We start from the raw sequence: 57,671 nt of genomic DNA, 5'->3' as shown, positions 1-57,671 counted from the left end.
ACTCGCCGCTGGCTGCGCTTGCGGAAGGGCTTGTCGCCGGTAGCGAGCGCCTCGTCGATGAGCAGGACGTCGTGCCGCTTCGCCGCGGCGATGGAGAAGCGCAGCCGGGCCGACATGCCGGAGGAGTAGGTCCGCATCGGCAGGCTGGCGAAGTCTCCGCGCCGGTTGATGCCGGAGAACTCGATGATCTCCGGGGTCAACCGCTGTACCTCGTCGGGGTGCATGCCCATGGCCAGACAGCCGAGCACGACGTTGCGCTCGCCGGAGAGGTCCTTGAGCAGCGCGGCGTTGACGCCGAGCAGCGAGGGCTGGCCCTGGGTGTAGATGGCGCCCCGGTCGACCGGGAGGAGTCCGGCGATGGCCCGCAGCAGGGTCGACTTGCCGGAGCCGTTGGTGCCGATGAGCCCGATCGCCTCACCGCGGTAGGCGGTGAAGGTGACGCCCTTGACGGCGTGGATCTCCCGGATGTTCGGCGAGGAGGTGCGCTTGACCAGGCGCCGCAGCGACGCGGCCGGGCCGCCGCCGGGGGAGGCCCCGCGGTGGATCCGGTAGGTGACGTGGGCCTGGTCGGCGATGACGGTGGGGATGCGGCCTTGGCCCGTGCCGGCGCCGGCCGGTGCCGTCAGCGAGGTCGCGCCGTTGAGGCCCGAGTACATGTCAGCCACGGCCGTACTCCTTTTCGCCACGCCAGAAGAAGATGAAGCCGCCGATGCCCATGACGAGCGCCCAGCCGACGCCGAGCAGCCAGAGCTCCACCGGGGAGGAGGCAAGCGGCGCCGATTCCATCAGCGAGTAGCGGCCCAGCTCGATGTAGACCAGCAGCGGGTTGAACTCGAGGATCTGTGCCGCCCAGCCGGGCAGGTGCGCCCGGAAGAGGTCGACGCTGTAGAGCACGCCGGAGGCGTACATCCAGGCCCGCATCACGAAGGGCATGACCTGCTTGAGGTCGGTGCTGCGCGCGCCGAGCCGCGCCAGCAGCATCGTCAGCCCGGCGTTGAAGACGGCCAGCAGCGCAAGGATCGGCACGATCAGCAGCCACTTGAGGGTCAGCGGCTCACCGGAGATGAGCACGATGGCGCCGAGCACCACCATGGCGGTGAGGGCGTTCTGCAACTGGGTGAAGGTGTGCGCCAGGGGCAGGCAGGCGCGGGGGAAGTGCATCGCCCGGATCAGCCCCAGGTTGCTGGTGATCGAGGTGGTGCCGGCCAGCGCCGAGCCTGAGGTGAAGCTGAACAGGAACAGCCCGGTACAGAGGTACGGGATGAAGTTCTCCACGCCACGGGTCTGCTGCAGGATCAGGCCGAAGATCAGGTAGTAGACCGCCGCGTTGGAGAGCGGTGTCAGCACCTGCCAGAGCTGGCCGAGCTGGGTCTTGCTGAACGAGGAAGTCACCCGGGCGGTGGAGTACGCCAGGATGAAGTGACGGTAGGACCAGAGGGTGCGGGTGTACGTCGCCAGCGAGGGACGCGCTCCGGCGGCCCCGAGACCGTACCGAGCGGCGAGCTGAGCCTGGGTTGATCCAGATTCGGCGCCGGCCACCGTCGTGTGGGCCATGGATTCAGGCGCTCCGATCTTTTTGCCGAGCGGGGGTGCGGCGACGGATTCACGGGGTTTTGTGGGGCCGCGGCAGCGTTCGTCGCAGCCTGGACCGTAGTGTAAAACACGTCGCAACGCAACCGTAGCGTCGTTACGGTACATTCTCCCATGTGACGGATAAGAGGCGAGTGCCGGCCGGTGCCGCGGTGCTCCGGGGAGAGATCACCCGGTCGATCCGCCGCGCCCTGATGCAGGAGCTCGCCGAGGTCGGTTACGGCCGGCTTTCGCTGGAGGCGGTGGCGCGCCGGGCCGGTGTCAGCAAGACCGCCATCTACCGGCGCTGGCGCTCCAAGCCGGAGCTGGTGCTGGAGGTCGTGGGCGGGGTGGCTCGCAAGAAGCTGCCGCTGCCGGACACCGGGAGTCTCCGCGGTGACCTGGAGCTGCTCTTGCAGGTGATGGCCGCGGCGCTGCAGCATCCGCTGGCGTCACAGATCATCCCGGACCTGCTCGCCGAGGCGGCCCGCAACCCCGCCATAGCGGACATGTTGCAGCAGACCCTGAGGGCGTACCAGGCGAGCATCGGCGACCTCCTGATCGGCCGCGCGCAGACGCGCGGTGAGGTGCCGGAGAGCATAGATCATCAATTCGCCACCGATCTCATCGTGGGCCCCCTCTACTGGCGGTTGATGATCGCCCGTGTGCCACTGAACGCCGACGATGTCTCGCACCTCGCCGCGACCGCTGTGCTCGCGCTGAGCCAGGGCGTGCCGGCAGAGGTTCCGGTCACCGGCGTGACAGTGGAAGCCGATGCACTCGCGCTGACGCCGAACGAAGCCGTTTGACGACCACCGGCTAGCATCGCCACCGCCAATGCTTGTTGTTGACAGGAGGAAGCCCATGTCTGGGCTTGAGGCAGAATTCATCCCCCCGGCTCGCCCGATCATCGGCGAGGCGGAGATCGAAGCCGCAGTGCGGGTGCTGCGCAGCGGCCGGGTGGTCCAAGGCCCGGAGGTCGCGGGCTTCGAGGAGGATTTCGGCTCCCTGGTCGACGGCCGGCACTGCATCGCGGTGAACTCGGGCACCTCGGCACTGCAGCTGACGCTGATGGCGCTCGGCTTCGGCCCCGGTGACGAGGTCATCGTCCCCTCGTTCTCCTTCGCCGCGAGCGGCAACGCGATCCGCCTCGTCGGTGCGGAACCGGTCTTTGTCGACATCGAGCCGGACACGTTCTGCGTCGACCCGGAGGCGGTCGCCGCGGCGATCACCCCGCGCACCGTCGCGATCATGCCGGTGCACCTGTACGGCCACCCGGCCGCGATGGACCGGATCATGGAGATCGCCCAGCGGCACAGCCTCGCTGTCGTGGAGGACGCCGCCCAGGCCCACGGCGCGGCGCTCAACGACCGTCCCGTCGGCGCCTTCGGCACGGCCGGCTGCTTCAGCTTCTATCCGACCAAGAACATGCACTCCCTCGAGGGCGGCATGATCACCACCGCCGACGCCGCGCTGGCCCGCACCCTGCGCCTGCTGCGCAACCAGGGCATGGAGCAGCGGTACGCCAACGAGATCGTCGGCGCAAACATGCGTATGACGGACGTCGCCGCCGCCATCGGGCGGGTACAGCTGCGGCAGCTGCCGGAGTGGACGGAGCGGCGCCGCGCCAACGCGAAGTTCCTCGACGCCGGAATCAACACCATGGTGACCCCGCCGGTGGCCCCTGCCGCGCACCACGTCTACCACCAGTACACCGTCCGGGTCCAGGGCAACCGCGATGCCGCCCAGCAGCGCCTGACCGAACTCGGGATCGGCAACGCCGTCTACTACCCGACGCCGATCCACCGCCTCAAGCCGTATCTGGACGTCGACGGCAAGCCGGGGCCGTGGGACCTGCCGGAGACCGAACGCGCCGCGGCCGAGGTGGTCTCGCTGCCGGTGCACCCGTCGCTGACCCAGGCCGACCTGGACCGCATCGTCGAGGGCGCCAACCTGGCGGGAGTCGCCCGATGAGCGCGCCGCGGAACCTGCGTGCCGGCCTGATCGGCCTGGGCGCGATGGGGCGTAACCACGCACGCGTCCTCGCCGGACTCGACGGGGTTGACCTGGTCGGAATCGTCGACCCGGCCGGCGACACCACCGGCACCCTGCGGGCCCCGGTCGTCCCGGAGCTGACCGACCTGTTGGCGCTCGGGATCGACTACGCCGTCGTGGCCTGCCCAACCGGACTGCATGAGCAGATCGGTCTTGAGCTGGCAGCCAACGGGGTCAGCGCCCTGATCGAAAAGCCGCTAGCTCCGTCGGTGGAGGCGGCGCACCGACTGGTCGAGGCCTTCGAGTCGCGGGGCCTGGTCGCCGGCGTCGGTCACATCGAGCGCTACAACCCCGCGCTGCAGAGCCTGCGCTCCCGGCTGGCCGCCGGCGAACTGGGCGAGGTCTTCCAGGTGGTAACCCGCCGTCAGGGCCCGTTCCCGCACCGCATCGCCGACGTCGGAGTGGTGATGGACCTCGCCACCCACGACATCGACCTCACCGCCTGGGTCACCGGCCAGGAGTACACCTCCGTGGCGGCGCACACCGTCTCCCGCAGCGGGCGTCCTCACGAGGACATGGTCGCCGTCGTCGGGAAGCTCGCCGACGGCACGATGGTCAACCACCTGGTGAACTGGCTGAGCCCGCTCAAGGAACGGACCACGGTGGTCACCGGGGACCGGGGCTGCTTCGTGGCCAACACCCTCACCGCCGACCTGACCTTCTACGCCAACGCCGCCATCGACACCGAGTGGGAGGCGCTGCGTAACTTCCGCGGCGTGGCCGAGGGCGACATGATCCGGTACGCGATCCCGAAGCGGGAACCGCTGCTGGTCGAACACGAGCGCTTCCGCGACGCGGTCGAGGGCAAGGAGAGCGACATCGTCACTCTCCGGCAGGGACTGCGGACTGTCGAGGCGGCGGGAGCCGTGCTGGAATCGGCAGCGCGTGGCGAAGCTGTAGCGATCCCCCTCCCGTCGTCCGACTGACGCCGGATGGCCCGTGGGCGCTAGCCTCGTCTCCTCGACTCGGACAGGACGGCCTGTGAACGTGACCAGTGGTGCTGATGTCGATGGAACCCGGCGTCGTGGCCGGGTGGTTTTCCTCGTGGACAACTCCACTGAGGGCGATTCGCGGACGGCGAAGACCGTAGGCTCCATGATCGCGGCGGGATGGGAAGTCCTTGTCCTTGGGCGCTCCAAGGACAAGGAAGAGCGGACCGATGAGTGCGAGGGCGCGGTCGTGCGCCTGTTGCCGGTGTCGACCCCCCTGCACCGCGCGCATCACGACCTGCAAAAGTTTCACATCCGGTGGCCGTTGGCCTACTCCAGCGTGGCGATCAGGAACAATCGGCGTATCTGGCTGCAGGCCCGCCGCAAGGACCTGGAAGCTCGCCGGATCGCGGCCGCCTCGGGCAGTGCTGTCGCCCGGATGCATGTAATGGTCGTGGCGGCGCGGCTACGGCTCGCAGGGCGTTGGCTGAGGATTCGCAGCCAGCAGACGGATGCGGCGAAAGAGGGCCGGCGGGTCCTCGACGGCCGTCTCGACAAGGTGTCGCTGCGTTTATGGCAGATGCTCGCCGGGGACCGCTGCTGGCGTCGGCTGGAGCCGATTCTCTTCGACTACGAGATGGCGTTCGGAAGCAAGATCGACGAGTTGCGTCCGGACATTATCCACGCCAACGATTTCCGCATGCTCGGTGTGGGTGCGCGGGCTGTGCTGCGGGCGCGCAAGCGAGGGCAGCGGATGAAACTCGTCTGGGAGGCCCGGGAGTATCTGCCAGGGCTGAAGCCCCGCTCCGGCGACGTGCACTGGCTGCCGGCGAACATGGCACACGAGCGGGAGTACGCCCGGTTCGCCGACGCGGTGGTCACCGTGTCGGGAACGCTTGCCGAGTTGCTCCGCACCGAGAACCGTCTCGCGGTGGAACCGGCCGTCGTGCTCAATGCGCCGGAGCTGCGTGCGCCGGCCGGGCTGCCGCAAGGCTCGTCGACCGACATCCGGACCGAATGCGGTGTGGGACCCGAGGTGCCCCTGCTGGTCTACAGCGGTGCCCTCGCCGAGCAACGGGGCATCGCCACGATGATCGAGGGACTGCCTGCCCTCGATGGGGTCCATGTCGCCATCGTCGCGCTGAGCGCCGAGAACGCGTACCTCAAAGCCCAGTTGACGCGGGCCGCCAAGCTCGGCGTGAGCGACCGGGTCCACGTGGTCTCCTACGTGCCGCACTGGCAGGTCGTCGATTTCCTGCGGACCGCCGACATCGGAGTGATTCCGATTCACCGCTGGAAGAACCACGAGATCTCGTTGATCACGAAGTTCTTCGAGTACTCGCACGCACGGCTGCCCATCGTGGTCAGCGACGTGAAGACCATGGCCGAGGCCGCGCGGGCGACCGGCCAGGGCGAGGTTTTCCGCGCGCAGGATGTCGGCGACTACGTCCGTGCCGTGCAGACCGTCCTGGCCGACCCGGGGCGATACCGTGCGGCCTACACCGTTCCCGGACTGCTGGAGAAGCAGACCTGGCAGTACCAGGCTCAGGTGCTGGACGAGATTTACAGTGGTCTGGTGTCCGGGTCGAACCATCCGGCTGTTCCTGAGAAGCCTTTGCCGGCGGTATGACCCCGACCGGTCCGGTATTCCTCTTTCCCCCTCCGTGTATGAATTGAAGGACCCCCATGATGGACTCTGACGATTTGCCTTCGACCGACGGATACCGCGGCCGCATCGTCATGCTGGTCGACAACGCGGTCAACGGGGACTCGCGTGTGCAGAAGATCGCTCGCTCTGCGGCGGATGCTGGTTGGCACGTAACTCTCCTCGGCCGTTCGCCGGATCGTCACTCGCACGAGTGGATGCTCGGTGCTGCGCAAGTTCGGCTGCTGCCCCTCGCGTCGCTCCTCGGCACCCGGCGGCACCAGTTTCGCCGCGCCTGGCTGCGGGGTCCCCTGGGCTATCCCCCGAACGGAGTGGGGGAGGTCCGCACCCAGCAGATGAAGGGGTGGCAGGCCGACCTCGCAGCACGCAGGGCGGAGCTGAAGCTCGAGATGCTTGCCGGCACCGCATCCTTCCTTGACCGCAAGCGCCTCGGCGCCGAGACACGGCTGTCGAACACGGCGCAGCGGTGGGTGCAGTTCCGACGTAAGCAGGCGAGCCGGGCAGAGAAGGCCCGCAAACGCCTCGACGGGCCATGGGACCGGTTCTACACCTGGTTCTGGGCGAAAGTGATGGGTGACCGGGCATGGCGCCGCCTCGAGCCGGCGCTGTGGGACTGGGAACTCGCGTTCGGCAAGACGATCGACAAGCTCAAGCCGGACCTGATTCACGCCCATGACTTCCGGATGATCGGTGTGGGCGCCCGGGCGGCGCTACGGGCCCGGGGCGCGGGCCGCGACGTCAAGCTGATCTGGGACGCCCACGAGTTCCTGCCCGGGATCCGGCCCCGCCGCGACGACGAGCGATGGATGCCCGCACACGTCGCCCACGAGCGGGAGTACGCCCGGTACGCTGACGCGGTGATCACCGTTTCCAGCGGGCTGGCGGATCTGCTCCAGGAGACCCACCGACTCCCTGAGATTCCGTCGGTGATCCTCAACGCGCCCAGCAAGCTCGACAGTCGCACGCAGACGGGTGTCTCGCTGCCTAACGTCCGTGATCTCTGTGCTGTCGATCCGGCGACTCCCTTATTGGTCTACAGCGGAGCCGCGGCACCGCAACGTGGCCTCGCCACCATCGTGGAGGCTTTGCCGCAACTGCCCACGGCACACGCAGCGTTCATCGTGAACGCGCCGGATGGGTCCTACCTCCGGGGCCTTGTCAAGCGCGCGGCCGAACTCGGTGTACAGGACCGTCTGCACGTACTCCCGTACGTGGAGCACTGGCAGGTGGTGTCCTTCCTGTCGGCCGCCGATGTCGGGATCATCCCCATCCACCACTGGCCCAACCACGAGATCGCCCTCATCACGAAGTTCTTCGAGTACTCCCACGCGCGGCTGCCCATCGTGGTCAGTGACATGCGCACAATGTCGGAGATGGTGCGTCATACGGGGCAAGGCGAGATCTTCAAGGCAGAGGACGTGCAGGACCTGGTGCGCGCTGTCGCCGCGGTCCTCGCCGACCCGCAGCGCTACCGCGCGGCCTATGAGACGCCCGGCCTCCTCGACAGCTGGACATGGGAGGCTCAGGCGGAGATTCTGGACGGCCTCTACACCAAGCTGCTGCCCGGCCGGCCACCCCGTCGAAACCCGGAAGAGGTGTCGGTGGCGCAGCGCGAACTGGTCGCATCGGAGCGAACCGGCGGAGCTCTGGAGTGACTGTCGTCCCCGACGTCAGCGTCGTCGTCGCCGTCTACAACACGATGCCGTACCTGACCGAGTGCTTGAACTCCCTGGTCAAGCAGAGTATCGGGCAGGACCGGCTGCAGGTGGTGGCGGTCGACGACGGCTCCACCGACGGCAGCGGCGCCGAGCTTGACCGGTTCGCCGCCCTCTACCCGCAGACCTTCACGGTCGTGCACCAGCCCAACTCCGGTGGGCCGGCGGCACCGAGCAACCGCGGCCTGGAGCACGCCACCGGCCGGTACGTCTTCTTCATCGGCTCCGACGACTACCTGGGCACCGAGGCGTTGGAGCGGCTCGTGGACGCCGCCGACCAGTGGAAGTCCGACGTCGTCGCCGGCCGGATGGTCGGGGTCAACGGCCGTTACGTACCTACGGAGGTCTTCCAGACCACTCAGCAGGACGTCGATCTCTTCGACAGCGCCCTGCCCTGGGCGGTGTCGAACACGAAGCTGTTCCGCCGGGAGCTGATCGAGCGCCACCGGCTGCGCTTCCCCGAGGACATGCGGATGGGCAGCGACCAGCCCTTCACCATCGAGGCGTGCCTGCAGGCACGCCGCATTTCGGTGCTGGCCGACTACGACTACTACTACGCGGTCAAGCGTGACGACGCGCAGAACATCACCTACCGCACCAACTGGCAGGAGCGGCTGCGCTGCGCGCAGCGGCTGGTGGAGTACGTCGTCACCCGCCTCGACCCCGGCGTGCGGCGCGACGCGCTTCTGCGGCGGCACTTCGGCTCCGAGGTCGACAAGCTGCTGCGCAAGGGCTTCCTCGAACTCGACGAGGCCGCGCAGAAGCAGATCCACACGGCGGTGCGGGAGCTAACCGTCCGGTACCTCGGTGACCGGCTGGAAGCACAGCTGCCGGTCGGCACACGACAGCGGCTTGCCGTTGCCCGCCACGGCGAGTTGAACGACCTGCGCAAGCTGCTGCGCGAGCTCGCCGAGCCCGGCGGCCCGCGGGTGATCGTCGACAACGGCCGCTGGTACCGGCTGCTGCCCGGCTTCCGGGACAGCCGGTTCGGGCTGCCGGACAGCTGCTACGACATCAGCGACAAGGTCGCCGGCTGGATCCGGAAGTTCACCGCCAGCGCGGTGACGTGGCGCACCTCCGACGACGGCAACCTGGTCCTCTCGATCAACGCGCGCAATCCCTGGCGGCACCTGGCATCCGCCGGAACCGATGCGGTCTGGATCAGTGCCGGCGATGCCACCGCGACCGTGCGGATGGTCCTCGACGAGGTGGCAGGCACGGTGGCGTTCGCCGACTTCCCCGTCAGCGCGCTCATCGAGGCTGCTCCGAGCGGCCGAAAGCAGTTGACCGTCCGGTTGCACACGATCGTCGGCGGCGAAGAATCGGCCGGTTTCCTCAAACTGAAGGGCCGGCTGGCTGCCCCTCGGCGGGTCGTCCGCCACGGCAACCGCATTTACCTGATCACCCCGTACACGAACAACAAGGCACGGCTGGTGATCTCCGTCACCGGGATCACGCCGCGTCGACTGGTAGGCCGGCTTCGCCGCCTGCTGCCCAGTGGAGGAAAGTAGACCCATGAACATCTGTGTCGTCGCGTTGGGCAAGATCGGGCTGCCCCTGGCTGTGCAGTTCGCGTCGAAGGGCCACCGGGTCATCGGTGCCGACGTCTCCGAACGGGTGGTGCAGCTCGTCAACGACGGAGCAGTGCCGTTCCCCGGTGAGGCCGACCTAGACGTCAAGCTCAAGGAGGCCGTCACCGCCGGTCTGCTCACCGCGACCACCGACACCGCGGCGGCGGTGGCGCAGTCCGAGGCGGTCGTCGTGGTCGTCCCGCTTTTCGTCGACGCCGAGGGCGTGCCGGACTTTGGCTGGATGGATGCGGCCACCCAGGCCATCGCCGCGGGCCTGAAGCCGGGGACGCTGGTCAGCTACGAGACGACCCTGCCGGTCGGCACCACCCGCAACCGCTGGGCGCCGATGCTGGAGCAGGGCTCCGGGCTGACCGTCGGCACCGACTTCTCCCTCGTCTTCAGTCCGGAGCGGGTGCTCACCGGCCGGGTCTTCGCCGACCTGCGCCGCTACCCCAAGCTGGTCGGCGGCGTCGACGACGCCTCCGCCGCGCACGGCGTGCGGTTCTACGAGGCGGTGCTCGACTTCGACGAGCGGCCCGACCTCGACCGGCCCAACGGCGTCTGGGACCTCGGCTCCACCGAGGCCAGCGAACTCGCCAAGCTCGCCGAGACCACCTACCGGGACGTCAACATCGGCCTGGCGAACCAGTTCGCCCGCTTCGCCGACACCGTCGGCGTCGACGTCACCAAGGTCATCGAGGCCTGCAACACCCAGCCGTACAGCCACATCCACTCGCCCGGCATCGCCGTCGGCGGGCACTGCATTCCGATCTACCCGCGGATGTACCTCTGGAACGACCCGGCCGCCACCGTGGTCCGCTCCGCCCGCGAGGCGAACGCGGCCATGCCCGACTACGCCGTCGACCTGCTCGCCGCCGCGTACGGCGACCTGACCGGCGCGCACGTGCTGGTGCTCGGCGCCGCCTACCGCGGGGGAGTCAAGGAGACCGCCTTCTCCGGGGTCTTCCCGACCGTCGAGGCGCTGCGCGCCCGGGGTGCCACGCCGTACGTGTCGGACCCGATGTACACCGCCGAAGAGCTCGCCGCGCACGGCCTGCCGCCGCACGAGGGACAGCCGGTCACCGCCGCTGTGGTCCAGGCCGACCACAGCGAGTACAAGAGCCTGACCCCGGCCGACCTGCCCGGCGTGCGGGTGCTGGTCGACGGCCGCCGGGTCACCGACCCGCAGCGTTGGACCGGCGTACGCCGCGTCGTCATCGGCGGCTGACCGACAGCTGCACGGCGAAGGCCCCGGACGGCTCGTACCGTCCGGGGCCTTCGCCGTGTCCGGCGCGGGTCAGTCCTGGTCCAGGCCCGCCGGCGGGTTTTCCGGGTCACGGGAGACAACCTCGCCCTTGGCGTTCACCCAGCCCTTGGGCCGGGCCGGGTTGCCGGCGACGAGCTGGTACGGCGCCACGTCCCGGGTGACCACGGAACCGGCGGCGATCATCGCGTACGAGCCGACCTCGATGCCGCAGACCAGGGTGGCGTTCGCGCCGATCGACGCGCCCTTGCGCACCAGCGTCGGGGTGATCTCCCAGTCGGGGTTCTGGGCGCGGGGCCGGAAGTCGTTGGTGAAGACCGCGCAGGGGCCGACGAACACTTCGTCCTCGATCGTCACGCCCTGGTAGACCGAGACGTTGTTCTGCACCTTGACCCGGTCGCCGATGACGACGTTGGCGTCGACGTAGACGTTGCGCCCGATGACGCAGCCGACGCCGAGCTGCGCGCTGGAGCGGATGTGGGCCAGATGCCAGACCTTCGTGCCGTCGCCGATGCGGGCGCCCTCCTCCACGTCGGCGGTGGGGTGCACGAAGACCGGGGGCGTGGGGGTGTCGTCACTCATCTGTTCAACTCGCAAGGATCGGCGCGGGCTTGACAGCGCCACGCGGGGCCGGGGCGGTGCCAGCATACGACCCACCCCTGGGTACGCCCGGCAGCCGCCGCCCGGCGTACCTGCGCGCCCCGGCCGGTTCGCGCCGCGCAGGGCCGACGGTGATTCGCGCGTACCGCCGGCACCGGCAGTGCGGTACGGGCATGCTCGACAGGGCAGACGCGTACGGCGGAAGGGACACGATGGCGGGCTACGACACGGACTGGTCCGATGACCAGCAGGGCGTCTACGACGACTGTTACCGGGCGGGGCAGCAGTGGGCGGTCGACAACGACGCCGACCCGGAGGAGGTCCGGCGCATGGTCGAGCTGGCCAACGCCGCCCCGGACACCCTCGACAACAGCGAACTCGACATCGCGCCCCTGTCCGACGCGGTCGCGGAGGTGACCGGGGAGGTCGTGACGACGGTGACCGCCGACGCGAGCGACCCGGCGTTCCGGGGCTTCGTCGACGGTGTCCGCGACGCAGCCGAGGATGACGTCTTCGGCGCCTGAACCCGGCGCGACCGGCGGCCGGTGCCGCGCACTTCAGATCTCGGTGACGATCACGTCCAGCAGCAACGGCCGGCCGGCGACCGGTGCCGGCTCCTCCACCACGTAACCGAGGTCGCGCAGCGCCGTCACCAGCTCGCCGACGCTCGACGGCTGGACCTCGGCGGCGAGCAGGTCACGCACCAGCCGCCCCTTGGTCGCCTTGTTGAAGTGGCTCACGACGCTGCGGGTGGCCGTGCCGTCGACCATCCGCTCGTGCAGCACCCGCACGCTCGCCGTACGGCCGGCGACCTCACCGGTCGGGCGCCAGGTCGCCCCGTACGCCGCCGAGCGCAGATCCAGCACCGGCTCGTCGCCGGCGACGCGTGCCAGTTCGGCGGCGAGCGCCTTGCGCCAGTACGCGGTCAGCCCGCCCAGGCCGGGCAGGCGTACGCCGATCGCGCAGCGGTAGGCGGGGATCCGGTCGGTCAGCCGGACCATGCCCCAGAGCCCGGAGCCGACCAGCACCGACTCGTCCGCGAGCTTGCGGGCGCCGACCTCGAGTGAGGCCAGGTCCAGCGCCTCGTAGAGCACCCCGGTGTAGATCTCGCTCGCGGCACCGGTCGGGGCGGTGCGCAGCCCGGCGTTGCGGGTCACCTCGCCGCCCTGGCCGGGGGTGAGGCCGAGCACCTGCCGGGCCCGGTCGGGGTCGTCGCCGCAGAGGGTCACGAGGGTGTCGAGCACCCGTTCGCGCGCCGGGTTCAACGCCGGCAGGGAGAGCTGCTCCCAGTCCAGTGGCGCTTCGGTGCCGGCGGTCTTGCCCTCGGACGGTGGCAACAGGATGAGCATGGTGCGGGGGTACTCCTTGCGGTGTGGCCAGGGGAGCGCGACGGTGCGACCCGGGGCCAGGGTACGTCGCGCCCGGGCCGGCCCCGCTGCTCAGGGCGGCATACCCGGACCCGCATCACCAGCTCCGGTCAGGGCCCCGGGCACCCGGTCCTGCGGTGGATCAGGGCCCGGTCACCGCGGCCGCAGCTCCTGCTCCGGCTGGTACAGCCGGTACCGGCCGATCTCGGTGACGGTGGCGTCGAGGTCTCCGTCGTCGAGCAGCCGGCGGAAGCCCTCCTCGAATATCGTCCCGGACTGGAAGACGAAGGCCGGGCTCGGTTCCCGGTCGACCTGTTCGCGGTACGGCGGGTAGCGGTCCAGTCCGCGGCCCACGGTCTCGCCGATGACGGCGCAGAGCACGTTCTCGTTGGTGTTGAAGACCAGCCGGTTGCAGATCCAGTACTCGCTGTAGACGTGGTGTACGCCCAGCTCCTGGAGTCGCTCGCCGAGCAGGCGGGCCTGCGTCTCCTCCTGCTGGAGCTTGTCGAGGTCGCGGACAAACATGCCGGTGGAGATCACCGAGAGGAGCACGATCACGCCGACCACGTTGTTGGCGAGGTTGCCGACGATCCGGTGGTTGGTGTCCAACATCCCCCACGAATGTCGTCCGGCCGCATAGAGGGGCCAGAGGACGGCGGGCAGCGAGATCTGCAGCACCGACAGGTACCGGGCGTTGGCGAGCGGCTCGGTGGCGGTGGTGGGGTTGCGCAGGTAGGCGTAGAGGGTCAGCGCGGCGGCGGCGAGCAGGGCGAGCTGGGTGACGGCGCGGATGCGCCCGTCGCGGTCGCGCCGGTCCCGGCGCAGCGCGTGTACGGCCAGCGCGGCGGCCACCACCAGCAACGCGAGGTAGAGGTAGGTGAACCACTGGTGCAGACCGGTGCAGCCGCTGCTCGGGCAGAGTCCGGTGGCCAGCGGGACGCTCTCCACCAGTCCGTCCCAGCGCTGTCGCAGCGGCGCCGTGAGACCGCCGGAGTCGGCCAGCCCCCACAGCACCGTCCAGGAGTCCTCCCCGGGGCCGGCCCGCAGGTTGTAGATGATCACCGGTAGACCGCCGAGGACGAGACCGCCGGTGAGCGCCGCGCCCGCACGGCCCCACAGCTCCCGGCCGCTCGCGACCAGCAGCACCACCGCCGCCGCGGCCAGGTAGGGCAGCACCAGCCAGTCCGACCAGAGCGCCAAGCCGGCCAGCAACCCGACCATCCCGTACGCGGGCAGCCGATGCCGGACGGTCCCACTGGCCAGCGCGAGCGTGAGCAGCAGGACGAGGACGACCGCTACCTTGTTCTCGGCGCGGCCGCCGACGGCGGTGATCTGGTCACGCACCACCCGCTCGGAGCCGAGCGAGAGGAGCCCGATGACGATCGCGGCGAAGACGGGGGAGTAGAGGCGACGGACCAGGTGGTACATCGCGAAGAGGAAGAGCGCGTAGAGGACCAGCAGCGGGATGCGCAGCGCCACCCAGCTCGGCCCGAAGACGGCGAAGAGCGGAGCGGCCAGGTACGACTCCAGCACCCCCATGTAGTGCTGGCCGTAGAGGAAGATCGGCGTGTGGCGGCCCTCGGCGATGTGCTTGGCCGCCAGCCCGAAGGTCGCCTCGTCGCTGTTGGAGCCGGGCACCCCCATCAGGATCAGCGCCAGCCGGTACAGCACCCCCAGGGCGCCGAACAGCAGGGCTGCCAGCGCGGGCAGGTGCGACCGGATCTTCGTCATGCTCCGCTGCACGGGTTCGGCCAGCGAGACAGACACGAGCACCCCTCGTCCTTTTGCTCCCCGGGTGAGCGTGCCACGGCACCCGCAGGTCAGGACGCGAAACGGTGAACACCGGCGAAACCTGATGATCGCCGGGGTGCCGCGCCGCAGGGGGTGTGGCAGGCTGATTTCGTGCCCACCCCGGATGCTCCCCGCCTGCACCGCGCCGCCCGGATCGAGGACGCCGCGCAGGAGTTCTTTCTGCGCAAGCTCGGTCGCCGGCCGCGGCGGCCGGCGATCGTCCCCTACGCCGGGTACGGCGCTCCCGGCTGGGCGCGGGTGATGGGACGGGTGCTGCTGACCCGCGCCGACGGCGACGCCGACCGCCGGCCACAGAAGCTGCGCGGCTGGCGCAGCTTCGCCACCCTGCCGGCCAAGGGCGTGCCCGTCACCGTCGAAGCCGGCGACGTGAGCACCGAGGTGCAGACCGACCGCAGCGGTCTGATCGACACCGTGGTCAAGGCCGACTTGAACCCGGGCTGGTGCCGGATCCGGCTCAGCGCACCCGACGCCGAGCCGGTCGAGGCCCCGATCCGGGTGATCGACCCGGCGGCCCGCTTCGGCATCATCTCCGACATCGACGACACGGTCATGGTCACCGCGCTGCCCCGGCCGCTGCTGGCCGGCTGGAACACCTTCGTCCTCGACGAACACGCCCGCGCGGCCGTACCCGGGATGGCGGTCCTCTACGAGCGGATCACCAACGCCCGGCCCGGCTCACCGGTGCTCTACCTCTCCACCGGCGCCTGGAACGTCGCCCCGGCGCTGACGCGGTTCCTGTCCCGCAACCTCTACCCGGCCGGTCCGCTGCTGCTCACCGACTGGGGACCCACCCAGGACCGCTGGTTCCGCAGCGGACGCGAGCACAAGCGGGCGACCCTGGAGCGGCTGGCGGGGGAGTTCCCCGACATGCGCTGGCTGCTGGTCGGCGACGACGGCCAGCACGACCAGGAGATCTACCGAGAGTTCCTGCACCGGCACCCGGAGAACGTCGCCGGCGTGGCGATCCGGCGGCTCTCGCCGACCCAGGCGGTCCTCGCCGGAAACTTGCCGCACGCCGCCGACGAGAGGCCGTCGGGGTCGGAGGGGAGCCGGTGGATCTGCGCGCCGGATGGCGCACAGCTCTGGAAGGAACTCCGCGAGGCGTCCATCGTCTGAATTCGGGCGGTCGCCCCGGTGAAGCGTGTTCTGTCCCGATAACCAAGGGCTGATGCGGAGGATTCCCCGCGCGGTGCGGGTACGAGGAGGACTCTAGGGACTTCGATGGACCCCCGGATGGAAGACCCCCGCGAGTGCGGGGACGAGCCGGACGCGCCCATCGTGACTGTGTTGCGCTGGGGAAGACCCCCGCGCGTGCGGGGACGAGTACACGCGCTGCCACCCGTACAGGACGGGCCCGGGAAGACCCCCGCGCGTGCGGGTACGAGAACACCGTCACCAGGACCGTCACCAGCAAGGAAGGAAGACCCCCGCGCGTGCGGTGACGAGGACGAACACGCATGACGGTTCCTTCCGGCGAGAGGAAGACCCCCGCGCGTGCGGGGACGAGGGCGGCTACGTGGGCGCGACGTACGTCCCGAAGGGAAGACCCCCGCGCGTGCGGGGAGAGCGGCCGGGCGCCGCCGGCGACGAGGCCTGGTTCGGAAGACCCCCGCGCGTGCGGGGACGAGGACGAGCTGCGATCTGGCCCCGATCGGTGACGAGGAAGACCCCCGCGCGTGCGGGGACGAGGGTTGGGACCCCGGACAGCGCGTCCTGATCATCGGAAGACCCCCGCGCGTGCGGGGACGAGTCCGGCCGCTCGCCCGCACCATCGCGCCCGTGAGGAAGACCCCCGCGCGTGCGGGGACGAGCAGGCTGCGGCGCCGGCGAGGGGGTAGAGCAGGGGAAGACCCCCGCGCGTGCGGGGACGAGGCGTCCGGAACGCCGATGACCCAGCCGATGCCCGGAAGACCCCCGCGCGTGCGGGGACGAGAAGGTCCGGCAGCGCAAGACCGGGAAGGCGGCGGGAAGACCCCCGCGCGTGCGGGGACGAGCTACGAGGGCAGCATCGCTGAGCGGGCGATCGCGGAAGACCCCCGCGCGTGCGGGGACGAGGCCGTGGGGGAGCTGTACGCCGAAGACGACCCGGGAAGACCCCCGCGCGTGCGGGGACGAGGTGTAGGGGGCCCGATGGACCCCCATACCAACCGGAAGACCCCCGCGCGTGCGGGGACGAGCAACGCCCTGTTCGCGACCGGCCGGTAGTGGCCGGAAGACCCCCGCGCGTGCGGGGACGAGCACCGTGTGGATCAGCGCCGGCGCCAACTCAGGGGAAGACCCCCGCGCGTGCGGGGACGAGGGCCCGCTCGGCCTCGTCGACGCCGGGCGCCTCGGAAGACCCCCGCGCGTGCGGGAACGAGCCGCACCTTGCCCAGATACTCCTGCCAACGCCGGGAAGACCCCCGCGCGTGCGGGGACGAGGTTTCGTTGCTGCGTCCCGCGTATGCCCCGTGGGGAAGACCCCCGCGCGTGCGGGGACGAGCGGGGCGCTCGGTGGCGCGACCGGTGGTGGTGGGGAAGACCCCCGCGCGTGCGGGGACGAGGGCCGGTACCGGCCCGACGCGGTCTCGTACCGCGGAAGACCCCCGCGCGTGCGGGGACGAGGTCACCGCGGGCCATCTCGGCCGCGACGTTGAGGGAAGACCCCCGCGCGTGCGGGGACGAGGCACTCTGGACGCAGGACGCCAGTCCGGCGGGCGGAAGACCCCCGCGCGTGCGGGGACGAGTTGGCGGGGTGGGTGACCGCTACGTCGAGCTGGGGAAGACCCCCGCGCGTGCGGGGACGAGCAAATCCGGGGGTCCATCGGACCCCCTAGACCCGGAAGACCCCCGCGCGTGCGGGGACGAGGTGTCTCGTGGGTTGAAGCTGCTGGCGATGGAGGGAAGACCCCCGCGCGTGCGGGGACGAGTAGGCCGGCGTCGACGTCGACACCAGAGAACGCGGAAGACCCCCGCGCGTGCGGGGACGAGCACTTCCAGTTGATCGAGCCCATCGCGGACTCCGGAAGACCCCCGCGCGTGCGGGGACGAGATCAGCGGCCCGTCTTCGAGGGCCCCGTGCTGGGGAAGACCCCCGCGCGTGCGGGGACGAGTGCGTCCGAAGCGCCTGTATGTGGTGGCCGGCAGGAAGACCCCCGCGCGTGCGGGGACGAGCGCGGATCGGCTCGTCTCGGCGCAGCTCAAGGCGGAAGACCCCCGCGCGTGCGGGGACGAGGCTTTCCCACCTGGGCTTTTGTGGGCTACTCGGCCTCCGCAGCATCACTCGCCAAGGCCCAAGATCGCCTAGCTGCATAGCTTGCCATGCTCGCCGGGTCCTCCTTCTGTCGGTCACCCGACTTGCCGGACATGAGCTGCCTTCAATGTCGGTGGGTCTCCCTATAGTGCTCCGCATGTCCCCGATGCCACCATCCCCGCTATCCGTCCTATGGGGAAAATCGGACGCCGGTGGTAGCCCCAATTTGCTGCTTCAGCACCTCTTCGACACCGCTGCGGTAGCAGAGTTGATCTGGGAGCACTACCTTTCGCCGGGCACTCGACGGTGGCTTGATGCGTGCTCCGCTGCGAGAGGCAAGCACCTCTACGCTCTGCTGGCGGGCCTTCACGACGTCGGCAAGGCATCACCGGCCTTCCAGGCGAAGGTTCCAGATCTCGCGCGCCGCGTCCAGGATGCAGGGCTGTCCTGGAAAAGGCTGGACAAGGACTCCGCCGCTTGGCATCACACGGGTGCCGGAGCGGTGATTCTTCGAACGGTCCTACCGCAGCACAACTGGACACCTCAGTCGGTCGACTGGGTCTGGCCGTTGATCGCCGGCCACCACGGGCTGGTCCCCGAAGCTGAAAAGCTGCTCGTCGCACGCCGCTTGGGCAATGCGCAGGGGCGAGGTCAGGAATGGGTGGCCGCGCAGCGGGACCTGGTTGAGGCCGTGGCTGATGCGCTCGGAGTGGATCTAACCGATATCGGGTCCTTGCTCTTGCCGTCGCGCGGCAGGCAGCTCGAACTCTCCGGCTTGATCATCATGGCCGACTGGATAGCCAGCAGCGACCACTTCCCCGGTATCGATGCCTTTTCGCAAGTCTCCATGGACGGCGCGCGGCAAAGAGCAGACGAGGCATGGAGGGCGCTGCAGCTACGAGGCGGTTGGGGTGACGCACCGTACGCGCCGGCTCTCGACCTGATCGCTAGCCGCTTCGGGCGTACGGCGCGGCCCCTGCAGACGGCAGGTATCCACCTTGCGGAGCAGATGACCGGCCCTGGGCTGACGATCGTCGAAGCACCGATGGGGGAGGGAAAGACCGAACTGGCACTGGCTGCGGCCGAGGTGCTCGGTCGACGGTTTGGACGCGATGGAGTCTTCGTCGGCATGCCGACCCAAGCCACCAGTGACCCCATGTTCGGTCGGGTGCTGGACTGGGCGCGTGAGCTCGACAGTGCCGTGCCGGTCGGGTTGCTCCACGGCAAGCGCATGTTCAACGCGCAGTGGAACGACCTTCAACAACGCGTGCACTTCGCAGGCGTAGACGAGTTCGGCTGCGACGACGGGTACGGCCTCGTGGATGCCGGACGGTGGGAGCGACCCGAACAGGCGCCGGCCGAGTGGTTCCTCGGAGCAAAACGCGGCATGCTCATGCCGGTCGTCGTCGGGACCATCGACCAACTGCTGCACGCCGCCACCCGAACCAAGCACGTGATGCTGCGTCACGCCGGCCTCGCCGGTCGAGTCGTCATCCTCGACGAGATCCACGCCTACGACACCTATATGTCGCAGTTCCTGTTGGAAGCACTGCGCTGGCTGGGCGATGCCGAGGTGCCGGTGATCCTCCTGTCGGCCACGTTGCCGCCTGAGCAACGGGAAAGCCTGATCCGGGCGTACGTCCAGGGAGCGACACGTCGCCGGACGCCGGAACTGCCGCAATCTGCGAGCGAGGCTCGTTACCCCTTGATTACCGCGGTCAGCGTCGCGGACGGGGCGGCCCGACGGGAGGCACGCACAGCGCAGCCGTGGCGGCCCTCGGTGCCGGTGGCGGTTGATGTGCTCGATGAGGAGCCAACCGATGACCCGGAGCGGCTCATCGATCTACTCGACGAACGGCTGCGTGACGGCGGATGTGCGCTGGTCATCAGGAACACGGTGGGCCGAGCGCAAAAGACCTACCAGGCACTCGCCGATCGGTGGGGCACAGATGAGGTTCTGCTGCTTCATGCCCGCTTGACCGTCGCGGAACGAGCCGCCCGGACAGAGCGCGCCCTCGACCTTCTTGGCCCGCCCAAGGACTCTGTCGCCAGACCACACCGGCTCATCGTCGTGGCCACTCAGCTCGCCGAACAGTCGTTCGACGTAGACGCCGACTTGTTGGTGACTGACCTCGCACCCATCGATCTGCTCCTGCAACGGGTGGGACGTCTCCACCGCCACGACCGGCCTGTGTCTCAACGCCCAGAGAGGCTTCGGTCCGCGCAGGTTGTCGTCACTGGCATCAAGCGCCAACCACACGCTCCACCCGCTTTCCCTCGTGGCAGCGAGTACGTCTACGGGCGGTATCTGTTGCTACGAACCGCCGCGCTCGTCGTCGAAGCAGCGGACAAGGATGGTTGGTCGGTCCCGCTGGATGTACCCGCACTGGTCAGCCAGGGCTACAGCGTTGAGACCGCCGTTCCCATTGAGTGGAGCGACGCCCTCCAGGTGGCGGAACAAGCTTGGACCTCGGCGGAAGCAGCGCGCCGCGCCAAAGCCAAGGCTTTTCTGCTTTCCGGCGAAGAGCAGCTTGGCACCCCCACGCTCGCCGGACTGCACGCGCGAGCAACAGGAGAGTTGCAGGATGACGACGCGGTGGCGGCGGTTGTTCGCGACGGTCCAGAGTCGCTCGAAGTGGTGGTCGTCCGGAGAACCGCCGGCCGCTACCTGACCCTCGGCGGCCGTAGTCTCGGCCCAAACGGCGACGCCAGCGACAACCAGCTCGCTGAAGAGGTGATCGGTTCGACGGTTCGGCTTCCCGGCCGACCCGAGATCACGGCCGCGGCGAAGGCCACGCTCACGCCACTACCCGGCTGGTACGGCAACCCCTGGTTGCAGCGCGCCCGTGCTCTCGTCCTGGACGACACCTCGTCCGCAGTCCTCGCCGGCACGCGGCTCACCTACGACAAGCAGCTCGGACTTCTCACGGAGCAAGCATGACACCTGTAGAACCGTTACCCCCCGCGTTGGCGGGGACACCGCGCCGCTCGCACACAGGTGCGGATTACCCCGGCGTTGCCAGGCCCATGAGGATGGTGGCGCTCCTGCACCTTACCGCAAGCGAAGCTCAGCAGATCCGCGCGAAGCGCGAGCACATAGGTGGTTCGTTGCATCTTGCGCCCTAGGTTGATAGCTTCGACGCATGCAGATGCATGGGGGCCTTAAAGGGTGGGTGCTCGGTGCGATGGTGTCCCTCAACGGGATGCGGGGAGGGTTCATCTCTATCGAGCTTTTAGTGCGTGAAACCACTCTTGATTATCGGACCCTTCAGTGCGTCCTCCGGGAGTTGTCGGAGCTTGATGACGAGCTCTTCAGATCGGTTCATGATCCTTCTACAAAGGACATTCTGTGCGTCACGCACGTCAGCGAGGCAGCCCTTAGGAAGGTGCCTCAGCCACTGCCAGAGCAGCGCACAGGCGGGTCTTCGCATCCAGGAGCCCAGCATCGTGGTTTCGTCGGTCGGCTAGTGCGTTCCGTTGGCGGAGCGGTCATCGCACGATTCATTGCCGACTGGGTTCTTGACACCTATCACCGCTAGTCGCTGAATGCTTGAGGAGCATCCCGTGGGCGAATACTCGTTCAGTCTCGTGGACGAACCGTGGATTCCGGTCGTCGAGCGCGGTATGCCGCGGCTCCGTTCCCTGATGGAGGCGCTGCTTCAAGCGCACGAGATCGACGCGCTCAGCGTGGCGAATCCGCTGGAAACCGTTGCGATGCTCCGTCAGGTGTTGCTGCCCGCGTACCTTGACGCGTGCGGCCTCCCCACCAGCGAGGTGGAGTGGCAGGCCCGCTGGGATGGGGGCACTCTGCCAGCGGTAGAGATCAAGAAGTACCTCGGTGAGCACCGGCAGGTTTTTGATCTTTTCGGCGCTCGCCCGTTCGGTCAGGTGGTCGGTTTGCGCACCGCGAAGGACGAAACCAAGCCGGTGTCGCTGCTGATTGCGACGACAGCCACCGGCAACAACGTCCCGCTGTTCGCTGCGCGCACCGAAGCCGACCCGCCGTCTCTGACTCCTGCAGAGGCCACCCGGGCAATGCTGGCGACCCAGTGCTGGGACACGGCGGCGATCAAGTCCGGTGCGGCCGACGACGAGAAGGTGTCCGGAGGCAAGACCACCGGAAACCCGACCGGGCCCTGCGGGGCCCTCGGGGTCATCATCCCGCTGGGACGGAACCTGGCCGAGACGATTCTGCTCAACACTCCCATCGTGCGGCAGTCGGACCCCGAGGACCTGCCTCAGTGGCGAAGCGGTGTCGCGCCTACCGGCGCCTGGCGGCCGGACGACCCGAAAGGTCTCCTGCATCTCCTCACCTGGCAGTCCCGCCGGGTGCGGCTCGTCCCGGAGCGCATCGGCGGCGAGATCGTGGTGCGCCGGGTAGTGCTGACGGCAGGCGACCGAATCCGGTCGCTGCCTCAAGACGTAGAACCACACACGGCCTGGCGGCAAGTGGATAAGCCCCGAGCAGGTCAGCCCTCTGTCACACCGGTGAGGCACGTTATCGGGCGCGACAGTTGGCGTGGGCTCGAACCGATGCTGGCAACCGTTCCCCAGGCGAGTACGAAGGTCTCCAGCAGTCTGCTCCTCAGTCAGCTCCACAGACTTCAGATGAGCGGCCACCTCGGCGAGGACCTGCCACTGCAGGTTATGACCGTCGGGGTGGCGTACGGGAATCAGTCCGCCGTCGTCGAAGACGTCATCGCCGACCTGCTCCCGTTGCCGATGGCGGCGCTGCACCCCGACAGCGACGTGCGCCAGGTCATCGAGACCGTGATGACGCAAGCCGAAGGACTCCGCCGGGCCGGCAACAACTTCGGCGACGACCTCAGACGGGCCGGCGGCGGTCACCCCCTGCCCTGGGACAAGGGGTTTCGGCTGGGCGACGCCCTCATGCACGACTTCAACCGGGTCGTGCGGCGACTGCTCACCGGAATGCAGCGGCAACCAGAGCTTTGGGAGCGGGCTGAGGAAGCGTGGCAGGAAAGCGCTCTCGCCCTCGCCCACGCCGCCGCAGAGCGCGCGTTGAGTGCCATCCCGCCCACTGCTTTCCTCGGGCGTACCGACAAGGCCGGCAAGCGCACGACCTCTGCGAGCGTGGCACACGCGTGGTACCGGGCGGCCGTTCGGAAGACGCTCGGCATCTGAGCATGACCGGATCAAATGTGGAGAGGCGCGCATGACAGTCCAGGATGAAGTCCGTCCCAGGTATCGAAAGTGCTTCTGGGAAAAGGACTACAGCAAGGAAATGCCCCAGGGGCGGGACCTCGCCGCGCTGCGTCGAGGTCTCGGACGCGAAGCCGGCGATGTCCCGGAAATGTGGCCGTACTACACACGTCTGCACCCAGAGGGACGACTCACTCGGGAACTCCACGCAGAACACGCCGCGCTGGTCCTGTTCGCGCTGCACCAGCAGTCGCAGTCGATCCTGATGCACGGCGCGGACATCGGTCTCGGCACCGCGATGGCCAGGCTGCGTATCAGCGGCAAGGTGACGGCAGAAGCGGTCGACCGGCGCTTCGCTGCAGCCGCGACCGCCACGAGCTTCGCCGAAGTCACCCTGCACCTGCGCGGTCTGGTCACCCAGCTCCGTGGCATTCGGCAGCCCTTGGACTACACCCGGCTGATGCGTGACCTGCGTGACTGGCAGGACAACGACCGTATTGCCACGGTGCGCCGCCGTTGGGGAAGCCAGTACTTCACCCTTTCCGCCGATCAGAAGTAGTCCGCCACACCCGGCCGGCGGCTGATCGGCGCTCTCGCCGAGACCTGAATATCGACGCTCTTCCGAGGAGAATCTGTGAATATCCCCCGTACCTACATCGACGTGCACATCCTGCAGACCGTTCCGCCGTCGAACCTGAACCGCGACGACGCGGGAAGCCCCAAGCAGGCGGTGTACGGCGGTGCCCGTCGCGCCCGGGTGTCGTCGCAGGCGTGGAAGCGGGCCACCCGACTGGCTTTCCGGCAGCAGGCCGGCATGACCGCAGCTCAGCTCGGTACCCGCACCAAGCGGGTCTCTGGTCTCCTCGCCGGGCGGATCGCCGAACGCACCGGCCTCGATGGTGAAGCCGCGACCCGCCTGGGCAACGCCCTCCTCGCTCATGAACTCAACATCAAAGCCGGCAAGAAGGCAGAGGAGAGCGCGTACCTGCTGTTCTTCGGAATCAGCCAGCTCGACGCCATCGTCGATCTGGTCTCCGACCGGGCCGCAGAGCTCGCGGCACTGGCCGACGACGCGCTCGCCAAGGCGGTCTCGGATCTGCCGGTGCGTCAGCAACTGACCAGCGGGCACCCCATCGACGTGGCGCTCTTCGGCCGGATGGTCGCCGACATTCCGTCACTCAACGTCGATGCCGCCACCCAGGTCGCACACGCAATCTCGGTGCATCCCGCCGAGATCGAGTTCGACTACTACACCGCGGTCGACGACGAGAAGACCATGGAGGAGGACGCCGGCGCCGCGATGATCGGCACCGTCGAGTTCACCTCGGCGACGCTCTACCGATACGCCACCCTCGGAGTGCACCAGCTCGCGGCCAACCTCGGCAACGACCTCGACGCCACCATCGAGGCGGCCCGCGCTTTCCTCCGGGCGTTCGTCGTGTCGATGCCCACCGGACACCAGAACACCTTCGCGCACCACACCCTGCCGAACCTGGTCAGCTTCGTTGTCCGTGAGGACCAGCCCATCAACCTCGTGTCCGCCTACGAGAAGCCGGTGCGCAGCAAGGACGGCATCCTCGGCCAGGCCGCCCTGCGCCTGGCGGCCGAACTCCAGAACGGAAGCAACGCCTGGGGCTTCACGCCACGCACGGTGACCAGCGTGTACGACCCCGTAGTCGCCACCAATGCCGGCTACGACAGCGACGAAACGAAGAACGCCGCGCTGCTCGCCGAGGCTTTCGGTAGCCCACGTCGACTCGACGAAAGCATCGACCTCACCGTCGCCGCTATCCGTGACAGGCTCCAGGAGCGCGATGCGTGATGAGCGCATCGAACTTCAGTCTGGTGTTGCGTCTGGCAGGGCCGCTGCAATCGTGGGGCGGCCGTGGCCAGTTCAACCGCCGAGACACCATGGACGAGCCCACCAAGAGCGGAGTGCTCGGGCTGCTCAGCGCCGCGCAGGGCCGACGCCGTCAGGACCCGATCGAGGACCTCGTCGGCCTCAGCCTCGGGGTGCGTACCGACCAGCCGGGGACCCTGCTGCGGGACTATCACACCGTCAGCGACCTGACCGGCCGTCCGCTGCTGTCCGCCTCCGTCAATGCCAAGGGCGTGCAGAAGTTCACTTCGCCGGCGAAGTGGACCCACGTCACCCAGCGCTACTACCTCCAGGACGCGGTCTTCGTGGCGGCGGTGGCAGGCCCGGTCGAGCTGCTCTCGGCGCTGGCCGCCGCGCTTCGTCAGCCTGCCTTCCCGTTGGCGTTGGGTCGACGATCGTGCCCGCCGTCGCAGCCGTTGCTGCTTTTCACCGCGACAGGGGAGGGGACAGCCGATCTCTGGCCGGGGGATCCTGCGCAGGTCCTGTCAGCTGTGCCCTGGCAGGCAGGCGAGAACCACCGCGAGGTGCTTGAGCGTCGGCACGGCAACTTGGCGACGGTTGAACTGCCCATCACCGTCGACGACAACCTCGGCCCAGACGTCCGCACCGACGTGCCGCGCACCTTCGACCCGCTCCGGCGGGGGTTCGAGATGCGGCGAGTCCGCCAGGACTGGGTGCGGGTGGCGACAGGCGGAGAAGGCGCAGGAGCCCAGGAACATGACCCCTTTGCATTGCTCGGGTGGTAGCTGATGTCGTACTTGTCCAGGATCCATCTCAACCCCATGCGCGCACGGACCCAGCAGATGCTGCGCAACCCGCACATCCTGCACGCCGCGGTTCTATACGGGATCAGCAGGCAGCCAGTACAGGAGCGGGTGTTGTGGCGGCTGGAAACCCCGCAACAACATCGTCTCTCCGTGCTGGTACTGACGGAGTCCGCTCCCTCGTGGGAGCACCTCGTCGAGCAGGCCGGTTGGCCCGGCGCCCAAGAGCCGCAGTTCATGGTGCGGCCCTACGAACCTGTCCTGAACCAGCTTCAGCGTGGCAGGATGTTCGCCTTCCGGTTGAAGGCCAATCCCACCATCGCCACCAAGAAACCAAAGGCGCCCTCCAAGGAACAGGCCCAACGCCTGGCCGGTGACCGGCCAAGGGGAGTGCGCGTCGCCCACCGGTCGCTGCCCGACCAGATCACCTGGGTCACCGAACGCTTGCAACGGCTTGGCTGCACAATCCCCACCGACCGCGTGGACGGCGACGACGTGCCGGCGGTGCGGGCGAGCGACCGTCATCGGTTGCGGTTCCACAAGGACGGACGCCGAACCGACGTCCCACCGGTTGTGCTGGAGAGCGTCGTCTTCGACGGACTGCTGCGCATCGACGATCCCGATGAGGCGAGAAAGGCGCTCCTGTACGGGGTGGGCCCCAGCAAGGCGTACGGGTTCGGAATGCTGACCTTGGCGCCACCCCGATCTGCTCAGACGGTGTGACGTGTGGTGGCTGGCGGACCCACAGGACCTGCACCGGATCAGTGATCGGATATCGAGCGTCTACGTCGAACGCTGTCACGTCGACCGGGCTGACAATGCAGTCGTCCTGGTCAACAAGGAGCGCACGGTCAGAGTCCCGGCGGCGATGGTCGCCACGCTTCTGCTCGGGCCGGGCACCCGCATCACTACCGCAGCCGTACGGCTCCTCGCGGATTCCGGCACCGCGCTGTGCTGGGTCGGCGAGAAGGGAGTGCGGCTCTACGCGGCGGGCGCAGGCCCCAGCAGAGGGTCGCAACTCCTCATCCGTCAGGCGTATCTTGTCAGCCGCACCAAGGAGCGGCTCGGCGTGGCCCGACGCATGTACGCCATGCGGTTTCCTGGTGAGGACATCGCGTCACTCAACATGCAGCAGCTTCGAGGCAGGGAAGGCGCGCGCGTAAAGAAGATCTACCAGGCGCACTCTCGCCGTACGGGTGTGCCCTGGGACGGTCGGCTCTACAAGCCCGGCCAGCCCTTCGAAGCCGGAGACGACGTGAACCGGCTGCTGTCGGCAGGACACAGTTGCCTATACGGCATCTGCCACGCCGCAATCGTCGGCTTGGGCGCCAGCCCTGGCCTCGGGTTCGTGCACACCGGAGGCGCAACATCCTTCGTGCTCGACATCGCCGACCTGTACAAGGCCGAGTACACGATTCCGTTGGCGTTCGACCTTGCGGCGATGGGACTCACCAGCGAACGTGATGCGCGTACGGCATTCCGAGACCGCGTCGCAGACGGCAAGCTGATGTCCCGGATCGTGCGGGACATCAAGGCTCTCCTGCTTGACGGCGCGACCGAAACCTCGGATCAGGACGCCAACGAGCTGTGGGACGACGAGGCCGGATCGGTGCCGGGCGGAATCAACTGGGCAAACGACTACGTCGATGCCTTTGATGAGACGTCCTTCGTCGGCGTGAGCGGCCCGGAACTGCGAGAGCCGCAGGTGGACTGGTGACAGTCATCGTGCTGATAGCGGTAGCGGAAGGTCTCCGGGGGCACCTCACTCGCTGGATGATCGAGATTGCTCCCGGTGTGTTCGTGGGTAACCCGAGCACCCGCGTACGCGACCGTCTGTGGGCAGTGCTGGCGACGCGCTGTGGTGACGGGCAGGTAGTCATGATCGAACCCGCGAGGAACGAACAAGGCTGGGCAGTACGGACTGCCGGCCGGGATCGTTGGCTGCCGGTCGATCTCGACGGACTGATGCTGATGGCCCGCCCTCGCTCGTAAAGCCCCAGGTCAACAAGCCTCGTCCCCGCACGCGCGGGGGTCATCCCCTGCCTGCGGTGGCTGTGGTCATCACCGGGTGGCTCGTCCCCGCACGCGCGGGGGTCATCCTAGCGTCGAGAGGAACCATCGATGGGTGTGTTACTCGTCCCCGCACGCGCGGGGGTCATCCCGCGGGCGTGACGATGTTCTTCCACCACCACGTCTCGTCCCCGCACGCGCGGGGGTCATCCCGACCAGTACAACCGCTACGCCGCCCGGTACCGCTCGTCCCCGCACGCGCGGGGGTCATCCGACCAGGTGCAGCGCGCCGGGTACCGGGTGCGGCTCGTCCCCGCGCGCGCGGGGGTCATCCTTCCTTGCTGGCGGTGAACGCGTCGCCGATGAGCTCGTCCCCGCGCGCGCGGGGGTCATCCCCGGTACGGCGGCCGGGAGAACCTGGAGGCGCTCTCGTCCCCGCACGCGCGGGAGTCATCCGGCCCCGAAGGGTACCGGCAAGCGGACGATCCCCTCGTCCCCGCACGCGCGGAGGTCATCCGGCGGTGCTGTTCACGCACCGGGTCGGCGGCAGCTCGTCCCCGCACGCGCGGGGTCTTCCCACGTGCCGTTGGAAGGCGGTAGCCGACCATCCCATCCCCGCACCCGCGGGGTTTTCCGGGGCCGAGCACGACGCTGATCGACCCGCTGGACCCGTCCCTGCCCACGCGCGGTTCTTTGCGACCGCACCACACCGTCTGCCGGTGGCTACTCCTGGCGCAGCCAGAGCACGCCGAGCGGCGGGATCCGCAGCGCCGCCGAGGCGGGCAGCCCGTGCCACGGCACGTCCTCGGCGTGCACCGCGCCCAGGTTGCCCACCCCCGACCCGCCGTAGTGCGCGGAGTCGGTATTGAGCACCTCCCGCCAGGTCCCCCCGGCCGGTAGCCCGATCCGGTAACCCTCCTGTGGGGTAGCGGAGAAGGCCGCCACACAGACCAGGGTGTTGCCATCCGCCGCGATCCGAACGAAAACCGACACGTTGTTGTCGGCGTCATCGGCGACGATCCAGCGAAAGCCGGCCGGGTCGGTGTCCTGCGTCCAGAGCGCAGGAGTCTGGCCGTAGACCGCGTTCAAGTCGGCGACAAGGCGCTGCACGCCGGCCCGCGCCGGGTCGTCCAGTAGCCCCCAGTCCAGGCCGCGCTGCTCGCTCCACTCCCGGTCGTCGGCGAGCTCGCAGCCCATGAAGAGCAGCTTCTTGCCGGGATGCGCCCACATGTACGCAAGCAGCGCCCGTACGGTCGCCAGCCGCTGCCAGGTGTCGCCGGGCATCTTGCCCGCCAGTGAGCCCTTGCCGTGCACCACCTCGTCGTGGCTGATCGGCAGCAGGTAGGTCTCGCTCCACGCGTACACCAGGGAGAAGGTGAGCTGATGGTGGTGGTGGCGGCGGTAGATCGGGTCCTTGGAGGTGTAGAGCAGGGTGTCGTGCATCCAGCCCATGTTCCATTTGAAGCCGAAGCCCAGCCCGCCGTCGGAGGTCGGCCGGGTCACCCCCGGCCAGGCCGTCGACTCCTCGGCGATCATCAGCGCGCCCGGGTGGTGCTTGTAGACGGTGGCGTTGACCTCCTGGAGGAACGCGAGCGCCTCCAGGTTTTCCCGCCCGCCGTGGACGTTGGGGCTCCACTGGCCGTCGGCTCGGGAGTAGTCGAGGTAGAGCATCGAGGCGACCGCGTCCACCCGCAGCCCGTCGACGTGGAACTCCGCCAGCCAGTAGAGGGCGTTGGCGACCAGGAAGTTGCGCACCTCCGGGCGGCCGAAGTCGAAGACGTACGTCCCCCAGTCGGGGTGCTCGCCGCGCTGCGGGTCGGGGTGTTCGTACAGGGGTGTGCCGTCGAAGCGGGCCAGCGCCCACTCGTCGCGCGGGAAGTGCGCCGGCACCCAGTCCAGGATCACCCCGACGCCGGCGGCGTGCAGCCGGTCCACCAGGTGCCGGAAGTCGTCCGGGCTGCCGAAGCGTGCCGTCGGCGCGTAGTAGCCGGTGACCTGGTAACCCCAGGAGCCGCCGTACGGGTGCTCCATCACCGGCAGGAGCTCCACGTGTGTGAAACCCAGCTCGACCACGTACGCCGTCAGCTGCTCGGCCAGTTCCCGGTAGCCCAGCCCGGGCCGCCACGAGCCGAGGTGCACCTCGTAGACGCTCATCGGCTCCTGGTGCGGCTGCCGCGCCGCGCGCCGGTCGAGCCAGTGCGCGTCCGACCAGGAGTAGGTGTCGGACGCCGCGACCACCGAGGCCGTCGCCGGCGGGATCTCGGTGCGCGCCGCCATCGGGTCGGCCTTCTCCCGCCACTGCCCGTCCGGGGCGAGGATCCGGAACTTGTAACGGTCGCCGGCCGCCGCGTCCGGCACGACCAGTTCCCAGACGCCGCTGCCGCCCAGCGAGCGCATCGGCCAGCCCTCGTGCGGCCCCCAGCCGGTGAAGTCGCCGACCACCCGTACGCCGCGGGCGTTGGGGGCCCAGAGCGTGAAGCGCACCCCGCCGCCGGGGCGCGGCCGGGCGCCGAGCGCCTCCCAGAGCCGCTCGTGCCGCCCTTCGGCGATCAGGTGCAGGTCCAGCTCGCCGAGCTCCGGCGGATACCGGTACGGGTCGTCGTGCAGCGTCCCGTCGACCTCGACGCGGTAGTCGGTGACCGTCGCGGGCACGGTGACCTCGAAGATCCCCTCAGAATCCCGGCGGCGCATCGGATGGCGTACCCCGTCGACCACGGCGCTGACCTGGGACGCGCCCCGGCGCAGCGTGCGCAGGACGGTGCCGTCGCCATCGGGATGGGCGCCGAGCAGCGCGTGCGGATCGGCGACCGCGCCGGTGATCAGCTGCTCCATCGCCGCTCCTTCCGGGCCGGGCGGGCGTCGCCGGGGCCGTCGGCAGTCTCCCGGGCAGCCGTCGCCGCCGGGTTGCCGCCAGGTTCCACTGCGGTGTCGGCTCCCGGGCCGACAGGCGACACCACGGCTTCCGTGCTCGGATCCGCCACCTGCGCCGTCGTCGCGTCCGCCACCTGCGCGGTCGTCGCGTCCGTGGCGGCCGGGGCCTGGCCGGCGGGGTGGAGCGTGAAGATGTGCGCCGGCCAGAGGTACGGGTCGAGGCGTACGGCGTTGCGCTGCCCCCAGTCGTAGCGGACCCCGGTCAGCTCGTCGCAGGCGGTGAAGTGCTCGTGCCAGTCCAGGCCCAGCGCCGGCATGTCGAGGGTGGTGTTGCCCCACTGCACCGTTCGCGGGTCGGTGGTGCAGACCACCAGGACCGTGTTGCCGGTGCCCGGGTCGCGTTTGGACCAGCAGAGCAGCGCCGGGTTGTCGATCTCGTGGAAGACGAGGTTGCGCAGCCGGTGCAGGGCGGGGTTGGCGCGCCGGATCGCGTTGAGCCGGGCCAGGAACGGCGCCAGCGAACGGCCCTGCGCCTCGGCTGCGGCCCAGTCGCGGGGCCGCAGCTCGAACTTCTCGTTGTCGAGGTACTCCCCGGCGCCGGGGCGGGCCACATGCTCGAAGAGCTCATAGCCGGCGTAGATGCCCCAGGAGGGGGAGAGCAGCGCCGCCAGCACCGCCCGGATCCGGAACATCGCCGGGCCGCCTTCCTGCAGGGCCGGCGGCAGGATGTCGGGGGTGTTGGGCCAGAAGTTGGGGCGCATGTAGTCGGCGGCGGCGACGAGTTCGGTGCAGTACTCGCGCAGTTCGGCGGGACTGTTGCGCCAGGTGAAGTAGGTGTAGGACTGACTGAAGCCGATCTTTGCCAGGCCGTGCATGACCGCCGGGCGGGTGAACGCCTCGGCGAGGAAGAGCACGTCCGGGTCGGTCCGCTTGACCTCCCAGATCAGCCAGTGCCAGAAGTCCAGCGGCTTGGTGTGCGGGTTGTCGACCCGGAAGATCTGCACTCCCTCGTCGACCCAGTGCCGCACCACCCGCAGAATCTCGGCCCGCAACCCGTCCGGGTCGTTGTCGAAGTTCAGCGGGTAGATGTCCTCGTAGCGCTTCGGCGGGTTCTCCGCGTACGCGATGCTGCCGTCGGCCCGGGTGGTGAACCACTCCGGGTGGGCGCTGACCCACGGATGGTCGGGGGCGCACTGCAGCGCCAGGTCCATCGCCACCTCCAGCCCGTTGGCGTGGGCGGCGGCGAGGAAGGCGCGGAAGTCCGCGGGCGTGCCCAGGTCGGGGTGGATCGCGTCGTGGCCGCCCTCGGCGGTGCCGATGGCCCAGGGGGAGCCGACGTCGTCGGGCCCGGCGAGCAGGCTGTTGTTGCGGCCCTTGCGGTTGACCCGGCCGATCGGGTGGATCGGCGGCAGGTAGAGCACGTCGAAACCCATCGCCGCCACCTGCGGCAGCCGCTGCGCGGCGGTGGCGAAGGTGCCGGAGACGGCCGGATGCTCCTCGGTCGCCGGCACCGCACCCTCGGAGCGGGGGAAGAGCTCGTACCAGGCGGAGAAGAGGGCCCGCGGCCGGTCAACCCAGATGGGGTAGGTGTCGCTGACTGTCACCAGCCGGCGCAGCGGATGTGCCCAGAGCAGCTCCGCCAGCTCCAGGGCCGGGCCGACCCGCGCGGCGAGCGCCAGCTCCGGCTCGGTCAGCGCCGCCGCGGCGGCGGCGAGCCGCGACCGCTGCGCCGCCGGCACGACCGCGCTCGCCTCGGCCAGCAGCTGCGCACCCTCGGCGAGGTCGTTGGCGAGTTCCCCGACGCCCTGCCCGGCGGCGAGCTTCTTGGCCACCGCCCCGCGCCAGGTCAGGTACGGGTCGTCGAACGCCTCGACGGCGAAGCTCCAGTCGCCGACAGCGTCGGGTGTGATGGTGGCGTGCCACTGGTCAAGACCCGGGGCGCCGGGGCGCATCCGTACCCGGGGGCGGGGCTCGGGGTCTGCCGGGCCCTGCCAGCGCACGGCGCAGCCCAGCGCGTGGTGCCCCTCCCGGTAGGCCACGGCCGTCACCGGGAGCAGCTCCCCGACGACCGCCTTCGCGGGATAGCGGCCGGCAGCGACCGCGGGGGTGACCGCTTCGATCGAGAATCGCCCCGTCACCCTGACCAACCTAGCGGCTTTGATGAATATCCGCCGGGATCGATCACTGCGGGCCGCTGCCGTCGAAACCGATCTCGACCGTCCGCCCGCTGGCCAAACCTGTGACTGACGCTGTTGAATCAGGTGGTGCGACCATGGTTCGACCTACCTGTGTGGATGTTCTGGTGCGCCCTCGTGCTCTCCACCGGCCTGCCGGTGATCGCGTTGCTGATGGAGGGCAAATACAGCTTCGCGGCTCTCGCCATCGCGGGAAACCTCTATGCAGCCGGCCTGGGCCGCAGGATTCTGTGGGAGCGCCTGGGCCGCCCGCCGGCCCCGGACGGCCCGGGCGGCGAGACGGACAACTGACTCGACGCGCGCCTTCCGGGCATCAGCTCCGCTGCTCCTTCAGCAGGGAGCGGTACACGTCCACCGTGCGGTCGGCGATGGCCGTCCAGGAGAAGTGGTCGACGGCCCGGCGGCGCCCGGCACGCCCCAGCCGCGCGGTGCGTTCCGGGTCGGCGAGCAGGGCGTTGATCGCCGCCGCCAGGTCGGTCACGAAGCGGTCCGGGTCCAGCGGCGTGCCGGAGCCGTCGGTCGCCTGCGCGATCGGCACCAGCAGCCCCGTCGCACCGTCGTCGACGACCTCGGGGATGCCGCCGGTGGCGGTGGCCACGACCGCTGTCTCGCAGGCCATCGCCTCCAGGTTGACGATCCCCATCGGCTCGTAGACCGACGGGCAGACGAAGACGGTGGCGTGGCTGAGCACCTGGATCACCTCGTGCTTGGGGAGCATCTCGGCGACCCAGACCACCCCGGAACGGGTCGCCCGCAGCTCGTCGACGAGCCCGCGCACCTCGGCGGCGATCTCCGGGGTGTCCGGCGCGCCGGCCAGGAGCACCAGCTGCGTGCGCGCGGGCAGGGACCGCGCCGCCCGGAGCAGGTACGGCAGCCCCTTCTGCCGGGTGATCCGTCCGACGTAGACGACGCTGGGGCGGTCGGGGTCGACGCCGAGCCGGGTCAGCACCTCGGTGCCGTGGTCCGGGGCGTACTGGGCGGTGTCGATGCCGTTGTGCACGACCTGGACCCGGGCCGGGTTCACCGCCGGGTACGCCGTCAGCACGTCGCGGCGCATCCCGGCGCTGACGGCGATCACCGCGTCGGCGGCCTCGATCGCGCTCCGTTCGCACCAGGAGGAGAGGGTGTACCCGCCGCCGAGCTGTTCGGCTTTCCACGGCCGCAGCGGCTCCAGGCTGTGCACGGTCACCACGTGCGGCACCCCGTGCAGCAGCTTGGCGGTGTGGCCGGCGAGGTTGGCGTACCAGGTGTGGCTGTGCACCAGGTCCGTGCCGGCGCAGCCGGCGGCCATCGCCAGGTCCACGCCCATTGTCTGCAGGGCCGGGTTCGCCCCGGCCAGCGCCGCCGGCTGCGGGTAGGCCGTCACCGCCGGCTCGTCGCGCGGCGCGCCGAAGCAGTGCACCCGTACGTCCGCCCGGCGTCGCAGCTCGCGGGCCAGGTACTCCACGTGGACGCCGGCGCCGCCGTACACCTCGGGTGGGTATTCGCGGGTGAGCAGGTCGACGCGAATCGGGCCGGATCCGGGGGTGAGGCGCACCTTTCGCACCATAGTGCAGATCATCGATCGCCACGAGTGGTGGTCTCGTTACAGGTTGGTTAGCGTCGATACATGTCTGCCAAGGTGCTCGCAATTGTCCTGGCCGGCGGCGAGGGGAAGCGGCTGATGCCGTTGACCACTGACCGCGCCAAGCCGGCAGTGCCGTTCGGCGGCATGTACCGGATGATCGATTTCGTCCTCTCCAATCTGGCGAACGCCGGATATCTGAAAATCGTGGTGCTGACGCAGTACAAGTCGCACTCCCTGGACCGGCACATCACCAAGACCTGGCGGATGTCCAATCTGCTCGGCAACTACGTCACGCCGGTGCCGGCACAGCAGCGTCGCGGCCCGTGGTGGTTCGCCGGCTCCGCCGACGCCATCTACCAGAGTTTCAACCTGATCCACGACGAGCAGCCGGACTATGTGATCGTCTTCGGCGCGGACCACATCTACCGGATGGATCCGCGGCAGATGCTGGCCGAGCACATCGCCTCCGGCGCGGGTGTCACAGTGGCCGGCATCCGCCAGCCGCTGCACCTGGCGGACCAGTTCGGGGTGATCGAGGTGGGCGCCGACAGCCGCCAGATCCGCGCCTTCCGGGAGAAGCCCACCGACGCGGTCGGCCTGCCGGGCTCACCGGCGGAGGTCTACGCCTCGATGGGTAACTACGTCTTCAGCACCAAACTGCTCTGCGAGGCGGTCGAGACCGACGCCGCCGACAAGATCAGCAAGCATGACATGGGTGGCAGCATCATCCCGATGCTGGTGGGGCGGGGCGAGGCGAACGTCTACGACTTCAGCGACAACGAGGTGCCCGGCAGCACCGACCGGGACCGTGGCTACTGGCGCGACGTCGGCACCCTCGACTCCTTCTACGACGCCCACATGGACCTGATCTCGGTGCATCCGGTCTTCAACCTCTACAACTTCGCCTGGCCCATCTACACCGACCAGCCCCCGTGGCCGCCGGCGAAGTTCGTCCACGGCCGGCAGGAGCGCGTCGGGCGGGCTGTCGGCTCGCTGGTCTCGCCCGGCTCGGTGATCTCCGGGGCGCTGGTGGAGAACTCGGTTGTCTCCCCGAAGGTGCGGGTGCACTCCTGGGCGCACGTCGACGGCTCGGTGCTGATGGAGGGGGTGGAGATCGGCCGGCACGCAGTGGTGCGCAACGCGATCCTCGACAAGTTCGTCGTGGTGCCCGAAGGGGCCGAGATCGGTGTCGACGCCGAGCGCGACCGGCAGCGCTACACCGTCTCCGACAACGGCGTGGTGGTCATCGGCAAGGGAACCCGGGTCGAGCCGTGACGCGCCGACGGGCATAACCGGCCCTGAGAAGGGAAAATGAGCCATTGCCGCAAGATCCACCCAGGAGGTACGCGTGTCGGTCCATCCCCGTGCCGGTCAGAGCGCCCAGCCCGCCGACCTCGTCGACGTGCCGGCATTGATCACCGCCTACTACACCGGGCGCCCCGACCCGACCGACCGCGCGCAGCAGGTCTCCTTCGGCACCTCCGGCCATCGCGGCTCCAGCCTGAACAACGCCTTCAACGCCGAGCACATCCTCGCCGTCACCCAGGCGCTCTGCGACTACCGGCGGGCGCACGGTGTCGACGGCCCGCTCTTTCTCGGCCGCGACACCCACGCCCTCTCCGCCCCGGCGACCGCCACCGCGCTGGAGGTGCTGGCCGCCAACGACGTGACCGTGCTGATCGACAGCCGCGACGGCTACACCCCCACCCCGGCCGTCTCGCACGCCATCCTCAACCACAACCGGGGCCGTGAGCGCGGCCTCGCCGACGGCATCGTGATCACGCCGTCGCACAATCCCCCCGCCGACGGCGGCTTCAAGTACAACCCCGCCAACGGCGGCCCGGCCGGCAGCGACGTGACCGGATGGATCCAGGACCGCGCCAACGCCCTGCTCGCCGAGGGCTGCCGCGACGTGCGGCGCGTCCCGTACGCCCGGGCGCTGGCGGCCGCCACCACCGGCCGGTACGACTTCCTCGGCACGTACGTCGACGACCTGCCCGCCGTGCTCGACCTGGCGGCGATCCGCGACGCCGGGGTGCGCATCGGCGCCGACCCGCTCGGCGGGGCGAGCGTCGCCTACTGGGGTGAGATCGCCGACCGGCACGGGCTGGACCTGACCGTGGTCAACCCGCAGGTCGACCCGACCTGGCGCTTCATGACCCTCGACGGCGACGGCAAGATCCGGATGGACTGCTCCTCGCCGAACGCGATGGCCGCGCTGGTCGCCGCCCGCGCCGACTACCAGCTCTCCACCGGCAACGACGCCGACGCCGACCGGCACGGCATCGTCACCCCCGACGGCGGGCTGATGAACCCCAACCACTACCTGGCGGTGGCGATCTCCTACCTCTACCGGCACCGCCCCGGCTGGCGTCCGGACACCGCAATCGGCAAGACCCTGGTCTCCTCGGCGATGATCGACCTGGTCGCCGCCGACCTGGGCCGGCGTCTCATCGAGGTGCCGGTGGGCTTCAAATGGTTCGTCCCCGGCCTGCTCGACGGCAGCGTCGGCTTCGGCGGCGAGGAGAGCGCCGGCGCGTCGTTCCTGCGTACCGACGGCAGCACCTGGACCACCGACAAGGACGGCATCCTGCTCTGCCTGCTCGCCGCCGAGATCATCGCCCGGACGGGCCGGACGCCGAGCGAGCACTACGCCGACCTCACCGCCCGCTTCGGGGCCCCCGCGTACGCCCGCACCGACGCGCCCGCCGGCCGGGAACAGAAGGCCGTCCTGGCGAAGCTCTCGCCCGAGCAGGTAACCGCCACCGAACTGGCGGGGGAGCCGATCACGGCGACCCTGACCCGGGCGCCGGGCAACGACGCGCCGATCGGCGGCCTCAAGGTGCTCACCGCCAGCGGCTGGTTCGCCGCCCGCCCCTCCGGCACCGAGGACGTCTACAAGATCTACGCCGAGTCGATGCAGGGGCCCGAACACCTGGCCCGCATCCAGGCCGAGGCCCAGGAGCTGGTCACCGCCGCGCTCGACGCCGCCTGACCCGCGCACCCGGCGCGTCAACGCCGGGGTGGCCACCGACGGCGGCCACCCCGGCGATCGACTGTCAGCGCCGGCCGCGGCCGCCGAGCAGGTGCCGCAGCGACCGGGCGACCAGCTCGTCACGGGCGGTCGGGGCCAGCCCTTCCAGGCCGAAACCCAGATAGACGGTGTCGGCGGTGACCACCACCGCCCCCTCCTCGAACGCCTGTCGGCTGCGCGACCAGTTCTGCTCCGACGGCATCGAACCGGCCGGCGGGCCGGCCACCGTCCAGCCGCCCAGATCCTCGGTCTCGAAGGAGGTCTCGGCGACCGTCACGCCGTCGGCGATCACCCGCGCGTCGTCGAGGAAGACCCCGAGCCCCTGGGTGCCCCAGTCCGAGACGTACGAGATGGAGACCTCGACCTGCTTGCCGGCGTACGCCGACAGGTCGACCGACCACTCCTGCCAGCCGTTGGAGCTGCCGGTGGCGGCGTGCCACGCGCCGGTGCTGCCGGTGGGCGAGCAGTCGGCGCCGACGTAGTGCCGCAGGAACGGATGCACGGTCTCGGCCCAGCCCGACTGGCAGCTGTCGCCGGTGGCGGTGCTGGTCTTGCCGTTGGCGTCCGGCAGCGTCGTCCACTGGTCGCTGCCCACCTCGTGCGCCTCCACGATCATGAAGTCCCAGTCGGCCTCGATGTCGTAGGAGCTGAAGAAGCGCAGCTCACCGCTGGTGGCGCCGGTCAGGTCGACGGTACGGGTCAGCCGCTTGTACGCCTCGTCGGACTGTCCGCTGTAGAGGTACCACTCGCCGGTGCGTGGGTCGAACGGCGCGCCGCCCGGCCGGGCCCAGCCCACCGGAGCGGAGCTGGCGAAGAGCGGGAACTCGTCGGGCGGCAGGAAACTCGACGTCGTCAGGAACGACGCCGTGTGGTCCTGGTTGCCGGCCGAACCGGGGGCGTTGAGCGGCGCGCCGAAACCGGCGAACGCCCCGTCGTCGCCCCGCACCGCGTACGGGGTGCCGTCGCTCGCGGTGCCGCCGTCACTGACGTACGTGTGGGCACCGAGGTAGTACTGCTGGAAGTCGTTGAGCAGCGGCAGGCAGGCCGGGTCCCCGGCGTCGGTGCACTCCGGCGGTGCGTCCGGCCGGTACGCGTACCCGCCGTTCGCGCCCTGGGCGTAGAGGGCGTACTTGCCGCTGACCAGCAGCTTGCCCCCCTCATTGAGGTAGTCGCGCACCGCCAGTTCGATCTCCTGCGCGGCCCGGGCCGCCGTGCCGGGCACCTGACCCGGCGCCCGCAGGATCACGTCGTCGCCGGTCTCCCAGACGACCGCCCGGTAGTGGGAGAGTACGCCGAGCGGGTGCGGCGCCGTGCGGCCCATCGCGTCGAAGTCGTAGACGTCGCTGGAGCGACCCGCCTTGCGCAGCGACGCGGCGACCTCGTCGGCGTACTTCGCCGTGCTGCCCTCCTGCGCGGGGCTCACGCCCGTGACGTCCTCGGCGGCCAGCACCAGCACGTCCCCGCCGATGTCGTCGTGCACCCGGTAACGGAACGACTCGCTGGTCACCGGCCCGGACTTCGGTTTGACCCCGGTGAACCAGACCTGCACCCGGTCACCGGCCCGCGCGCCGGTGACGCCGGCCCGCATCTCGGCGAAGTAGCGGTCGTTGGTGTCGCCGTACCGCTCGCCGCCACGCCACTCGCGGACGGCGACGGACCGGGTCCGGCCGTTGTTGATCCGGTAGTTCATCCGCACGTTCTTCAGGGCGCGGCGGGTGATCACGGCGACCTGCTGGTCGCGGCCGTAGGAGACGTCGAAGGCGTCGACGACGAAGTCCGGGGTGTGCCGGCCCACCACCGACACCGGCTCGTCCGGGTCGGCGGCGGAGCGGGCGACGGCGAGCGCGAAGGGCAGGTTCTTGGCCACCTCGGCGGCGACGAGGCGCTCGTCGTCGGGGAAGATGAAGCCGCTGACGCAGTCCTGCGGGTGCCATTCGTCGTCCGGGTCGGAGGCGGCGGCCGCCTCGCAGGTCGACATCTCCGGGGTGAAGCCGAGCGTGCCGTAGCGGACCACCGCGTGGCTGTCGGTGTCGCCGTTGGTGGTGTACAGCTCCGCCGAGATGTCCGGGTCATAGCCGGGGATCGCCGGGTTCGCGTCGTCGCCGGCCATCGCCTCGTAGATCACGTCGTCGGGAGTGGGCGTGGAGACCTGCCAGCCGACGCCGTAGAGGAGCAGTTCGGCGGCGGAGTGGTAGTTGACGAAGAACTCGAAGCCGACCCGGCGGAAGAGCCGGTCCAGCGCCTGCGTCTCCGGCTCGGAGTTCGGCCCCGGCCCCCGGTAGGTCTCGTTCGCCGGATCCGGTGATGAACCCTCGTTGTCGTAGCCCCAGCGGTAGTCGAAGTTGCGGTTCAGGTCCACGCCGTCGCCGCCGCCGACCTGCCCGTCGCCGTTGTTGTCGCGCAGGTTCTTGCGCCACAGCCGGTTGCCGGGGGTGAAGGTGTGGTCGTAGCCGTCCGGGTTGGCCACCGGCACGAACCAGAGTTCGGTGGTGTCAAGCAGCCGGGTGATCTGCCGGTCGCGGCCGTAGTTGTCGAGCACGTGGTGCATCAGCCGGCGGTTCATCTCCGGTGTGATCCACTCGCGGGCGTGCTGGGCGCCGGCGTAGAGCACCGCCGGGCGTTTGCCGTCGGGCAGCGACCGGGCGTCGCGGGTCAGTTTGATGGCCAGGATCGGCTTGCCCTGCCGGCTCTGCCCGATGGTCTGCACCTTCGTCAGCTTCGGGAAGCGGGCCGCGGTTGCCTCCAGCTCGTCCCGGATGCCGCCCGGCTCGCTGTACGAGCGGAAAACCGTGTATCCGTCAGCGGACTGCCGGCGCAGCTCGCCGGAGGCGGGCCGGCCCTGCACGGTTTTCACGGTCAGCTCGACACCGTCGGCGGCGAGCCGCTGTGCCTGCCGGCCGGTCAGCACCACCTCGACCCGGGTGCCCTGCGCGGTGGCGTCCCGCCTGCTGTGTCCAAGGTCCACCCCGGCCTGCCGCAGCCGCTCCAGCCCGACACCGTCCAGGGTGGCGGTGTAGACCTCCAGCTGGTCGGCGCCGCCCGGCGCCGGACCCGGGTCAGCCGTCGCCGGCGGCGGTACCGCCAACGCGCCGACCAGAGTGAGAACGCAGACCAGTGTCAGCCGTTTCGTGCGCATCGCGCCCCCTCGAACGAATCCACCGTCGAGGAAAACCCTGCGCCCTGTAGTCACGCATGTCAATTGGCTGATCGGTGTCGGCGCTGGTGGTGACGCGGGGGCGGGCCGGGCGCCACGTCGTCAGCATCGCCAGGGCCAGCAGGATCTCGGCGAGATCCCCGCCGTAGTACATCACCGTCGCCCCGGCCCGCAGCTGCTCCGGCGGGGCCGGCACGTCGACGAGCAGTCCGGCGTACATCAGCTGGGAGCAGGTGGCGTGGGCGACGATTGAGACGCCGAGCACCACCAGCCGGAACGGCACCCCGGGACGGTGCGGACCCGGGTCCGGCCCGGTGATCGACCAGGTGAAGAGGTAGCCGGCGGCCAGGAAGTGCAGGTGCACCAGGTCGTGGGCCAGCGGATACGCCTCGGTCGCCCGGTACAGCGGCGTCAGGTAGAGCACCCAGAGCCCGCCGGCGGTCAGCAGCAGCCCGGTGACCGGGTGCGACAGCACGCGGGCGGGCCGGCTGCGCAGCAGCCGCACCACCCGTCGTCCGGTGTGCACGTCGACGGTCCGCAGCACCAGGGTCAGCGGCGCGCCCAGCACCAGCCCCAGCGGGGCGAGCATGCCGATCAGCAGGTGCTGGCGCATGTGCGCCGGGAATCCGACAGCCGGGTCGGCCAGCGCGTACGCCAGCAGCAGCGCCCCGACCGTAAAGGCGACCGTGCGCCCGTGCTGCCAGCCGGGACCGGTACGGCGTGCCCGGCCGGCAGCGACGAGGTAGACCAGCAGGGCCAGCAGCGCGGCGAGCGCGCCCGGCGTGGGCTCCACTGTGGGCACCGCGTCAGCGCGGCCGGTCGCTGCCCGCGTCGCGCTCGCCGTCGGCGGGGAGTGTCACCTGGCCGGCGTTGCGGGCCAGCAGCCAGCCGCCGACGACCAGCAGCGCGCCGAGCGCGAGGAAGCCGAGATCCCACCAGAGCTGGTTCGGTCCGCTGCGGACGTGGTGGATGCCGAGCAGGTGGTGGTCGATGATCCCCTCGACCAGGTTGAACAGGCCCCAGCCCACCAGCGCCCAGCCCCAGAGCGCCTGGGAGCGCCAGAGCCGGCCCCGGGAGTCGGTGACCCGGGAGTAGAGCAGCGCCAGGCCGGTCAGGACCGCCACCCAGGTCACGACATGGAAGAGCCCGTCCCAGAGGGTGTTCATCCGCAGCCCGTCGAGGGTGGTCACCGGGTACGCCGTGATGCCCACGTTGTCGGAGCCCGTGCTGCTGAGCAGATGGTGCCACTGCAGTACCTGGTGCAGCACGATGCCGTCGACGAACCCGCCGAGACCGACACCGAGAATGATCCCGGGCAACCGGATGTCGGTCGCCCGCGCCCGGGCCGGAGCACCGGCCGCTGCCGCTGGTCGCATCGATTCACCTGTCACCTGTGCCCACCTGCCCACCTGGATGCCGGGCCAAACCAGCGCCCGGCCCCTTGTTCATGGTCAACGCCGAATCGGCCCGCAGGTTCCTCCCGTACGCCCGCGAACCCGTCACGGGCCGACCCGGGCCGCGGCGCAGTCCGGGCGGTCCACGGGGGTACGGAGGAAGAGCTGGTAGCCGTCGGCGGCGTACCGCACGGGGAAGTCCGCACGGACCCGGTCGAGCACCTGCGGCGAGTCGAACCGGGCCCGCTCGGGCGGGGCCAGCAGCACCCCGTCGGCGGCCTCGATCTCGGTGATGATCCGCGAGTCCGGCAGGTAGCCCGAGGCGAGCCGGACGTGGGAGGTGTCGGCGAGCCAGGGCGGGGTGCGCAGGCCGGCGCGGGCCAGCAGTTGCTGGTCGTCGCTGACCAGTACCGCACCGTCGGGCAGCCCGTCGAGGCAGGCCCGGACGGCGGGAACGCCGATCGGCGGTTGCAACGGAACGAGCCAGGCCTGTGCCGCGCAGAGCAGCGCCAGCACCGCCAGAGCTGCGGTGGCCGGCCACCGGTGGCGGCTCCTGAGGCGCCGCCAGGCAGCGGTGGCGCCGGTGCCGATCAGCACCGCTCCCGGCACCGCGAAGAAGATCAGCTGGTGTTCCGAGATCGGGCTGTGGAGCAGACCGAAGGGCACCACCAGCACCTGCCACAACACCACGGCCGCCAGCGGCGTGCGCTGCGCCGGAACCCGCCAGCGCAGGGCCGCGATCGTTGCGGCCACGATGGCGAGCACGAACGGCGTCGTCCAGAGCACCAGGTCGGTGAGGGTGCCGGTGGGAGAGGTGCGGATGCCGCTGGTGTCCTGGAGGTGGAAGTTGACGATCTGGGCGAGGGCGGCCCGGGGCGGGCGGATCAGCAGCACGACGGCCAGGCAGGCGGCGGCGAACCCGGCGGCGGCCGCGCCCAGGTCGGCGAGGGCACGGCGGGGGCCCCGGCCGCGCAGCGACCCGGCCAGGAGCAGCAGCAGCAGCGACGGCCCCACGAAGATCGCGATGAGCTTCGCGCCGAGGGCGAGGGCCATGCTCGCCCCGGCCGCCGACCACCACCAGCGGTTGCCGGTGGCCCGGGCGCGCAGTGCGGCCAGCAGCGCCCCACCGGCGCAGGCGGTCGCCGGCAGGTCGGCGCCGAACTGGTAGCAGTAGCGCTGCACCGGCGGCAGTATCGCGATGACCAGCGCGGTCAGGGCTGCGGCCCGAGCGCCGGCGAGCAGCGCGGTGATGCCGGCGGCGATCGCCACGATCAGCAGGGTGAAGCCGACCATCACCAGCCGGGCGGCGGTCTCGGCCGGCGCCCCGGCCTCCGCGCCGGGCAGGAGCGCGAACGGCACCGAGATGATGGCCGGGAAGAGCGGGGGCTGGGCGTGGAAGACCTCGGCGTACGGCCGGTCGCCGGCGCCGATCGCCCACGCGGTCTGCCAGTAGACACCGTCGTCGAAGTCGGGGCGAACGGCGGCGCGGCCCGCGGTGCGGACCAGGAACGAAGTGACGATCGCGGCGGCGCTGAGCACCCAGAGCCACGCGGTGACCGCCGATCGGGAGCGCGCCAACGGGGTCATCGGGTTCCTGAGGCCGGTCGTGACGGCCGGCGAGGTGCCGGGCCCACCAGCCGCACCATATCCCGGGGAACCCGGCCATTTGCGCGATATGCGAAGGGTTCCACCCGGGCGGTGCCGTGGGCGTCGGCAGGAGAGTGTGGACCGGCGTCGACGGGAAGCGGGCGAGCGGCGCCGCCGGCTGCCGGGGTGGTGCGGGCCGGCCGGCCCGCACCACCGTTGGTCAGGCCAGGCCGGCGCGGCGCAGGGCGTCGGCGATCGCGCCCTGCGGTTCGGGCTGGCGCCGGTCCTGGCGGGGCTGGCCGCCCCGGCCGGGCTCACCCTGGCGGCGGCCGCCCTGCCCGTCGCCTTGGCCGCTCTGCGTGCCGCTCTTCCCGGCCCGCCGGTTGTCGCCCTGCCCGCCGCTCGGGCCGCCACGCCGGCCGCGTTCACCGCCGCGCGCCGGGCTGTCACCGCCGGCGGCCGGGGTCGTCTCGTCGTCCAGGCGCAGGGTCAGCGAGATCCGCTTGCGGGGCACGTCGACGTCGAGCACCTTGACCCGCACCACGTCACCGGACTTGACCACGTCGCGCGGGTCCTTGACGAAGGTGTGCGACATCGCCGAGACGTGCACCAGGCCGTCCTGGTGCACACCGACGTCGACGAAGGCGCCGAAGGCGGCGACGTTTGTCACCACCCCCTCCAGCAGCATCCCCGGCACCAGGTCGCCGATCTTCTCCACGCCCTCGGCGAAGGTGGCGGTCTTGAACTCCGGGCGCGGATCCCGGCCCGGCTTCTCCAGCTCCCGCAGGATGTCGGTGACCGTCGGCAGGCCGAAACGGTCGTCGACGAAGTCGGTCGCCCGCAGCCCGCGCAGGATGGTGCTGCGGCCGATCAGGCCCCGCAGGTCGCTGCCGGCGCTCGCCAGGATGCGCCGCACCACCGGGTAGGACTCCGGGTGCACGCTGGAGGAGTCCAGCGGGTCGTCGCCGCCGGGGATGCGCAGGAAGCCCGCGCACTGCTCGAACGCCTTCGGCCCCAGCCGGGCGACCTTCTTCAACTCGGTACGGGTGCGGAACGGGCCGTTGGCGTCGCGGTGCAGCACGATGTTCTCGGCCAGTCCGGCGCCGATGCCGGAGACCCGGGCCAGCAGCGGAGCCGATGCGGTGTTGACGTCCACCCCGACCGCGTTGACGCAGTCCTCGACGACGGCGTCCAGCGACCGCGACAGCTTGGTCTCCGACAGGTCGTGCTGGTACTGCCCGACACCGATGGAACGCGGTTCGATCTTGACCAGCTCGGCGAGCGGGTCCTGCAGCCGGCGGGCGATGGAGACCGCGCCGCGCAGCGAGACGTCCAGCTGCGGCAGCTCCTGTGAGGCGTACGCCGAGGCGGAGTAGACCGACGCGCCGGCCTCGGAGACGACGACCTTGGTCAGCCCCAGCTCCGGGTGCAGCTTGATCAGGTCGGCGGCGAGCCGGTCGGTCTCCCGCGAGGCGGTGCCGTTGCCGATCGCGATCAGCTCCACGCCGTGCGCGCGGGCCAGCCGGGCGATCGTGGCGATCGAGGCGTCCCACTGCCGACGCGGCTCGTGCGGATAGATGGTGTCGGTGGCGACGACCTTGCCGGTGGCGTCGACCACTGCCACCTTCACGCCGGTACGCAGCCCCGGGTCCAGCCCCATCGTCGGGCGGGCCCCGGCGGGGGCGGCCAGCAGCAGGTCGCGCAGGTTCGTGGCGAAGACCCCGACCGCGTCCTCCTCGGCCGCCTGCCACAGCCGCAGCCGCAGGTCCGCCCCGAGGTGGATCAGGATCCGGGTACGCCACGCCCAGCGCACCGTGTCGGCGAGCCAGCGGTCGGCCGGGCGCTGCCGGTCGACGATGCCGAAGCGGGCGGCGATGCGCTGCTCGTAGCGGCTCGGGCCGGGGACGAGCTCGTCGGCCGGCTCGGACTCCGGGTCCATGGTCAGGTCGAGCACGCCCTCCTTCTCACCGCGGAACATCGCCAGCACCCGGTGCGAAGGGAGGCGGGTGAAAGGCTCGGCGAAGTCGAAGTAGTCGGCGAACTTCGCGCCGGTGGCCTCCTGCCCCTCGCGTACCCGGGAGACCAGCCGGCCCCGGCCCCACATCTGCTCGCGCAGCTCACCGATCAGGTCGGCGTCCTCGGCGAAGCGTTCGATGAGGATGTGCCGCGCCCCCTCCAGCGCGGCGGCGGCGTCGGCGATGCCCTTGTCGGCGTCGGCGTAGCCGGCTGCGGTGACGCGCGGGTCGAGGCCCGGGTCGGCCAGCAGGGCGTCGGCCAGCGGCTCCAGCCCCGCCTCGCGGGCGATCTGCGCCCGGGTCCGCCGCTTCGGCTTGTACGGCAGGTAGATGTCCTCCAGCCGGGCCTTGGAGTCGGCGGCGAGGATCTGCGCCTCGAGCGCCTCGTCGAGCTTGCCCTGGTTCCTGATCGACTCCAGGATCGCCGCGCGCCGCTCGTCCAGCTCCCGCAGGTAGCGCAGGCGCTCCTCGAGGGTGCGCAGTTGCGCGTCGTCGAGCAGCCCGGTGGCCTCCTTCCGGTACCGGGCGATGAACGGCACGGTGGCCCCGCCGTCGAGCAGCTCGACGGCGGCCCGCACCTGGTCGGTACGGACGCCGAGCTCCTCGGCGATCCGCTGGTCAACAGAGGTCGTCACGATCCTGATCCGCCTTTTCCGCCTGGGTTCTGGCCCCTGCATTCTGCCGTCTGCGTCACGACGTGCACCCTTCGGCACGAGCGGCGGGCCGGACCGAAGCGGGTTAGGCTAGCGTCTGATCATGGAACAGCCCGCTGACCTGCGCTCCCGCCGACTCTTCGGCGGCGGCGGCCGTGCGGTGGGGGACCTCGCCGCCAGCCCTTACCGGGCCGACCGGGACCGGATCGTCGGCTCACCCTTCTTCACCCGTCTCAACGGGGTGACCCAGGTGGTCAGCCCCGGCGGCACCGGACTGCTGGTGCACAACCGTCTCACCCACAGCCTCAAGGTTGCCCAGATCGGCCGGGCGGTCGCCGAGCGGCTGCGTGCCGACGCCGGGCAGGCAGCGCTCCTGGACGCCCTCGGCGGCTGCGACCCGGACGTGGTGGAGGCCGCGGCCCTCGCCCACGACCTCGGCCACCCGCCCTTCGGGCATCTGGGGGAGGAGGTGCTGGACCGCCTCGCCCGTCAGCGTCTCGGTCTGCCCGACGGCTTCGAGGGCAACGCCCAGTCGTACCGGATCGTCACCAGCACCGAGATCCGCGGCAGCGCGACGATCGGGCTGAACCTGACCGCGGCGGTCCGGGCGGCGATGCTGAAGTACCCGTGGACCCGCTTCGACTATCCGGACCCGCACCCGCGGCACTTCGACCGGCCGCCCCGCGGCGCCGGCGCCGCCGTCGGCAACCCGGCCAGCGGCTCGGTGAAGTTCGGGGCGTACCGCACCGAACTCGGGGACCTGCGGCAGGCCCGCGCCCCCTTCGCCGGGCTGATCCCGGCGTGGCAGCAGACCGTTGAGGCCTCGATCATGGACACCGCCGACGACATCGCGTACGCCATCCACGACGTGGAGGACGTCTACCGCGTCGGGGTGCTCCAGCAGGGGGCGGTCGCCGCCGAGGTGACCGCCTGGCAGCGCGAGGGCGGTCAGCTGGGTACGGTCACCGACGCGGCGCTGGCCGGTGAGACGCGCCGTCCCGGGGCCGCCCTGGAGCGGCTGCGCCGCCAGCTGCGCCGCAAGGACGGCTGGATCTACGACGACGAGGCGTTCGCCGCCGCCGTCGAGCACGTCCGGGCCGAGCTGGTCGACGGGCTGCTGGCGACCCCCTTCGACGGCTCGGTCGAGGCAGAGCAGTTCGTGGCGCGCTTCTCCGACCGGTGGACGTCGCGGCTGGTCGACGCCATCTCCGTCGTCGCGGACCCGCCGGTGCGCTCCGGGCACGTGCTGCTCGCCCCCGTGCAGTGGCACGAGGTGCAGGTGCTCAAGTTCGTCCATCACCGGTTCGTGCTGGAACGTCCCGACCTGGCGCTGCACCAGCGCGGCCAGGCCCGGCTGCTGGCGACCCTGGTCGAGGCGTTGCTGGCCTGGACGCTGGACTCGCGGGAGGCGGCCCGGCTGCCCCGCCGGCTGGCCGACCTGATCGAGCTCTGCGAGGCGGAGCTGCATCCGCGTACCCAGGACCGGGCGAACCAGGCGCGTGGCCGGGCGATCATCGACTACGTCGCCGGGCTCACCGACGCGCAGACCGTCGCCATGCTCGACGCGCTCTCGGGCCGCTCGGGCGCGCTCTGGACCGACGCCTTCGTGCTCTGAGCGGCCGGGTCAGGTGACCGCCCGCCACCAGGGCTCCGGCCGCTGCGGCGCGTCGACCACCACCCGTTCGCCGGGCATCGGCACCGCCACCCGTACGTCCTGCTCCCGTGCGGCCGCGCAGAGCCGCTCGACGGGTTCGGCCCAGGCGTGGGTGGAGAGGTTGAACGTGGCCCAGTGCACCGGGACGAGCAGCCCGCCGCGCAGCTCGCGGTGGGCGGTGACCGCCTGTTCGGGGAACATGTGGATTCCCGACCAGGCCGGGCTGTACGCCCCGATCTGCATCAGCGTCAGGTCGAACGGGCCGTGCGCGGCGCCGATTTCGGCGTAGCCGTCGAAGTAGCCGGAGTCGCCGGTGTAGAAGACCCGCCGGTGGAGGCCGGCGACGACCCAGGATGCCCAGAGCGTGTCGTCGCGGCGCAGGCCACGGCCGGAGAAGTGCTGGGCGGCGGTGGCCGTGATCGTCAGCCCCGCCACCTGGTGCTGCTGGGACCAGTCGAGCTCGACGATCCGTTCGTCGGGTACGCCCCAGCGGCGCAGGTGCGCGCCGACGCCGAGCGGCACCAGGAACGGTGCGCGCCCGGTGGCGGTCAGCTCCCGGACGGTGGCCAGGTCCAGGTGGTCGTAGTGGTCGTGCGAGATGAGGATCGCGTCCAGCAGTGGCAGGTCGTCGATGCCCACCGGCACCGGGTGCAGGCGCCGGGGCCCGACCAGGTGCGAGGGGGAGCAGCGCCGGCTCCAGACCGGGTCGAGCAGCACCCGCCGGCCTTCGATCTCCAGCAGGGTGGAGGCGTGGCCGTACCAGACGGCGTTGAGTTCCCGGTCGGTCACCGGCGGGGGCTGCCCGGGACGCAGCAGCGGCACCGGGAGCCGGGGGCGGCGGCGCTGCATCCCGAAGATGAACTCCCAGAGGACCTTGCGGTCCTCCTCGACCTCGATCATGCGGGTGTTCTGCCGGTTGCGGAAAGCGCCGTCACGGTACTGGGGTGAGCGCCGCAGGCGTTCGGCGTCGGCGCCGGTGAGCCGGGCGCCGAGGGCGGCCGGCACGTCGCGGGCGGCCCAGGCGAGCCCGGCCAGGCCCGCCAGGCCGGCGGCCAGCGCGACCCGCCGCAGCGTGCGCCGGGAGGGGTGTGCGTTCGTCGGTGTCGCCATCGGTCACTTCCGCTCGGGTGTCGCTCACCGGGACCGCCCCCGGACGACGGCCGCGGGGAGCGACCGCCCGCGGACGGAAGCCGCGGGGGAGCCCCACAGCCTTGATCACCCACAGCCCTTGATCATTAGTCGAGAACCGGTGCCTACGAACCTTCCCCACACCGGATTTCAGCCAACGATCATAAAATCGGGGCGCAAGGCGACCGCTCGGCTGCCCGGCAGACCCCGGATGATCGTGCGTACGGAAAAGTCCCCCTCCACCGGATGGCAGCCCGTGGGACTGCTACCCGGCGAAGGGGGACTTGAACCGTTTTCGTGCCCTACTTGGTGCTGCCCGGAACGCCCGAGCTCTTCCGCGTGGTGGCGGTCAGGTAGTCCCGGTTGAGCCGGCCGATGGTGGTCAGCGGGATGCCCTTGGGGCAGACCGCGGTGCACTCACCGGTGTTGGTGCAGCCACCGAAGCCCGCCTCGTCGTGGGCGTCGAGCATGTTGACCACGCGGCTGTAGCGCTCCGGCTGGCCCTGCGGCAGCAGGCTCAGCTGGGTCACCTTGGCGGCGGTGAAGAGCATCGCCGAGCCGTTCGGGCAGGCCGCCACGCAGGCGCCGCAGCCGATGCAGGCGGCGGCCTCGAAGGCGGCGTCCGCGTCGGCCTTGGGCACCGGCACCGAGTGCGCCTCCGGGGCGCTACCGGTGTTGGCGCTGATGTAGCCACCCGCAGCGATGATCTTGTCGAAGGCCTCGCGGTCGACGACCAGGTCCTTGACCACGGGGAAGGCGCTGGCCCGCCACGGCTCGATGTCGATCGTCTCGCCGTCGGAGAAGTGCCGCATGTGCAGCTGGCAGGTGGTGGTCGCCCGCTCCGGCCCGTGGGCGTTGCCGTTGATCACCAGGCTGCACATGCCGCAGATGCCCTCGCGGCAGTCGTGGTCGAAGGCGACCGGCTCCTCGCCCGCGGTGGTGAGCTGCTCGTTGAGGACGTCGAGCATCTCCAGGAACGACGCGTCCGGCGAGATGTTCTCGACCTTGTAGGACACCATCCGGCCCTTGTCGTTCGGGCCGGTCTGGCGCCAGATGCGCAGGGTCAGGTTCACTTGTAGCTCCGCTGCGTCGGGTGAACGTACTCGAAGTTCAGGTCTTCCTTGTGGAGCACCGGCGCGGAGTCACCGCCGTACTCCCAGGCGGCGACGTAGCTGAACCGCTCGTCGTCGCGCTCGGCCTCACCGTCGGGGCTCTGGCTCTCGGCCCGGAAGTGGCCGCCGCAGGACTCCTCGCGGTGCAGCGCGTCGATGCACATCAGCTCGCCCAGCTCCAGGAAGTCGGCCACCCGGCCGGCCCGCTCCAGGGACTGGTTCAGCCCGTCGGCGGTGCCCGGCACCTTGACCCGCTGCCAGAACTGCTCGCGCAGCGCCCGGATCTCGGCGATTGCCTTGCGCAGGCCCTCGTCGGTGCGCTCCATGCCGCAGTATTCCCACATGATCTTGCCGAGCTCGCGGTGGAACGAGTCGACCGTGCGGTCACCGTTGACCGAGAGCAGCTTGTCGATCCGCTCCTGAGCCTGGGTGAGCGCCGCGACCGCCTCGGGGTGGCTCTCGTCGATCTTGTCGAGAGAGTTCGTGGCGAGGTAGTCGTTGATCGTGTTGGGGAGCACGAAGTAGCCGTCGGCCAGGCCCTGCATCAGCGCCGAGGCGCCGAGGCGGTTCGCGCCGTGGTCGGAGAAGTTCGCCTCGCCGGCCACGAAGAGACCCGGGATCGTCGACTGCAGGTCGTAGTCGACCCAGAGGCCGCCCATCGTGTAGTGCACGGCGGGGTAGATGCGCATCGGGACCTGGTACGGGTCCTCGCCGGTGATCCGCTCGTACATCTCGAAGAGGTTGCCGTACTTGGCCTCGACGCTGGCCCGGCCCAGCCGCGCGATCGCGTCGGCGAAGTCCAGGTAGACACCGAGACCACCGGGGCCCACACCGCGGCCCTCGTCGCAGACGTACTTGGCGGCGCGGGAGGCGATGTCGCGGGGGACAAGGTTGCCGAACGCCGGGTAGATGCGCTCCAGGTAGTAGTCGCGCTCGTCCTCGGGGATGTCCTGCGGGGCGCGGGTGTCGCCGCCGGTCTTGGGCACCCAGACCCGGCCGTCGTTGCGCAGCGACTCGCTCATCAGGGTCAGCTTCGACTGGTGGTCGCCGGAGACCGGGATGCAGGTCGGGTGGATCTGCGTGTAGCAGGGGTTGGCGAAGAGCGCGCCCTTGCGGTGGGCCTTCCACGTCGCGGTGACGTTGGAGCCCATCGCGTTGGTGGAGAGGAAGAAGACGTTGCCGTAGCCGCCGGAGGCGAGCACGACCGCGTCGGCGAAGTCGGTGGTGATCTCACCGGTGATCAGGTCGCGCACCACGATGCCGCGGGCCCGGCCGTCGACCACGATCAGTTCGAGCATCTCGTGGCGGGAGTGCATCTCCACCGTGCCGGCCGCGATCTGGCGCTCCAGCGCCTGGTACGCGCCGAGCAGCAGCTGCTGGCCCGTCTGGCCCCGGGCGTAGAAGGTGCGCTGCACCTGGGTGCCGCCGAAGGAACGGGTGTCGAGCAGACCGCCGTACTCGCGGGCGAAGGGGACACCCTGGGCCACGCACTGGTCGATGATGTTGACCGAGATCTGGGCGAGGCGGTGCACGTTCGACTCGCGGGCGCGGAAGTCGCCGCCCTTGACCGTGTCGTAGAAGAGCCGGTAGACCGAGTCGCCGTCGTTGCGGTAGTTCTTGGCGGCGTTGATGCCGCCCTGCGCGGCGATCGAGTGCGCGCGGCGCGGGCTGTCCTGGAAGCAGTACGACTTGACGTGGTAGCCCTGCTCGCCGAGGGTCGCGGCGGCGGCGCCACCGGCGAGGCCGGTGCCGACCACGATCACGGTCATCTTGCGGCGGTTGGCCGGGTTGACCAGCTTTGCCGAGAAGCGGCGGCGGTCCCAGCGGGTTTCGATCGGGCCGTCCGGCGCCTTGGTGTCGGCGATCGGGTCGCCTTCGGTGTAGAACTCCATGCTCAACTCACCAATCCGGTCATGACGGCGAACGGAACCGTCAGGAAGCCACCGATGAGGGCGACGCTGACGACCATCGCGACGATGCGGGCCCGGCGCTCACCGGCCGGGGTCTGCTGGCCGAGGGTGCGCATCGCACTGAAGATGCCGTGCCACAGGTGGAAACCGAGCGCCACCAGGGCGAGGACGTAGAAGAGGGTGACGTACCAGCGGTCGAGGGCGAAGCCCGCCACGACCTGGGCGTACGGCCGGTCCGGGTCGCCGACGGGGTTCAGCGTGCCGGTGGTGAAGTCCAGGATGTGGTAGACCACGAAGAGCAGGACGATCACACCACCCCAGCGCATCGTCCGGGCCGCGTAGCTGCCCTGCACCGGCTTGCGGTGGGCGTACTTCACCGGCCGCGCCGCACGGGCGCGCCGCGCCAGGATGGCGGCGGAGGCGATGTGCCCGATGGCCGCGAAGGTCAGCACCGCCCGCTGGATCCAGAGAAACCAGGTCTCCGGCATCAGGGGCACGCCGATGGTGCGCAGCCAGTGTGCATAGTGATCGAAAGAGATCTCGCCCGTGAAGATCTTCAAGTTTCCGATCATGTGGACGGTGAGGAAGAGCACCAGAAGGATGCCCGTCACCGCCATGAGGGCTTTGAGCCCGACGCTGGAACGGATGGGCGACCGTGTCGTGACTACCACGCGGACGACCCTAGAAGCTGATTGATCAGTCGTCTAATGCATGGAACTCGCAGTTGCCATAGCCGTAGGCTATCCAGATGCAGTTGCATCAGCTCAAATACTTCGTGGCGGTTGCCGAACTACGACATTTCACACAAGCCGCCGAGCGTGTAGGGATCACTCAGCCATCTCTCAGTAAGCAAATTCACAACCTCGAAACCGGACTCGGCACCCCCTTGTTCGACCGGATCCGCGGTGACCTCACTCTCACCCCCGCCGGCGAGGTGCTGCTGCCGCTGGCCAAGCGCATCCTCGCCGACGTCGAGACCGCCGAACGCGCCGTCCAGGAGCTCGCCGGACTGCGCCGCGGCCGGGTACGGTTCGGCGCCACCCCCAGCCTGGTCACCTCACTCGCCCCGCCGGTGCTGCGCCGCTTCCACGACGTGCACCCCAACGTCGAACTGCGGGTGGAGGAGAGCGGCTCCCAGGACCTGGTCCGCGAACTGCTCCGCGGCGAACTCGACCTGGCCATGATCATCCTCCCCGAGCAGGGGGCCGACCCCGGCCTCTTCGTCGAGCCGATCCTGCGGGAGAGCCTCGTGGTGGCCTCGGTGGAGCCGCTACCCGCCACCGACGCCCGTGGCGAACTGCCGATCACCGGGCTGCGCGACCAGCCGCTGGTGATGTTCCGCTCCGGCTACGACCTGCGCGACGCCACCCTGCAGGCCTGCCGGCAGGCCGGCTTCGAACCGACCCTCGCCGTCGAGGGCGGCGAACTCGACGCCGTGCTCAGCTTCGTCGCCGCCGGCCTCGGCATCGCGCTGGTGCCCGGCATCGTCGCCACCCGTCGCCCCGGCATCCGGATCACCCCGCTCGCCCCGCCGGGGGTACGGCGCACCATCGCCCTGGCCCGCCGCCGCGACGCCGAACCGACCCACGCCGGGCGGGAGCTGCGCCGGATCATGCTGGACTTCGTCCACGCGGCCGCCGCCACCGACAGCCTGCCCCCGGGAGTCGAACCGCTGGGAGCGCCGCAGGACGGTCAGCGCCCCTCGGCCACGTCCATCGCCCGGTAGATCCGCTGCTCCGAGATCGGGTACGGCGTCCCCAGCGCCTGCGCCCAGACGTTCACCCGCAACTCCTCGATCATCCAGCGGATCTGCCGGGCCTCGGGTGAACCACGCCGGGCCACCGGCAGGGCGGCGAGCATCGCGTCGTACTCCTGCTGCACCGCGGTGATGCGGTCCTGCTGCTGCCGGTCCCGGTTCGGATCCGCCGGCAGCCGGTCCAGCCGCCGCTCGATCGCGGTCAGGTACCGGACCAGGTCCGGCAGGCGCGCGTACCCCGCCTCGGTGACGAAGCCGCGGTGCACCAGCCCGGCGAACTGCGTGCGGATGTCGCTCAGCGCCGCCACCAGGTTCAGCGCGCCGGTCCGGTTGAGGCGCGCCTCGACCGCGTGCGCGGCCTCCAGCACCCGGCGGGTGCGGGCCACCACCTCCACGACCGTGTCGACCAGGTCGGCGCGGACCCGCTCACGCAGCGCGGCGAAGCCCGCGGCGTCCCACGCCGGGCCGCCCGCGTCGGCCATCAGCTTGTCGATCGCCGCCCCGGCCGCGTCGTCGAGCAGGTCGAGCACGCTGCGGTGCGGATTGCGGCTCAGCGCCAGCTTCTCCGCGTTGGACAACCGCCCCTGCAGGAACTTCGCCGGGTTCGCCACGGTCAGCCGCAGCAGCCGCCGGGTGCCGGCCCACATCGCCGCCGCCTGTTCGGCCGCCGAGTCGAAGACCCGTACGCCCACGGTCTCGCCCTCGTCGACCAGCGCCGGGTAGGCGGTCACCACGTACCCGGCCCGGTTCTGCTCGATGCTGCGCGGCAGGGTGCCGATGCTCCACTCGCGCAGCCCGGTCCGGGCCACCTCGGGGGCGGCGGCGGCCACCACCTTGCGCACCTCCTTGGTGAGGCGGCGCTGCAGAGCCGGCAGGTCCTTGCCCTCGGCGACCGGTTTGTCGTCATCGCCGATGACGCGGTACGTCGGCCGCAGGTGCGCCGGCAGCCGCTCCAGGTCCCAGGCGTCGGGCGGCACGGTCACGCCGGTCATCCGGCGCAGCACCCGGGCCAGCGCGTCCAGCAGCGGCTCCTCGCCGGGGGTGATCGCCGCGAGCGCCGCCCGCGCGAAGTCCGGCACCGGTACGAAGTTGCGCCGGATCGCCTTCGGCAGCGACCGGATCAGCGCGATCACCAGCTCCTCGCGCAGCCCCGGGACGTGCCAGTCGAAGCTGCCCGTGGGCACCTGGTTGAGCATCGGCAGCGGAATGTCGATGGTCACGCCGTCGGTGGTGGTCCCCGGCTCGAACTTGTACGTCAGCGGCAGCGCCAGCCCGTCGTGGCGCCACTCGTCGGGGTAGTCGGCCTCGTCGACCCCGCCGCGTTCGGCGTTGATGAGCAGGTCCCTGGTGAAGGTCAGCAGCTCCGGCTGCTCGCGGCGGGTCTTCTTCCACCAGCTGTCGAAGTGCCGGCCGGAGACCACATCGGCGGGGATCCGCTGGTCGTAGAAGTCGTAGAGCGTCTCGTCGTCGACGAGGATGTCGCGCCGGCGGGCCCGGTGCTCCAGCTCCTCGACCTCCTCGAGCAGCTCCCGGTTGGCGGCGAAGAACTGATGGTGGGTCTGCCAGTCGCCCTCCACCAGGGCGTGCCGGATGAACAGCTCCCGGCTCAGCGCCGGGTCGATCCGCGAGAAGTTGACCTTGCGGGCGGTGGCCAGCGGGATCCCGTAGAGGGTCACCTTCTCGTACGCCATCACCGCGGCCGGCTTCTTCTCCCAGTGCGGCTCGCTGTAGCTGCGCTTGACCAGGTGCCCGGCGAGCGCCTCCACCCACTCCGGCTCCACCCGGGCGTTCATCCGCGCCCAGAGCCGGGAGGTCTCCACCAGCTCGGCGGACATCACCCAGCGCGGGGGCTTGCGGAACAGCGCCGAGCCGGGGAAGAGCGCGAACTTGGCGCCCCGGGCGCCGAGGTACTCGTTCTTCTGGGCGTCCTTGAGGCCGACGTGGGAGAGCAGGCCGGCGAGCACGCTCTGGTGCACCCGCGGCATGTCCAGCTCCTCGGGCAGGTCGGCGCCGCGTTCCCGCCGGGTGGGACGCTGCCCATCACGCTGCTGTCCGTCGCGTTGCCCACCCTTGCCCTGGGCGCCATTGCCCGGGTCGGACTTTTCCGGGGTGTCCTTGCCAGGCTGGCCGCCGCGGCCCCGGGACGGCTCCTCCTCGATGGTGCGCAGCACCTGGCGCAGCTGGCTGAAGATGTCCTGCCACTCGCGGACCCGCAGGTAGTTGAGGTACTCCGCCTTGCACATGCGGCGGAACGCGCTGGAGGAGAGTTCCCGCTGCTGTTCCTGCAGATAGCGCCAGAGGTTCAGCAGCGCCGCGAGGTCGGACTCCTTGTCGGCGAAACGGGCGTGCGCCTGATCGGCCTGGGCCTGCTTGTCGGCAGGCCGCTCCCGCGGGTCCTGCAGGGAGAGAGCCGCGGCGATCACCATCACCTCGGTGGCGCAGCCGTTGCGGTGCCCCTCGATCACCATCCGGGCCAGCCGCGGGTCCACCGGCAGCTGCGACAGGTGGCGACCCAGCGCCGTCAGCCGCCGCTCCTTCTCGGTTGCCGCCGTCTCCAGCGCGCCGAGCTCGTGCAGCAGGTTCACGCCGTCGGTGACGTTGCGCTTGTCCGGCGGATCCAGGAACGGGAAGGCGTCGATGTCGCCGAGGCCGATCGCCGTCATCTGCAGGATCACCGAGGCGAGGTTGGTCCGCAGGATCTCCGGGTCGGTGAACTCGGGCCGCGAGGCGAAGTCGTCTTCGTCGTAGAGCCGGATGCAGATGCCGTCCGAGGTACGGCCACAGCGTCCCTTGCGCTGGTTCGCCGACGCCTGGGAGACCGGTTCGATCGGCAGCCGCTGCACCTTGAGGCGCTGGCTGTAACGGGAGATGCGGGCCGTGCCGGGGTCGACGACGTACTTGATGCCGGGCACCGTCAGCGAGGTCTCGGCGACGTTGGTCGCCAGCACCACCCGGCGGCCGGAGTGGGACTGGAATACCCGGTGCTGCTCGGCGGTGGAGAGCCGGGCGTAGAGCGGCAGGATGTCGGTGCCGCGCAGCAGCGGATGGCGCTCCACCAGCTTGCCGAGCGCGTCGGCGGTGTCGCGGATCTCGCGTTCGCCGCTGAGGAATACCAGCACGTCCCCGGGTCCTTCGGCGGCCAGTTCCAGCACCGCGTCACCGATCGCCTCGATCTGGTCGCGGACGTTCTCCCCGCTTACCTCGCCCTCGTCGCCCTCCGCGGTCTCGTCGCCGGGCAGCAGCAGCGGCCGGTAGCGGACCTCCACCGGGTACGTCCGCCCGGAGACCTCCACGATCGGGGCGGGCGTGACCGTGCCGTCGGGGTTCTCGGTGCCGAAGTGCCGGGCGAAGCGCTCCGGGTCGATCGTCGCCGAAGTGATGATCACCTTGAGGTCGGGGCGCTGGGGGAGAAGCTGCTTCAGGTACCCGAGGATGAAGTCGATGTTGAGGCTGCGTTCGTGCGCCTCGTCGATGATCAGCGTGTCGTAGCGGCGCAGCATCCGGTCGCGCTGCAGTTCGGCCAGGAGGATGCCGTCGGTCATCAGCTTCACCAGCGTCCGGTCGCTGACCTGGTCGGTGAAGCGGACCTTGTAGCCGACCACGTCACCGAGTTCGGTGCCGAGTTCGGCGGCGATCCGGTCGGCGACAGTGCGGGCCGCCAGCCGCCGGGGCTGGGTGTGCCCGATCTGGCCGCGCACTCCCCGGCCCAGCGACAGGCAGATCTTCGGCAGCTGGGTGGTCTTGCCGGAGCCGGTCTCGCCGGCCACGATCACGACCTGGTGCTCGCGGATCGCGGCGGCGATGTCGTCGGCGCGCTCACTGACCGGTAGCCCCGCCGGATAGGTGATCGCCGGGACGGCGGCGCGCCGGGTGGCGAGGCGCGCCTCGGCGGCGGCCACCTCGGCGGCGATCTCGGCGAGCGCCGTCTGCTGCGCTTCGGCGTCGCGTACCCGCCGTACGCCGTCGAGGCGGCGACGCAGCCGCCGCTGGTCCGGATAGCTCACCTCGTCGAGCCGCTCGCGCAGCTCGCGGAGGGCGGGGGACG

40 protein-coding genes and 2 CRISPR repeat arrays (2 of these 42 cut by a window edge) are annotated in these 57,671 nt (G+C 70.4%); of the genes, 22 read left to right on the top strand and 18 right to left on the bottom strand.

The genetic code is table 11. The features are described from left to right. Both ACK8GG_RS14575 and ACK8GG_RS14570 read right to left on the bottom strand, forming a co-directional pair. On the bottom strand, positions 1-656 hold the 5' portion of the coding sequence (locus ACK8GG_RS14575) for an ABC transporter ATP-binding protein (RefSeq protein ID WP_440353897.1). 166 nt of this gene lie to the left of the window's left edge; the window shows 656 of its 822 coding nt (coding positions 1-656); it begins with the start codon at positions 654-656; its stop codon lies beyond the left edge, outside the window. 1 nt (position 657) lies between these two features. Next, complete coding sequence (locus ACK8GG_RS14570; protein WP_440353715.1) at positions 658-1,554, bottom strand: ABC transporter permease; 897 nt, start codon at positions 1,552-1,554, stop codon at positions 658-660. 152 nt (positions 1,555-1,706) lie between these two features. Here ACK8GG_RS14570 and ACK8GG_RS14565 point away from each other — a divergent pair, with 152 nt between their 5' ends. The 7 genes from ACK8GG_RS14565 to ACK8GG_RS14535 all read left to right on the top strand — a co-directional run bounded on the left by ACK8GG_RS14565 (position 1,707) and on the right by ACK8GG_RS14535 (position 10,733). Next, positions 1,707-2,378 carry a TetR/AcrR family transcriptional regulator gene (locus ACK8GG_RS14565; RefSeq protein ID WP_440356553.1) on the top strand — a complete coding sequence of 224 codons (672 nt, stop codon included), beginning with the start codon at positions 1,707-1,709 and terminating at the stop codon, positions 2,376-2,378. A 55-nt stretch (positions 2,379-2,433) separates the two neighbouring features. Then, positions 2,434-3,543 carry a DegT/DnrJ/EryC1/StrS family aminotransferase gene (locus ACK8GG_RS14560; RefSeq protein ID WP_440353717.1) on the top strand — a complete coding sequence of 370 codons (1,110 nt, stop codon included), beginning with the start codon at positions 2,434-2,436 and terminating at the stop codon, positions 3,541-3,543. Next, positions 3,540-4,550: a Gfo/Idh/MocA family protein gene (locus tag ACK8GG_RS14555; RefSeq protein ID WP_440353718.1), complete on the top strand. Its 1,011-nt coding sequence runs from the start codon at positions 3,540-3,542 to the stop codon at positions 4,548-4,550. The genes ACK8GG_RS14560 and ACK8GG_RS14555 overlap by 4 nt, the downstream gene beginning before the upstream one ends. Before the next feature lie 61 nt (positions 4,551-4,611). Beyond that, complete coding sequence (locus ACK8GG_RS14550) at positions 4,612-6,183, top strand: glycosyltransferase (RefSeq protein ID WP_440353898.1); 1,572 nt, start codon at positions 4,612-4,614, stop codon at positions 6,181-6,183. Between the two features lie 110 nt (positions 6,184-6,293). Then, a complete protein-coding gene (locus ACK8GG_RS14545) occupies positions 6,294-7,874 on the top strand; it encodes a glycosyltransferase family 4 protein (RefSeq protein WP_440353899.1) in 1,581 nt (526 codons plus the stop codon). Beyond that, complete coding sequence (locus tag ACK8GG_RS14540) at positions 7,871-9,445, top strand: glycosyltransferase family 2 protein (RefSeq protein ID WP_440353719.1); 1,575 nt, start codon at positions 7,871-7,873, stop codon at positions 9,443-9,445. The genes ACK8GG_RS14545 and ACK8GG_RS14540 overlap by 4 nt, the downstream gene beginning before the upstream one ends. Before the next feature lie 4 nt (positions 9,446-9,449). Further along, complete coding sequence (locus ACK8GG_RS14535; RefSeq protein WP_440356552.1) at positions 9,450-10,733, top strand: nucleotide sugar dehydrogenase; 1,284 nt, start codon at positions 9,450-9,452, stop codon at positions 10,731-10,733. A 69-nt stretch (positions 10,734-10,802) separates the two neighbouring features. Here the strand turns inward: ACK8GG_RS14535 and ACK8GG_RS14530 are convergent, their stop codons facing one another. Further along, positions 10,803-11,351, bottom strand: coding sequence for an acyltransferase (locus tag ACK8GG_RS14530; protein WP_440353721.1), 549 nt, complete (start codon positions 11,349-11,351; stop codon positions 10,803-10,805). A gap of 191 nt (positions 11,352-11,542) precedes the next feature. Between ACK8GG_RS14530 and ACK8GG_RS14525 the strand changes: the two genes are divergently transcribed. Next, entirely contained in the window at positions 11,543-11,893 is a 351-nt protein-coding gene (locus tag ACK8GG_RS14525) for a hypothetical protein (RefSeq protein WP_440356551.1), read from the top strand. Positions 11,894-11,926: 33 nt separating this feature from the next. Here ACK8GG_RS14525 and yaaA read toward each other — a convergent pair whose 3' ends face one another. Further along, positions 11,927-12,718 carry a peroxide stress protein YaaA gene (gene yaaA / locus ACK8GG_RS14520; protein WP_440353723.1) on the bottom strand — a complete coding sequence of 264 codons (792 nt, stop codon included), beginning with the start codon at positions 12,716-12,718 and terminating at the stop codon, positions 11,927-11,929. A 171-nt stretch (positions 12,719-12,889) separates the two neighbouring features. After that, entirely contained in the window at positions 12,890-14,503 is a 1,614-nt protein-coding gene (locus tag ACK8GG_RS14515; RefSeq protein WP_440356550.1) for a glycosyltransferase family 39 protein, read from the bottom strand. A gap of 135 nt (positions 14,504-14,638) precedes the next feature. Between ACK8GG_RS14515 and ACK8GG_RS14510 the strand changes: the two genes are divergently transcribed. The 9 genes from ACK8GG_RS14510 to cas2e all read left to right on the top strand — a co-directional run bounded on the left by ACK8GG_RS14510 (position 14,639) and on the right by cas2e (position 27,578). Next, a complete protein-coding gene (locus tag ACK8GG_RS14510) occupies positions 14,639-15,664 on the top strand; it encodes an App1 family protein phosphatidate phosphatase (RefSeq protein ID WP_440356549.1) in 1,026 nt (341 codons plus the stop codon). Between the two features lie 119 nt (positions 15,665-15,783). Further along, a CRISPR array of direct repeats spans positions 15,784-17,762; the repeat unit is 28 nt; unit sequence GGAAGACCCCCGCGCGTGCGGGGACGAG. Between the two features lie 175 nt (positions 17,763-17,937). After that, the gene (gene cas3 / locus ACK8GG_RS14505) at positions 17,938-20,721 is read left to right on the top strand and encodes a CRISPR-associated helicase Cas3' (protein ID WP_440356548.1); all 2,784 of its coding nucleotides are present in this window, start codon (positions 17,938-17,940) and stop codon (positions 20,719-20,721) included. Positions 20,722-21,344: 623 nt separating this feature from the next. After that, entirely contained in the window at positions 21,345-22,925 is a 1,581-nt protein-coding gene (casA, locus tag ACK8GG_RS14500; RefSeq protein WP_440356547.1) for a type I-E CRISPR-associated protein Cse1/CasA, read from the top strand. Between the two features lie 31 nt (positions 22,926-22,956). Then, the gene (gene casB, locus ACK8GG_RS14495; RefSeq protein WP_440356546.1) at positions 22,957-23,502 is read left to right on the top strand and encodes a type I-E CRISPR-associated protein Cse2/CasB; all 546 of its coding nucleotides are present in this window, start codon (positions 22,957-22,959) and stop codon (positions 23,500-23,502) included. 75 nt (positions 23,503-23,577) lie between these two features. Further along, on the top strand, positions 23,578-24,765 hold the full coding sequence (gene cas7e / locus ACK8GG_RS14490) for a type I-E CRISPR-associated protein Cas7/Cse4/CasC (RefSeq protein ID WP_440356545.1): 1,188 nt from the start codon (positions 23,578-23,580) through the stop codon (positions 24,763-24,765). Next, positions 24,765-25,568, top strand: coding sequence for a type I-E CRISPR-associated protein Cas5/CasD (cas5e, locus tag ACK8GG_RS14485; protein ID WP_440356544.1), 804 nt, complete (start codon positions 24,765-24,767; stop codon positions 25,566-25,568). Before cas7e ends, cas5e begins: the two co-directional genes overlap by 1 nt. A gap of 3 nt (positions 25,569-25,571) precedes the next feature. Next, positions 25,572-26,309 carry a type I-E CRISPR-associated protein Cas6/Cse3/CasE gene (gene cas6e, locus ACK8GG_RS14480; protein WP_440356543.1) on the top strand — a complete coding sequence of 246 codons (738 nt, stop codon included), beginning with the start codon at positions 25,572-25,574 and terminating at the stop codon, positions 26,307-26,309. Position 26,310: 1 nt separating this feature from the next. After that, a complete protein-coding gene (cas1e, locus tag ACK8GG_RS14475) occupies positions 26,311-27,303 on the top strand; it encodes a type I-E CRISPR-associated endonuclease Cas1e (protein WP_440356542.1) in 993 nt (330 codons plus the stop codon). After that, positions 27,300-27,578 carry a type I-E CRISPR-associated endoribonuclease Cas2e gene (gene cas2e, locus ACK8GG_RS14470; RefSeq protein ID WP_440356541.1) on the top strand — a complete coding sequence of 93 codons (279 nt, stop codon included), beginning with the start codon at positions 27,300-27,302 and terminating at the stop codon, positions 27,576-27,578. The genes cas1e and cas2e overlap by 4 nt, the downstream gene beginning before the upstream one ends. 18 nt (positions 27,579-27,596) lie before the next feature. Beyond that, positions 27,597-28,174: a CRISPR direct-repeat array (repeat unit 28 nt; unit sequence CTCGTCCCCGCACGCGCGGGGGTCATCC). Between the two features lie 145 nt (positions 28,175-28,319). Here cas2e and glgB read toward each other — a convergent pair. Further along, a complete protein-coding gene (glgB, locus tag ACK8GG_RS14465) occupies positions 28,320-30,428 on the bottom strand; it encodes a 1,4-alpha-glucan branching protein GlgB (protein WP_440356540.1) in 2,109 nt (702 codons plus the stop codon). Then, positions 30,416-32,605, bottom strand: coding sequence for an alpha-1,4-glucan--maltose-1-phosphate maltosyltransferase (locus tag ACK8GG_RS14460; RefSeq protein ID WP_440356539.1), 2,190 nt, complete (start codon positions 32,603-32,605; stop codon positions 30,416-30,418). Before ACK8GG_RS14460 ends, glgB begins: the two co-directional genes overlap by 13 nt. Before the next feature lie 114 nt (positions 32,606-32,719). On the opposite strand from ACK8GG_RS14460, the gene ACK8GG_RS14455 reads away from it, so the two are divergent. Continuing rightward, positions 32,720-32,953, top strand: coding sequence for a hypothetical protein (locus ACK8GG_RS14455; RefSeq protein ID WP_440353728.1), 234 nt, complete (start codon positions 32,720-32,722; stop codon positions 32,951-32,953). Between the two features lie 22 nt (positions 32,954-32,975). Here ACK8GG_RS14455 and glgA read toward each other — a convergent pair whose 3' ends face one another. Next, positions 32,976-34,211: a glycogen synthase gene (gene glgA / locus ACK8GG_RS14450; protein WP_440356538.1), complete on the bottom strand. Its 1,236-nt coding sequence runs from the start codon at positions 34,209-34,211 to the stop codon at positions 32,976-32,978. A 60-nt stretch (positions 34,212-34,271) separates the two neighbouring features. On the opposite strand from glgA, the gene glgC reads away from it, so the two are divergent. Together glgC and pgm are read left to right on the top strand one after the other, a co-directional pair. Beyond that, a complete protein-coding gene (gene glgC, locus ACK8GG_RS14445; protein ID WP_440350817.1) occupies positions 34,272-35,504 on the top strand; it encodes a glucose-1-phosphate adenylyltransferase in 1,233 nt (410 codons plus the stop codon). Between the two features lie 73 nt (positions 35,505-35,577). Continuing rightward, positions 35,578-37,224, top strand: a complete 1,647-nt coding sequence (gene pgm / locus ACK8GG_RS14440; protein ID WP_440356537.1) for a phosphoglucomutase (alpha-D-glucose-1,6-bisphosphate-dependent) — start codon at positions 35,578-35,580, stop codon at positions 37,222-37,224. Positions 37,225-37,288: 64 nt separating this feature from the next. Here pgm and ACK8GG_RS14435 read toward each other — a convergent pair whose 3' ends face one another. The 5 genes from ACK8GG_RS14435 to ACK8GG_RS14415 all read right to left on the bottom strand — a co-directional run bounded on the left by ACK8GG_RS14435 (position 37,289) and on the right by ACK8GG_RS14415 (position 46,090). Further along, positions 37,289-40,399, bottom strand: coding sequence for a M14 family metallopeptidase (locus tag ACK8GG_RS14435; RefSeq protein ID WP_440356536.1), 3,111 nt, complete (start codon positions 40,397-40,399; stop codon positions 37,289-37,291). Next, positions 40,320-41,210: a cytochrome c oxidase assembly protein gene (locus ACK8GG_RS14430; RefSeq protein ID WP_440356535.1), complete on the bottom strand. Its 891-nt coding sequence runs from the start codon at positions 41,208-41,210 to the stop codon at positions 40,320-40,322. The genes ACK8GG_RS14435 and ACK8GG_RS14430 overlap by 80 nt, the downstream gene beginning before the upstream one ends. A gap of 13 nt (positions 41,211-41,223) precedes the next feature. Further along, on the bottom strand, positions 41,224-41,793 hold the full coding sequence (locus ACK8GG_RS14425; RefSeq protein WP_440356534.1) for a DUF2243 domain-containing protein: 570 nt from the start codon (positions 41,791-41,793) through the stop codon (positions 41,224-41,226). 123 nt (positions 41,794-41,916) lie between these two features. After that, entirely contained in the window at positions 41,917-43,398 is a 1,482-nt protein-coding gene (locus ACK8GG_RS14420; protein WP_440356533.1) for a glycosyltransferase family 39 protein, read from the bottom strand. A gap of 220 nt (positions 43,399-43,618) precedes the next feature. Continuing rightward, on the bottom strand, positions 43,619-46,090 hold the full coding sequence (locus tag ACK8GG_RS14415) for a Tex family protein (protein ID WP_440356532.1): 2,472 nt from the start codon (positions 46,088-46,090) through the stop codon (positions 43,619-43,621). A 79-nt stretch (positions 46,091-46,169) separates the two neighbouring features. On the opposite strand from ACK8GG_RS14415, the gene ACK8GG_RS14410 reads away from it, so the two are divergent. Continuing rightward, positions 46,170-47,681, top strand: a complete 1,512-nt coding sequence (locus ACK8GG_RS14410) for a deoxyguanosinetriphosphate triphosphohydrolase family protein (protein WP_440353736.1) — start codon at positions 46,170-46,172, stop codon at positions 47,679-47,681. Positions 47,682-47,690: 9 nt separating this feature from the next. Here the strand turns inward: ACK8GG_RS14410 and ACK8GG_RS14405 are convergent, their stop codons facing one another. The 4 genes from ACK8GG_RS14405 to ACK8GG_RS14390 form a co-directional block, all read right to left on the bottom strand. Next, positions 47,691-48,830, bottom strand: a complete 1,140-nt coding sequence (locus ACK8GG_RS14405) for an MBL fold metallo-hydrolase (RefSeq protein WP_440353737.1) — start codon at positions 48,828-48,830, stop codon at positions 47,691-47,693. 320 nt (positions 48,831-49,150) lie between these two features. Next, positions 49,151-49,921 carry a succinate dehydrogenase/fumarate reductase iron-sulfur subunit gene (locus ACK8GG_RS14400; RefSeq protein WP_440350808.1) on the bottom strand — a complete coding sequence of 257 codons (771 nt, stop codon included), beginning with the start codon at positions 49,919-49,921 and terminating at the stop codon, positions 49,151-49,153. Then, the gene (locus tag ACK8GG_RS14395; protein ID WP_440350807.1) at positions 49,918-51,852 is read right to left on the bottom strand and encodes a fumarate reductase/succinate dehydrogenase flavoprotein subunit; all 1,935 of its coding nucleotides are present in this window, start codon (positions 51,850-51,852) and stop codon (positions 49,918-49,920) included. The genes ACK8GG_RS14400 and ACK8GG_RS14395 overlap by 4 nt, the downstream gene beginning before the upstream one ends. A 2-nt stretch (positions 51,853-51,854) precedes the next feature. Then, entirely contained in the window at positions 51,855-52,541 is a 687-nt protein-coding gene (locus ACK8GG_RS14390) for a succinate dehydrogenase cytochrome b subunit (RefSeq protein WP_440350806.1), read from the bottom strand. 71 nt (positions 52,542-52,612) lie between these two features. Between ACK8GG_RS14390 and ACK8GG_RS14385 the strand changes: the two genes are divergently transcribed. Further along, positions 52,613-53,596: a LysR family transcriptional regulator gene (locus tag ACK8GG_RS14385; RefSeq protein ID WP_440356601.1), complete on the top strand. Its 984-nt coding sequence runs from the start codon at positions 52,613-52,615 to the stop codon at positions 53,594-53,596. Here ACK8GG_RS14385 and hrpA read toward each other — a convergent pair. Continuing rightward, positions 53,563-57,671, bottom strand: the 3' portion of a protein-coding gene (gene hrpA, locus ACK8GG_RS14380) for an ATP-dependent RNA helicase HrpA (RefSeq protein ID WP_440356531.1). 25 nt of this gene lie beyond the right edge of the window; 4,109 of the gene's 4,134 nt are visible here — the last part of the coding sequence; its start codon lies off the right edge, out of view — the gene reads right to left on this strand; its stop codon occupies positions 53,563-53,565. The genes ACK8GG_RS14385 and hrpA overlap by 34 nt on opposite strands.

The organism is Melissospora conviva (assembly GCF_049523535.1).
GTDB classification, from domain to species: Bacteria; Actinomycetota; Actinomycetes; order Mycobacteriales; family Micromonosporaceae; genus Melissospora; species Melissospora conviva.
Note: the sequence above shows the minus strand (reverse complement) of the source record. Positions and strands in the feature narration are given on the sequence as shown.

Coding starts and splice junctions, on each gene's coding strand:
- ACK8GG_RS14560 (WP_440353717.1), top strand. CDS start 2,434: ATGTCTGGGCTTGAGGCAGAATTCATCCCCCCGGCTCGCCCGATCATC.
- ACK8GG_RS14530 (WP_440353721.1), bottom strand. CDS start 11,351: ATGAGTGACGACACCCCCACGCCCCCGGTCTTCGTGCACCCCACCGCC.
- cas5e (WP_440356544.1), top strand. CDS start 24,765: ATGAGCGCATCGAACTTCAGTCTGGTGTTGCGTCTGGCAGGGCCGCTG.
- ACK8GG_RS14425 (WP_440356534.1), bottom strand. CDS start 41,793: ATGCGACCAGCGGCAGCGGCCGGTGCTCCGGCCCGGGCGCGGGCGACC.
- yaaA (WP_440353723.1), bottom strand. CDS start 12,718: ATGCTCATCCTGTTGCCACCGTCCGAGGGCAAGACCGCCGGCACCGAA.
- glgB (WP_440356540.1), bottom strand. CDS start 30,428: ATGGAGCAGCTGATCACCGGCGCGGTCGCCGATCCGCACGCGCTGCTC.
- ACK8GG_RS14420 (WP_440356533.1), bottom strand. CDS start 43,398: ATGACCCCGTTGGCGCGCTCCCGATCGGCGGTCACCGCGTGGCTCTGG.
- casB (WP_440356546.1), top strand. CDS start 22,957: ATGACAGTCCAGGATGAAGTCCGTCCCAGGTATCGAAAGTGCTTCTGG.
- ACK8GG_RS14570 (WP_440353715.1), bottom strand. CDS start 1,554: ATGGCCCACACGACGGTGGCCGGCGCCGAATCTGGATCAACCCAGGCT.
- glgA (WP_440356538.1), bottom strand. CDS start 34,211: ATGGTGCGAAAGGTGCGCCTCACCCCCGGATCCGGCCCGATTCGCGTC.
- ACK8GG_RS14415 (WP_440356532.1), bottom strand. CDS start 46,090: ATGCAGGGGCCAGAACCCAGGCGGAAAAGGCGGATCAGGATCGTGACG.
- glgC (WP_440350817.1), top strand. CDS start 34,272: ATGTCTGCCAAGGTGCTCGCAATTGTCCTGGCCGGCGGCGAGGGGAAG.
- cas3 (WP_440356548.1), top strand. CDS start 17,938: ATGTCCCCGATGCCACCATCCCCGCTATCCGTCCTATGGGGAAAATCG.
- ACK8GG_RS14435 (WP_440356536.1), bottom strand. CDS start 40,399: ATGCGCACGAAACGGCTGACACTGGTCTGCGTTCTCACTCTGGTCGGC.
- ACK8GG_RS14525 (WP_440356551.1), top strand. CDS start 11,543: ATGCTCGACAGGGCAGACGCGTACGGCGGAAGGGACACGATGGCGGGC.
- ACK8GG_RS14395 (WP_440350807.1), bottom strand. CDS start 51,852: ATGGAGTTCTACACCGAAGGCGACCCGATCGCCGACACCAAGGCGCCG.
- ACK8GG_RS14555 (WP_440353718.1), top strand. CDS start 3,540: ATGAGCGCGCCGCGGAACCTGCGTGCCGGCCTGATCGGCCTGGGCGCG.
- cas6e (WP_440356543.1), top strand. CDS start 25,572: ATGTCGTACTTGTCCAGGATCCATCTCAACCCCATGCGCGCACGGACC.
- ACK8GG_RS14405 (WP_440353737.1), bottom strand. CDS start 48,830: ATGGCGACACCGACGAACGCACACCCCTCCCGGCGCACGCTGCGGCGG.
- ACK8GG_RS14410 (WP_440353736.1), top strand. CDS start 46,170: ATGGAACAGCCCGCTGACCTGCGCTCCCGCCGACTCTTCGGCGGCGGC.
- ACK8GG_RS14535 (WP_440356552.1), top strand. CDS start 9,450: ATGAACATCTGTGTCGTCGCGTTGGGCAAGATCGGGCTGCCCCTGGCT.
- ACK8GG_RS14545 (WP_440353899.1), top strand. CDS start 6,294: ATGCTGGTCGACAACGCGGTCAACGGGGACTCGCGTGTGCAGAAGATC.